The 56446-nt window shown below is 61.7% G+C and carries 53 protein-coding genes and 4 tRNA genes (1 of these 57 cut by a window edge); 19 read left to right on the top strand and 38 right to left on the bottom strand.

Going from position 1 to position 56446, the window contains the following annotated elements; translation table 11 throughout:
* The 7 genes from ybaK to rplU form a co-directional block, all read right to left on the bottom strand.
* A protein-coding gene (ybaK, locus tag G542_RS0100280; RefSeq protein WP_027823094.1) for a Cys-tRNA(Pro) deacylase crosses the window boundary here: on the bottom strand, positions 1–15 show its 5' portion. 480 nt of this gene lie to the left of the window's left edge; only the first 15 of its 495 coding nucleotides appear in the window; its start codon is at positions 13–15; its stop codon lies off the left edge, out of view.
* A 36-nt stretch (positions 16–51) separates the two neighbouring features.
* On the bottom strand, positions 52–1320 hold the full coding sequence (locus G542_RS0100275; RefSeq protein WP_012698413.1) for an AmpG family muropeptide MFS transporter: 1269 nt from the start codon (positions 1318–1320) through the stop codon (positions 52–54).
* Between the two features lie 53 nt (positions 1321–1373).
* On the bottom strand, positions 1374–1748 hold the full coding sequence (locus tag G542_RS18915; protein WP_012698412.1) for a hypothetical protein: 375 nt from the start codon (positions 1746–1748) through the stop codon (positions 1374–1376).
* Between the two features lie 107 nt (positions 1749–1855).
* On the bottom strand, positions 1856–2971 hold the full coding sequence (gene obgE / locus G542_RS0100265) for a GTPase ObgE (RefSeq protein WP_012698411.1): 1116 nt from the start codon (positions 2969–2971) through the stop codon (positions 1856–1858).
* A gap of 95 nt (positions 2972–3066) precedes the next feature.
* Complete coding sequence (locus tag G542_RS0100260; RefSeq protein WP_012698410.1) at positions 3067–4032, bottom strand: DMT family transporter; 966 nt, start codon at positions 4030–4032, stop codon at positions 3067–3069.
* A 105-nt stretch (positions 4033–4137) separates the two neighbouring features.
* The gene (rpmA, locus tag G542_RS0100255) at positions 4138–4410 is read right to left on the bottom strand and encodes a 50S ribosomal protein L27 (RefSeq protein WP_012698409.1); all 273 of its coding nucleotides are present in this window, start codon (positions 4408–4410) and stop codon (positions 4138–4140) included.
* 18 nt (positions 4411–4428) lie between these two features.
* On the bottom strand, positions 4429–4740 hold the full coding sequence (gene rplU / locus G542_RS0100250; protein WP_012698408.1) for a 50S ribosomal protein L21: 312 nt from the start codon (positions 4738–4740) through the stop codon (positions 4429–4431).
* A gap of 192 nt (positions 4741–4932) precedes the next feature.
* Here rplU and G542_RS0100245 point away from each other — a divergent pair, with 192 nt between their 5' ends.
* Positions 4933–5901 carry a polyprenyl synthetase family protein gene (locus tag G542_RS0100245; protein ID WP_034984664.1) on the top strand — a complete coding sequence of 323 codons (969 nt, stop codon included), beginning with the start codon at positions 4933–4935 and terminating at the stop codon, positions 5899–5901.
* Between the two features lie 14 nt (positions 5902–5915).
* A tRNA-Arg gene (locus G542_RS0100240) sits at positions 5916–5990 on the top strand.
* A gap of 276 nt (positions 5991–6266) precedes the next feature.
* On the opposite strand, the gene G542_RS0100235 is transcribed toward G542_RS0100240, so the two are convergent.
* Positions 6267–7364, bottom strand: a complete 1098-nt coding sequence (locus G542_RS0100235) for a mechanosensitive ion channel family protein (RefSeq protein WP_280513429.1) — start codon at positions 7362–7364, stop codon at positions 6267–6269.
* A 239-nt stretch (positions 7365–7603) separates the two neighbouring features.
* Between G542_RS0100235 and eptB the strand changes: the two genes are divergently transcribed.
* Positions 7604–9292 (top strand): kdo(2)-lipid A phosphoethanolamine 7''-transferase, encoded by a 1689-nt coding sequence (gene eptB / locus G542_RS0100230; protein ID WP_081666686.1) that lies wholly within the window; start codon positions 7604–7606, stop codon positions 9290–9292.
* A 16-nt stretch (positions 9293–9308) separates the two neighbouring features.
* Positions 9309–9725 carry an acyl-CoA thioesterase gene (locus tag G542_RS0100225; protein WP_051189817.1) on the top strand — a complete coding sequence of 139 codons (417 nt, stop codon included), beginning with the start codon at positions 9309–9311 and terminating at the stop codon, positions 9723–9725.
* On the opposite strand, the gene mnmL is transcribed toward G542_RS0100225, so the two are convergent.
* Both mnmL and G542_RS0100215 read right to left on the bottom strand, forming a co-directional pair.
* Positions 9662–10639 (bottom strand): tRNA modification radical SAM protein MnmL/YtqA, encoded by a 978-nt coding sequence (gene mnmL / locus G542_RS0100220; protein ID WP_027823089.1) that lies wholly within the window; start codon positions 10637–10639, stop codon positions 9662–9664. The genes G542_RS0100225 and mnmL overlap by 64 nt on opposite strands.
* A 64-nt stretch (positions 10640–10703) precedes the next feature.
* Entirely contained in the window at positions 10704–10919 is a 216-nt protein-coding gene (locus G542_RS0100215) for a protein MIGRI (RefSeq protein WP_012698403.1), read from the bottom strand.
* A gap of 101 nt (positions 10920–11020) precedes the next feature.
* On the opposite strand from G542_RS0100215, the gene metX reads away from it, so the two are divergent.
* Together metX and metW are read left to right on the top strand one after the other, a co-directional pair.
* Positions 11021–12163 (top strand): homoserine O-succinyltransferase MetX, encoded by a 1143-nt coding sequence (gene metX / locus G542_RS0100210; protein ID WP_012698402.1) that lies wholly within the window; start codon positions 11021–11023, stop codon positions 12161–12163.
* On the top strand, positions 12160–12747 hold the full coding sequence (metW, locus tag G542_RS0100205) for a methionine biosynthesis protein MetW (RefSeq protein WP_027823087.1): 588 nt from the start codon (positions 12160–12162) through the stop codon (positions 12745–12747). The genes metX and metW overlap by 4 nt, the downstream gene beginning before the upstream one ends.
* Positions 12748–13382: 635 nt before the next feature.
* Here the strand turns inward: metW and G542_RS0100200 are convergent.
* The gene (locus tag G542_RS0100200; protein ID WP_034984662.1) at positions 13383–15746 is read right to left on the bottom strand and encodes a penicillin-binding protein 1A; all 2364 of its coding nucleotides are present in this window, start codon (positions 15744–15746) and stop codon (positions 13383–13385) included.
* A 143-nt stretch (positions 15747–15889) separates the two neighbouring features.
* On the opposite strand from G542_RS0100200, the gene aroK reads away from it, so the two are divergent.
* From aroK to G542_RS0100185, 3 genes are all read left to right on the top strand, one after another.
* Positions 15890–16417 (top strand): shikimate kinase AroK, encoded by a 528-nt coding sequence (gene aroK, locus G542_RS0100195; RefSeq protein WP_012698399.1) that lies wholly within the window; start codon positions 15890–15892, stop codon positions 16415–16417.
* Positions 16414–17502, top strand: a complete 1089-nt coding sequence (gene aroB / locus G542_RS0100190; protein ID WP_012698398.1) for a 3-dehydroquinate synthase — start codon at positions 16414–16416, stop codon at positions 17500–17502. The genes aroK and aroB overlap by 4 nt, the downstream gene beginning before the upstream one ends.
* A gap of 376 nt (positions 17503–17878) precedes the next feature.
* Positions 17879–18262, top strand: coding sequence for a type IV pilus assembly protein FimV (locus tag G542_RS0100185; protein WP_012698396.1), 384 nt, complete (start codon positions 17879–17881; stop codon positions 18260–18262).
* Between the two features lie 87 nt (positions 18263–18349).
* Here the strand turns inward: G542_RS0100185 and G542_RS17760 are convergent, their stop codons facing one another.
* The 10 genes from G542_RS17760 to G542_RS15415 all read right to left on the bottom strand — a co-directional run bounded on the left by G542_RS17760 (position 18350) and on the right by G542_RS15415 (position 28612).
* A complete protein-coding gene (locus G542_RS17760) occupies positions 18350–19348 on the bottom strand; it encodes an O-antigen ligase family protein (RefSeq protein ID WP_162142313.1) in 999 nt (332 codons plus the stop codon).
* 322 nt (positions 19349–19670) lie between these two features.
* Positions 19671–20552 (bottom strand): glycosyltransferase family 2 protein, encoded by an 882-nt coding sequence (locus tag G542_RS17755; protein ID WP_081666685.1) that lies wholly within the window; start codon positions 20550–20552, stop codon positions 19671–19673.
* Positions 20545–21594, bottom strand: a complete 1050-nt coding sequence (locus G542_RS17750; protein ID WP_081433662.1) for a glycosyltransferase family 4 protein — start codon at positions 21592–21594, stop codon at positions 20545–20547. Before G542_RS17750 ends, G542_RS17755 begins: the two co-directional genes overlap by 8 nt.
* Positions 21591–22424, bottom strand: coding sequence for a glycosyltransferase family 2 protein (locus tag G542_RS17745; RefSeq protein WP_162142312.1), 834 nt, complete (start codon positions 22422–22424; stop codon positions 21591–21593). The genes G542_RS17750 and G542_RS17745 overlap by 4 nt, the downstream gene beginning before the upstream one ends.
* 40 nt (positions 22425–22464) lie before the next feature.
* Positions 22465–23229, bottom strand: a complete 765-nt coding sequence (locus tag G542_RS0100165; protein ID WP_012698391.1) for a glycosyltransferase family 2 protein — start codon at positions 23227–23229, stop codon at positions 22465–22467.
* On the bottom strand, positions 23226–25007 hold the full coding sequence (gene msbA / locus G542_RS15420) for a lipid A export permease/ATP-binding protein MsbA (protein ID WP_051189816.1): 1782 nt from the start codon (positions 25005–25007) through the stop codon (positions 23226–23228). Before msbA ends, G542_RS0100165 begins: the two co-directional genes overlap by 4 nt.
* A 68-nt stretch (positions 25008–25075) precedes the next feature.
* Complete coding sequence (ptsP, locus tag G542_RS0100155) at positions 25076–26833, bottom strand: phosphoenolpyruvate--protein phosphotransferase (protein ID WP_012698389.1); 1758 nt, start codon at positions 26831–26833, stop codon at positions 25076–25078.
* Positions 26834–26900: 67 nt separating this feature from the next.
* Positions 26901–27170 (bottom strand): HPr family phosphocarrier protein, encoded by a 270-nt coding sequence (locus tag G542_RS0100150; protein WP_012698388.1) that lies wholly within the window; start codon positions 27168–27170, stop codon positions 26901–26903.
* Complete coding sequence (locus tag G542_RS0100145; protein WP_012698387.1) at positions 27163–27564, bottom strand: PTS sugar transporter subunit IIA; 402 nt, start codon at positions 27562–27564, stop codon at positions 27163–27165. The genes G542_RS0100150 and G542_RS0100145 overlap by 8 nt, the downstream gene beginning before the upstream one ends.
* A gap of 64 nt (positions 27565–27628) precedes the next feature.
* Entirely contained in the window at positions 27629–28612 is a 984-nt protein-coding gene (locus G542_RS15415) for a precorrin-2 dehydrogenase/sirohydrochlorin ferrochelatase family protein (protein ID WP_012698386.1), read from the bottom strand.
* 76 nt (positions 28613–28688) lie between these two features.
* Here G542_RS15415 and G542_RS15410 point away from each other — a divergent pair, with 76 nt between their 5' ends.
* Positions 28689–29531: a DUF3025 domain-containing protein gene (locus G542_RS15410; RefSeq protein ID WP_012698385.1), complete on the top strand. Its 843-nt coding sequence runs from the start codon at positions 28689–28691 to the stop codon at positions 29529–29531.
* Positions 29532–29663: 132 nt separating this feature from the next.
* On the opposite strand, the gene G542_RS0100130 is transcribed toward G542_RS15410, so the two are convergent.
* Together G542_RS0100130 and G542_RS0100125 are read right to left on the bottom strand one after the other, a co-directional pair.
* Positions 29664–30722: a YeiH family protein gene (locus G542_RS0100130; protein WP_034984660.1), complete on the bottom strand. Its 1059-nt coding sequence runs from the start codon at positions 30720–30722 to the stop codon at positions 29664–29666.
* A gap of 199 nt (positions 30723–30921) precedes the next feature.
* Positions 30922–31665: a c-type cytochrome gene (locus tag G542_RS0100125; RefSeq protein WP_012698383.1), complete on the bottom strand. Its 744-nt coding sequence runs from the start codon at positions 31663–31665 to the stop codon at positions 30922–30924.
* A 130-nt stretch (positions 31666–31795) separates the two neighbouring features.
* On the opposite strand from G542_RS0100125, the gene G542_RS0100120 reads away from it, so the two are divergent.
* A tRNA-Arg gene (locus tag G542_RS0100120) sits at positions 31796–31872 on the top strand.
* Between the two features lie 76 nt (positions 31873–31948).
* Here G542_RS0100120 and G542_RS17740 read toward each other — a convergent pair.
* From G542_RS17740 to G542_RS0100080, 8 genes are all read right to left on the bottom strand, one after another.
* Complete coding sequence (locus G542_RS17740) at positions 31949–32734, bottom strand: BUD32 family EKC/KEOPS complex subunit (protein ID WP_012698382.1); 786 nt, start codon at positions 32732–32734, stop codon at positions 31949–31951.
* A 55-nt stretch (positions 32735–32789) separates the two neighbouring features.
* Positions 32790–32866, bottom strand: a tRNA-Met gene (locus tag G542_RS0100110).
* A gap of 45 nt (positions 32867–32911) precedes the next feature.
* Positions 32912–32988, bottom strand: a tRNA-Met gene (locus G542_RS0100105).
* Between the two features lie 62 nt (positions 32989–33050).
* Positions 33051–33872, bottom strand: coding sequence for an undecaprenyl-diphosphate phosphatase (locus tag G542_RS0100100; RefSeq protein ID WP_027823081.1), 822 nt, complete (start codon positions 33870–33872; stop codon positions 33051–33053).
* Positions 33873–33947: 75 nt separating this feature from the next.
* Positions 33948–34562, bottom strand: coding sequence for a thiol:disulfide interchange protein DsbA/DsbL (locus tag G542_RS0100095; RefSeq protein ID WP_012698380.1), 615 nt, complete (start codon positions 34560–34562; stop codon positions 33948–33950).
* A 31-nt stretch (positions 34563–34593) separates the two neighbouring features.
* Positions 34594–35331 (bottom strand): SPOR domain-containing protein, encoded by a 738-nt coding sequence (locus G542_RS0100090; RefSeq protein WP_034984657.1) that lies wholly within the window; start codon positions 35329–35331, stop codon positions 34594–34596.
* Positions 35332–35393: 62 nt separating this feature from the next.
* Positions 35394–36899 (bottom strand): YifB family Mg chelatase-like AAA ATPase, encoded by a 1506-nt coding sequence (locus G542_RS0100085; RefSeq protein ID WP_027823079.1) that lies wholly within the window; start codon positions 36897–36899, stop codon positions 35394–35396.
* A 70-nt stretch (positions 36900–36969) separates the two neighbouring features.
* Positions 36970–37269 (bottom strand): accessory factor UbiK family protein, encoded by a 300-nt coding sequence (locus tag G542_RS0100080; protein ID WP_012698377.1) that lies wholly within the window; start codon positions 37267–37269, stop codon positions 36970–36972.
* 176 nt (positions 37270–37445) lie between these two features.
* On the opposite strand from G542_RS0100080, the gene G542_RS0100075 reads away from it, so the two are divergent.
* The gene (locus G542_RS0100075) at positions 37446–37784 is read left to right on the top strand and encodes a P-II family nitrogen regulator (RefSeq protein WP_012698375.1); all 339 of its coding nucleotides are present in this window, start codon (positions 37446–37448) and stop codon (positions 37782–37784) included.
* A gap of 37 nt (positions 37785–37821) precedes the next feature.
* Positions 37822–39237: an ammonium transporter gene (locus G542_RS0100070; protein WP_027823078.1), complete on the top strand. Its 1416-nt coding sequence runs from the start codon at positions 37822–37824 to the stop codon at positions 39235–39237.
* 78 nt (positions 39238–39315) lie between these two features.
* Here G542_RS0100070 and G542_RS0100065 read toward each other — a convergent pair whose 3' ends face one another.
* From G542_RS0100065 to G542_RS0100050, 4 genes are all read right to left on the bottom strand, one after another.
* On the bottom strand, positions 39316–40476 hold the full coding sequence (locus G542_RS0100065; RefSeq protein WP_027823077.1) for a pyridoxal phosphate-dependent aminotransferase: 1161 nt from the start codon (positions 40474–40476) through the stop codon (positions 39316–39318).
* Between the two features lie 212 nt (positions 40477–40688).
* Entirely contained in the window at positions 40689–42134 is a 1446-nt protein-coding gene (locus G542_RS0100060; RefSeq protein ID WP_012698372.1) for an efflux transporter outer membrane subunit, read from the bottom strand.
* Positions 42131–45289 (bottom strand): efflux RND transporter permease subunit, encoded by a 3159-nt coding sequence (locus tag G542_RS0100055; protein ID WP_027823076.1) that lies wholly within the window; start codon positions 45287–45289, stop codon positions 42131–42133. The genes G542_RS0100060 and G542_RS0100055 overlap by 4 nt, the downstream gene beginning before the upstream one ends.
* A gap of 9 nt (positions 45290–45298) precedes the next feature.
* Positions 45299–46516, bottom strand: coding sequence for an efflux RND transporter periplasmic adaptor subunit (locus G542_RS0100050; RefSeq protein WP_012698370.1), 1218 nt, complete (start codon positions 46514–46516; stop codon positions 45299–45301).
* Positions 46517–46886: 370 nt separating this feature from the next.
* Here G542_RS0100050 and G542_RS0100045 point away from each other — a divergent pair, with 370 nt between their 5' ends.
* Positions 46887–47507: a TetR family transcriptional regulator gene (locus G542_RS0100045; protein WP_012698368.1), complete on the top strand. Its 621-nt coding sequence runs from the start codon at positions 46887–46889 to the stop codon at positions 47505–47507.
* A 287-nt stretch (positions 47508–47794) separates the two neighbouring features.
* Here the strand turns inward: G542_RS0100045 and G542_RS0100040 are convergent, their stop codons facing one another.
* The 3 genes from G542_RS0100040 to G542_RS0100030 are packed head-to-tail and all read right to left on the bottom strand — an operon-like array spanning position 47795 to position 49209.
* The gene (locus tag G542_RS0100040) at positions 47795–48175 is read right to left on the bottom strand and encodes a SirB2 family protein (RefSeq protein ID WP_012698367.1); all 381 of its coding nucleotides are present in this window, start codon (positions 48173–48175) and stop codon (positions 47795–47797) included.
* 3 nt (positions 48176–48178) lie between these two features.
* Complete coding sequence (locus G542_RS0100035) at positions 48179–48724, bottom strand: gamma carbonic anhydrase family protein (RefSeq protein WP_012698366.1); 546 nt, start codon at positions 48722–48724, stop codon at positions 48179–48181.
* Between the two features lie 59 nt (positions 48725–48783).
* Complete coding sequence (locus G542_RS0100030; protein ID WP_034984654.1) at positions 48784–49209, bottom strand: potassium channel family protein; 426 nt, start codon at positions 49207–49209, stop codon at positions 48784–48786.
* A gap of 154 nt (positions 49210–49363) precedes the next feature.
* Between G542_RS0100030 and G542_RS0100025 the strand changes: the two genes are divergently transcribed.
* The 5 genes from G542_RS0100025 to G542_RS18330 form a co-directional block, all read left to right on the top strand.
* Positions 49364–51394, top strand: a complete 2031-nt coding sequence (locus G542_RS0100025) for a M3 family metallopeptidase (RefSeq protein ID WP_027823073.1) — start codon at positions 49364–49366, stop codon at positions 51392–51394.
* 145 nt (positions 51395–51539) lie between these two features.
* Positions 51540–53705 (top strand): type I secretion system permease/ATPase, encoded by a 2166-nt coding sequence (locus tag G542_RS0100020; protein WP_027823072.1) that lies wholly within the window; start codon positions 51540–51542, stop codon positions 53703–53705.
* On the top strand, positions 53702–55111 hold the full coding sequence (locus G542_RS0100015; protein ID WP_027823071.1) for an HlyD family type I secretion periplasmic adaptor subunit: 1410 nt from the start codon (positions 53702–53704) through the stop codon (positions 55109–55111). Before G542_RS0100020 ends, G542_RS0100015 begins: the two co-directional genes overlap by 4 nt.
* A 4-nt stretch (positions 55112–55115) precedes the next feature.
* Positions 55116–55706, top strand: a complete 591-nt coding sequence (locus G542_RS19385; RefSeq protein ID WP_051189814.1) for a response regulator transcription factor — start codon at positions 55116–55118, stop codon at positions 55704–55706.
* 107 nt (positions 55707–55813) lie between these two features.
* The coding region (locus tag G542_RS18330; protein WP_155826564.1) for a retention module-containing protein at positions 55814–56446 on the top strand (633 nt) is incomplete at its 3' end.

Here is a 56446-nt window from a genome sequence, read left to right as displayed (position 1 = left end):
AGGTTTGGCAGCCATGGCAACAACGGGTACGGAGAGCGGTTAACGCCGGCATTATGGACGAGCCGGCGCCGGATCGTCGCCCCAGGGTGCCACTTTCAGCAGCAGCAGCATGCCCGGTATGGCCAGCAGCGTGCACAGCAGGAAAAACGGCGTCCAGCCCAGTGCTTCGACCAGATAGCCGGTGCCGGCATTGATGACGGTGCGCGGTACGGCGGCGAGGCTGGTGAAGAGGGCAAACTGGGTGGCGGTGTAGCGCGGGTCGGTCGAGCGGGCGATGAAGGCGATGAAGGCCGCACTGCCCAGTCCTACGCCCAGCGCCTCGGCGCCGATCACGGCGGCCAGCACCAGCTTGTCCGGTCCGGTCTGGTCGAGCCAGACAAAGCCGAGGATGGTAACGAGCTGCACCACGCCGAACACCCACAGGGCGCGGTTGATGCCGAGCTTGAGCATCCAGATGCCGCCCAGCAGCCCGCCGGCCACGGCCGGCCACAATCCGGCATGTTTGGCGATCAGGCCGATGTCGGACTTGGAAAACCCGGTATCGAGGTAAAACGGCGTGGCCAGCGCGGTGGCCATGCTGTCGCCGAGCTTGTAGAGGAAAATGAAGGCGAGGATGCAGAGCGCCTCGCGCCAGCCGGCGCGGTGGATGAATTCGTGGAACGGCTCGACCACCGCCTCGCGCAGGGTTCTGGGAGCGCTGCCGTAGAGCTTCGGCTCACTGACCACCAGGGTCATCAGCAGCCCCGGCAGCATGAAGAGCGCGGTGATGCCGAACACGGTGGACCACGGCAGGTAGTCGGCGAGGATCAGCGACAGCGAGCCGGGAATCAGGCTGGCCAGCCGGTAGGCATTGATGTGGATCGAGTTGCCCAGTCCCAGCTCGGCATCCGTCAGCAGTTCGCGCCGGTAAGCATCCAGCACGATGTCCTGGCTGGCCGAGCAGAAGGCCACGCAGGCCGCCAGGGCGGCGATCTGCGGCAGGTCCAGCGCCGGGTTGAACAGGGCAAAGCCGGCCAGCGTGGCAACCAGTGCCAGCTGGGTGGCAGCCATCCAGCCGCGTCGCCGGCCCAGCCACGGCAGGCGGAAACGGTCCAGTACCGGCGACCAGACAAACTTCCACGTATAGGGCAGCTGGATCAGCGCGAACAGGCCGATGGCCTTGAGGTCGACGCCCTCGGTACGCAGCCATGCCGGCACCAGGTTGAGCAGGAAATAAAGCGGCAGTCCGGAGGCAAAGCCGGTAAAGACGCAGATCAGCATGTGGCGCGAAAAGATCGCGCGTGTCCAGTGCAGCGGCGGGGAGTCGGAGGCAGCAGTCATGCAAGCGGGCAGGCCGGCGGGTTCAGCAAACCGGCATTCTGCCACGCATGGGCTTAGCTGCGCTTGCGCTTGCGGGCCGCCGGAGCCGGTTCGGCAGCCGGGGTGTCACTGGCCGGAGCGGCCTCGGCCGGCACGGTGCCGGTTGCCGGCGTGCTGTCGACCGGCGGAACGGCAGCCTCGGCCGGAGCCGGCTCGCCGGACACCAGCAGGGTGGTAAGCCGGCTGCGGGCGCCGATGTGGTGGTCGAAGCGCCAGTCGTTGATCAGCTCGACCGCCAGCTCGAAGTAGCGCTGGTCGATGTCGTAGAGGCGTGCCAGATTGAAATCGCGGCCAAATTCAAGCGCCCGGGCCAGCTCGGTCAGCACGGCGATCTGTTCGGCGTCCGTGCCGTTTTCGATCAGCTTGCGGATTTTCTTGGCTGCATTCATCGGTTCATTCCTTTGTGCACAGAGGGAGGAGTGGCATCAGGCCGATGCCAGACGCGAGTGTAATGGCATCGGCCGGTTCTGGCTGCCCTGAAGCTGCCAGCCAGCAATCATTCCGTCGCCGGATTGTAAGGGGCGAGCAGGGCAGCCGCTTCGGCCTCGGTGCGTTCGGCTTCGCGGATGAAGCGGATGTGCTCCATCACGGCGTAGCACAGCTCGCGCGTTCCCTCGCCGGTCAGGGCGGAGATGCGGAACAGGCGCGGCTGCATCGGGTCGTAGTTGGCCAGCGGGTCGACGGTGAAGTCGACGCCGAAGCGGGACAGGAAATCCGCCACCCGTTGTTCGCGCTCGTCTTCGGGAATCATGTCGAGCTTGTTGAGCACCAGCCAGCGTGGCTTGGCATACAGTGATTCGTCGTACTTGCGCAGCTCTTCGATGATGGCGTGCGCTTCGGCAACCGGATCGACATCGCTGTCGAACGGGGCGAGGTCGACGATGTGCAGCAGCAGGCCGGTACGTTGCAGGTGCTTGAGGAAGCGGTGGCCCAGTCCGGCCCCTTCGGCTGCCCCCTCGATCAGCCCCGGAATGTCGGCGATGACGAAACTCTGGTTTTCATCGATGCGCACGACACCGAGGTTGGGGTGCAGGGTGGTGAACGGATAGTCGGCAATCTTGGGACGGGCAGCCGACACGCTGCTGATGAAGGTGCTCTTGCCGGCATTGGGCATGCCGAGCAGGCCCACGTCGGCCAGGACTTTCAGCTCCAGCCGCAGGGAGCGCTGTTCGCCTTCTTCGCCCTTGGTGGTCTGGCGCGGGGCACGGTTGGTCGAGCTCTTGAAGTGGATGTTGCCAAGGCCGCCCTTGCCGCCCTTGGCCAGCACGGCGGTCTGGCCGTCGTGCGTCAGGTCGGCAACCAGTTCGCCGGTATCCTGGTCGGTGATGACGGTGCCGACCGGCATGCGCAGGATCACGTCGTCCGCACCCTTGCCGTAGCAGTCCGCTCCACGGCCGTTTTCGCCGTGGCGGGCCAGGTAGCGCTTGACGAAGCGGTAGTCGACCAGCGTGTTGATGTCCTTGTCGGCGATGGCGACAATGCTGCCGCCGCGGCCGCCGTCGCCGCCGTCTGGGCCGCCCTTGGGCACGAATTTTTCGCGGCGCATGCTGGCCGAGCCGTTGCCGCCCTTGCCGCCGGCGACTTCAATCTTGGCTTCGTCGATGAATTTCATGTTTCAAGCTCCAGAACCGTTCGTCAGAACGGCAAGACCGGCGGGGCAGACCCGCCGGCCGGGAAAAAGGGGAAAAGCCTGTGGCTCGGGTGGAATCAGTCCGGAGTGCGCGTCCGCAGTGCTGCTGCATGGGCGCTGCGCGGCAGGAACTGTGTCCATTTTATCGCACCCGTGCCGGCTGCGAGGCCAAACAGTACCAGTGCACCGCCAAACCACTCCAGCGGACCGACTGCTTCGCCCAGCCACATCCAGGCCAGCAGGGCCGACAGGACCGGCTGGAGCAGCAGCGCCAGCGAGGCCGGAGCCGTGGGCAGGTCGGCCATGGCGCGGGCAACCCAGTTCTGCCCCAGGACCTGCACGATCAGGGCATAGGCGGCCAGAAACAGCCAGTCCTGCCAGCCGGACGGCAATGGCTCCTGGCTGACCAGCATCATCGGAACCAGTGTCAGCGCGGCGCCGACGGTGGACAGCCAGACCGCCTGGTGGGCACAGACCGCTGCGCGGCTGGCGAGCCGCAGGAAGATGAAATAGCCGGCATACAGGACGGGAGCCGCCAACCCGGCAAGCAGGCCGAGCATGACGTCGCCGCCGCTCGGACCGGAATCGCCGGCCACGCCGCACAGCAGTGCTGCGCCTGCCAGTGCAATGGTCAGGCCGCCCAGCAGGGTGCGCGACGGCCGCTCGGCAAACAGCCACCAAACCAGAAAGGCGATGGCAACCGGGGCCAGGTTGTCGAGGAAGGTGGCGGTGGCCACGCTGATCTCGCAGACGGCGATGTTGAGCACGACCAGATTGAGTGCCAAGCAGGCGCCCGACATCATGGCCATGATGATGCCGCGGGCGCCGGGCTTGCCGGCCGGTGCTGCGGTGTGACGCGCGGCCCGGGCACGCGCCAGCCAGGTCAGCGGCAGGGCCATCGGCAACGCCAGGAGAAGTCGCCAGCCGGAGGTGGCGACAGGGCCGACCGGGGATTCGCGCATGAAGATGGGCGAAACCGCCAGCAGGATGATGCCTGCAAGCAGGAGTCCGGCGGCGTAGAAGTGGCGATTGGATGGCTGCATAGGATCGCAGGTTGCTGACCTGAAAGGAATCTGGCAAGACTCATGCCGCAAAAACAAAAAGCCCTATCGCTTGGATAGGGCTTCCGGGAAGCTTGGAGCCTGTAATCAGGCAGCTTCGCCAGTGTACTGTTCAACGATCACGGTCTTGCGCTTGAGGGCGCCCTTGACCACGAACTTGACGTAACCGTCGACCTTGGCGAACAGGGTGTGATCCTTGCCCATGCCAACGTTTTCACCGGCGTGGAAACGGGTGCCACGCTGACGGATGATGATGGAACCGGCCGGAATCAGCTCGCCACCGTAAACCTTGGTACCGAGGCGTTTTGCCTGTGAGTCGCGACCGTTGCGGGAACTACCGCCAGCTTTTTTGTGTGCCATGGTGCTTTGCTCCTTGGATTACAGCGAAATCTCGTCGATGCGGATTTCAGTGTAGTTTTGACGATGGCCCTGGTGCTTCTGGTAGTGTTTGCGGCGGCGCATCTTGAAGATGCGGACCTTCTCGCCACGGCCGTGCGACACGACGGTCGCCTTGACGGTAGCGCCGGCCACCAGCGGGGTGCCAACCTTGACCTCGTCACCGCCAGCAACCATCAGCACTTCTTCGAGTACGATTTGGCTGTCGATGTCTGCAGGTATCTGTTCTACTTTGAGTTTTTCGCCGACGGCAACGCGATACTGCTTGCCACCGGTTTTTACGACCGCATACATGGACTTTACTCCTGAATCATTCCGTGACCATTCACGGAAGAGCGCGGACTATACGCAAGTGGCTGATTGGCGTCAACTTTTCACCGCGGGGCGGGGGCGGCTGCCTGGCGCGCGGCTTGCGTCAGGCTTACGTCATGGCTTTATGCGGTACAATCCGCCCGTTTCAGCCCGTCCACCTTCACCGAGCCCGCCGTGACTGTCCCGTTGTTCCGCCAGTTGATCACTGACGACATGCTTGCTGTCGATCAGGTCATTCGCCGTTCGCTTCATTCCGATGTCGTGCTGATCCGCCAGGTGGCCGAGTACATCATTGGTGCGGGCGGCAAGCGCCTGCGTCCGGCCCTGCTGATCCTGGCGGCCCGTGCGCTGGGCTGCCAGGGGCCTGCCGTGCACGAACAGGCGGCCATGATCGAATGCATCCACACGGCCACGCTGTTGCATGACGACGTGGTGGACGAGTCGGACAAACGCCGTGGCCGCGATACGGCCAATGCCATGTTCGGCAACGCGGCCAGCGTGCTGGTGGGGGACTTCCTCTATACCCGTGCCTTCCAGATGATGGTGCATACCCACAGCCTGCGCGTGCTGGAAATCATGGCCGAAGCGACCAACATCATCGCCGAAGGCGAGGTGATGCAGCTGCTCAACATCGGCAACACGGACCTGACCGAAACCGAATACCTGCAAGTCATCCAGTACAAGACCGCCAAGCTGTTCGAGGCGGCCGGCCGCGTCGGTGCCCTGCTGGCCGGCGCCACGCCGGAGCAAGAGGCCGCGCTGGCCGGTTACGGCATGCATCTGGGTACGGCCTTCCAGATCATCGACGACGTGCTGGATTACTCCGGTGATGCTGCGACCATCGGCAAGAGCCTTGGCGACGATCTGGCCGAAGGCAAGACCACCCTGCCGCTGATCTACGTCATGCAGCATGGCTCGCCCGACCAGGCTGCCGTGGTGAGGGGTGCCTTGCAGGCGGCTGACCGCGAGCGTTTCGATGCCGTGCTGTCTGCGGTACAATCCACCTCTGCGCTTGATTACGCCCATGGTCAGGCTGTCGCTGCTGCCCAGCGGGCAGTCGCTGCACTGGCTGGTTTGCCGGACTCCGAAGCCCGGCAGGCGCTGACCGAACTGGCACTGCTGTCGGTCGAGCGCGACGCCTAGGTCTTTACCACCCCGTCCCCGTAGTTCAATGGATAGAACGGCCGCCTCCTAAGCGGCAAATGTGGGTTCGATTCCCGCCGGGGGCGCCACTGCTTCTCTGAGAGTCTGATTTATTTTGTTTTTATTGTGAATCAAGGGCTTGAGGCTCGCTGGTGTTGCACGTGGCTGTGACACTTGCGGGATGTGCAGTGCTGAAAACCAGCTGTCTGACCCGCCATCCCGGCGTTGGCTGCTTCCACAGGAAGATTCCGTTCGCACTTCAGCCCGTCACTAGGCGCAAGCACGTTCCTCGCCCTTCAACCCGGGACAAAAGGTTCTGAAGATACCGGGGCGATTGCGCCGGTCTGGGCAACGGCTTTGCTGCATCAGTCGCCGCCGGCTTTGGGCAGGCTGGCCGGATCGAAATACAGCGTCCGGCTGGGGAAGGCAAAGTCAGCCCCCTGGGCCTGCACGATGCCGACAATCTTCAGGAACACGTCCTGCTGCACGGACAGCCATTCGGCCCACCTGGTGGTGCGGGTGAAGCAGTACACCATGAAGTTGACCGACGAATCGCCAAACGCGCTGAAGTACACCAGGATCACCTGTTCCTGGTCGATGTCCGGATGCGCGCGCAGCATGGCGCGCACGTTTTCCACCACGGCCTGCATGCGGCCGAGGTCCTGGTAGCGCAGGCCGATGGTGGTGTTGATACGGCGGTTGGTCATGCGCTGCGGGTTGACCACGCTGATGGTGGAAAACGCCGAGTTCGGTACGTACATCGGCCGGTTGTCGAAGGTGAAAATTCGCGTCAGGCGCCAGCCCACCTTTTCCACCGTACCTTCGATATTGCGGTCGGGCGAACTGATCCAGTCACCGACCTGGAACGGCCGGTCGACGAAAATCATCAGTCCGCCAAAGAAGTTGGCCAGGATGTCCTTGCCGGCCAGACCGATGATCAGGCCGCCGGCACCACCGAATGCCAGTAGTCCCGACAGGCTCAGGCCGAAATTCTGTCCGACGGCCAAAAAGGCCAGTGTCAGCACGCTGGCCTTGGCCACCTTGGACAGGGCGCTGGCCGTGGTGCTGTCGCTGCCGTTGTCGACATGAATGCGCTCGGAGGCATTGATGTAGCGGAACATGCCCAGCACCACCACCAGCGCGATGGCGATCAGCCGCAACGGTGCAATCCAGTCCAGCAGTTCGGGAATCCAGTCGCGGGCAATCACGCGCAGCAGCAGCGAGGCGCTGATGATGCCGATGATGGTGATGATGGCCGGGGACGACGCCTGCCAGAACGCCCGCCAGAGCGCACCGCGTCGCCCCAGTTCCTTGTTGGCGCTGCGCTTGACGAAGATGTACCACGCCAGCGTTGCCATCAGGGTGAAGAAACCGATCAGGACGATTTCCCACAGCTGGTGGTGATAGACCGACAGGTCGTGCAGCGAGCGGATCGCCGGGGTCTGGGTTGCGACGGTATGCAAAAACGAATATGTGTTTGACATTTCGTGGTTTGATAGAGTGAATCTCCGCACTTTAATCACCCGTACGGGTGTTTCCGTGCGTCAAAAGCCTGAAAGGCAGGGATGACCTGTCCGGCGGTCACGCTGCAAATCCGGCAAGCGGTTTGTCGGAAGCCGGCCTCACCATTATGATCGCGCGACTCGGGAACGGCATGGCCGTTCACCGGTCCCGAACCAGGTTGTTATAGAGGAACACGCGCGTGAACCGACTGCTGTCATGGCTGACCCCGTCCCTGAGCCAGTCCGCCCTCTCGGCCTGGCTGGCTGTCTACGTGGGCGGGCTGCTCAATCTCGATGTCTGGTTGCGCCGGCTCCTCACGCCGGCCGGTGACCTTGCGTGGCCGCAGCTGCCGGGGGTCCTGATGGCTGCCTGCTGCGTCATGGCGCTGACCTACCTGCTGCTGGCACTGTCATCGTTTGCCGGGCGGCGCGCCTATCGCGTGCTGGCGAGCCTGCTGGTGCTGTTCTCGGCAGCGGCATCGTACTACATGACCTTTTTCGACGTGGTGATCGGCTACGGGGTGATGATTTCGGTGCTGACCACCGACATCGACCTGTCGCGTGAATCGGTCGGCTGGCAGTTCCTGCTGTGGCTGGTACCGACCGCCGGAGTACCGGTCATGCTGGTCTGGCGCACCCGCCTGCGTGACTGCCTGCACGGCAGCCTGTGGTCGCGCCGTACCTTCTGGCGCCCGCTGACGCCGATGGCGCTGGCGCTGGTCATGCTGCTGGCACCGCTGGAATGGCTGAAGGCCGCAGAGGTACGCAATGACGGCCAGGGCAGCCCGGATTCGGCCGGGGTGCTGGCGCACAGCTTTCTGCCGTCCAACTGGGTGGCTGGCCTGGGCATGGTGGCCTACCAGAAGGTCAACGAGTACCGGCAGGGCGAGCTGCTGGCGCCGGCCGGGCGCTTTGCCTACCAGGCTGATCCGGAGCGCGAGGACGTGACGGTGGTGTTCGTCATCGGCGAAACCGCCCGCTCCGACCACATGGGCCTGCTGGGCTATGCGCGCAATACGACGCCGTTGCTGGCGCAGGAACCGAATCTCGTCGCCATGCCGGGCTGGTCGTGCGATACCGCCACCAAACTGTCGCTGCGCTGCATGTTCGTGCGCGAAGGCGGGGCCGGTGATGATGCCGCGCGTACGCTGAAGGAAGAGAATGTTTTCGCCACGCTCAAGGCGCTGGGGTTCAGCTCCGAGCTTTTTGCCATGCAGAGCGAGCTGTGGTTTTACGACAGCGTGGATGCCGACGACTACCTGTTCCGCGAGATGATCGCCGCCGATGAGGGCAATGCCGGCAAGCCGGTCGACGACATGCTGCTGGTGCCGCAGCTGGCGCAGTCGCTGAAGGAGCATCCGCGCGGCCGGCATCTGGTGATCCTGCACACCAAGGGGTCACACTACCTGTATTCGCAACGCCATCCGCGCGAGTTTGCCCGCTTCACGCCCGAGTGTTTCAGCATCGACGCCGCGTGCAACAAGGAGCAACTGCTCAATTCGTTCGACAACAGCATCCTGTACACCGACACCGTGCTCAAGCAGGTGATTGACCAGGTGCGCGGACGCAAGGCCATCGTTTTCTACACTTCGGACCACGGCGAATCGATCGACGACGGCGTGCATTTTCATGCCACGCCGCGGCAGATCGCCCCGCCCGAACAACGCCGGGTGCCGATGCTGGTGTGGATGTCGGACCGGCTGGTGGCCACGTCCGGCGGCCAGCAGGCACTGGAAGCGCTGCGGGCCCGGGCTGCCAGCGGTGCCGTGGGCCGGCACGAAGAACTGTTTGACAGCGTGCTGGGCTGCATCGGCTACCAGTCACCCGACGGCGGCCTGAATCCCGGCAACAACTGGTGCCAGCCCGCCGCTGGCCGCAAACCCGCCTGAGCTACCGGATACCACCATGACTAACGCTGCCGTGACCCCGTTTGCCCGTTATTGCATCGACATGCGCTGGAGCGACATGGATGCGCTCGGCCATCTCAACAACGTCAATTATTTCCGTTATCTCGAACAGGTGCGGGTCGAGTGGCTCGACAGCCTTGGCCTGTCGATCAATCCGGACGGCATCGGGCCGGTGCTGGCTGACACCCGGTGCAGTTTCCGGCGCGAATTCACCTATCCGGCCCGGATCGGGATTACCCTGGAACTGGTGCGGCTGGGCGAAAAAAGCCTGACCCTGCGGCACCACTTTTATCGTGAGGGCGACCCGGACACGGTCTACGCCGTGGGCGAAGTGGTGCTGGTCTGGGTGGATTACGCCAGCGGGACGACCGTGCCTGTACCCGAAGGCATCCGGGCCGCCGTGTCACCGGCCTGAGGCGGCTGCCACGGCTGGCCCAGTGCACTGCCCTGGGGGCCGGAGCATGCCAGTTGTCCGGTGATGGCCTGGATTGAGGGCCAGCGGTCGGCACACCAGTCCGGTGCCAGCAGCACGTCGCGTTTGGCGGTGGCCGACACCCGGTGGAACACCACCGCCGGCGGCGTATGGCGGATCAGCTCACAGGCAATGCCGGCGTATTCCTCCAGCCCGACCGGAGCCAGTTCGCCACGGCGGAACTGTGCTGCCATGCGGCTGCCGCGCACGATGTGCAGGGGATGTAGCTTGAGCCCCTCGACGCCGGCATCGACCACGCGTGCCAGCGTATCCAGCGGCTGGGCCGGTGATTCGCCCGGCAGGCCGACGATCAGGTGGGTGCACACGGCCAGTCCGCGCAGGCGGGCCCGGCGAACGGCGTCGGCGTAAGCGGCCCAGCCGTGGCCGCGGTTGATGCGTGCCAGCGTCTCGTCGCAGGCGCTTTGCAGTCCCAGCTCCAGCCACACTTCATAGCCCTGGTCGCGGTAGCCGGCCAGCAGGTCGAGCACGGCATCCGGCACACAGTCCGGACGGGTGCCGACGCACAGCCCGACCACGTCGGCGCTGGTGAGCGCGGCCTCGTACAGCCCGCGCAGGGTGGCGACTTCGGCGTAGGTGTTGGTGTAGGCCTGGAAATAGGCCAGGTACTTGCGGGCGCGGTCAGCGCCGGTCTTGGCCTGTTGCAGCTGTTCGGCCAGCGGGATGTCGGCAGTGCGGCTGAAGGCGCGCACGTTGCAGAACGTGCAGCCGCCGCGGCCCAGCGTGCCGTCGCGGTTGGGGCAGGTAAAGGCGGCATTGAGCGCGAGCTTGTGCACGCGCTCGCCGAAACGGGCCTTGAGATGGCGGCCCAGTGTATGGACGTAATGATCTAGCTGCATAGGGCGCGCGAGTCTACTCCGGTCAGGCAGGCCGGCAGGGGATGCCGGATCAACGGCGGCCGGCTCAGTGCCGCCAGCCCAGCAGGTACAGCCCGACGAACAGGACGGCGGAAACCAGGAAAGCCTGCGCCAGTGTCACGGTCCATTCGCGCAGACTGCGGCGCTGCTCGCGGTTGAACAGCCACTGGTAGGCTGCCAGCAGGACAAAGGCGAGCACGAAGAACTTGAACAGGCGGGCGAACATGGCTGGCGTCGGGTCAAAAGCGGCTGGGGGAGGCATTGTTGGGCTTTGTGGCGTGCCGGGCAAGGCCAATCGGGTTGCCAGGGCAGGGGCGGCCGATATAATCGAACCCTGTTTGCATCAAGCTTGGCGTCTTTCTCATGACTTTTGCTTCCGACTCGGTCGGTCTGGTCGAGGCCCGCCGTGCGGACTTCGATACACCGCTGGCACTGGCCAGCGGTACGGTGCTGGACCGTTATTCGCTGTGCTACGAAACCTACGGTGAACTGAATCCGGAGGCGAACAACGCCATCCTGATCTGTCACGCGCTGTCGGGGCACCACCATGTGGCCGGGCGTTACTGCGAAGACGACAAGCAGGCCGGCTGGTGGGACAACATGGTCGGGCCGGGCAAGCCGATCGACACGGCCCGCTTTTTTGTCGTCGGCGTCAACAACCTGGGCGGCTGTCACGGTTCGACCGGCCCGTCGTCGGTCAATCCGGCCACGGGCCGGCCGTGGGGTTCGGCCTTTCCGCTGGTGACGGTGCCGGACTGGGTGGAGTCGCAGGCGCGGCTGGCCGACCTGCTGGGCATCCGCCGCTGGGCGGCGGTGATCGGCGGCAGCCTGGGCGGCATGCAGGCGCTGGAGTGGTCCATGCGCTTTCCGGAGCGGGTGGCCAATGCGCTGGTGATTGCGTCGGCACCCAAGCTGTCGGCGCAGAACATTGCTTTCAACGACGTGGCGCGGCAGGCCATCCTGACCGACCCGGAGTTTCACGGCGGCGACTTCTACGCCCACGGCGTGGTGCCGCGGCGCGGCCTGCGGCTGGCGCGCATGCTCGGTCACATCACTTACCTGTCGGATGACGGCATGGGCGCGAAGTTCGGCCGTCTGCTGCGCAGCGGTGACTACCAGTACGGCTTTGATGTCGAATTCGAGATCGAGAGCTACCTGCGCTACCAGGGCGACAAGTTTTCCGGCCTGTTTGACGCCAATACCTATCTGCTGATGACCAAGGCACTCGACTATTTCGACCCGGCCAAGGCATTTGACGGCGACCTGGTGGCGGCGCTTGCGCGGGTACGGGCGAATTTCCTGATCGCGGCGTTTACCAGCGACTGGCGCTTTGCCCCGGACCGCTCGCGCGAGATCGTCAAGGCACTGGTGGCAGCCGGCAAGCGCGTGTCCTACGGAGAAATCGAGTCGACCCACGGACACGACGCTTTCCTGATGACCGACTCCCCCTACGTCGCGCTGATGCGCGCCTATCTCAACCGTGTGGCCGAGGAGCTGGCAGCATGAATCCGCAGTTGCGTCCCGATTTGCAACGCCTGTATGACTGGATCGAACCGCATTCGCGCGTGCTGGACCTCGGCTGTGGTGACGGCAGCCTGCTGGCGGCACTCAAGGCCAAACACGTCAAGGGCTACGGCGTCGAGCTGGATGTCGACAATGTGGTGGCCTGCGTCAGCCAGGGCGTGGACGTGGTGCAGGCCGACCTGGAGCAAGGGCTGGCAGAGTTCGGCTCCCGGCGCTTTGACACGGTGATCCTGTCGCAGACCCTGCAGGCCATGCGCCATACCGAGGGCATCCTGACCGAAATGCTGCGGGTCGGTCGCGAAGCCATCGTCACCTTTCCGAACTTCGGCTTCTGGCAGAACCGCTGGTCGATTGCGCTCGGCCGCATGCCGGTGACCCGGTCGATCCCGTTCGAGTGGTACAACACGCCCAACATCCATTGGTGCACGCTGGTCGACTTCGAAGCACTGTGTGCCAAACACAATATCCGGATCCTTGAGCGGGCCGTGACGGATGGCGGGCATGAAGTCAGCCTGTGGCCCAACCTCTTGGGCAGCCTGGCGTTTTACCGCCTGACACGGAACTGACGGGGCGGATAGCTATCTGCTTTGCCAGGCCGGCAGGGACGGCCGGTTCGCGTTGATGGAACAAACCGGCTGCCGGGACGGGCGTTCATGCCGAGAACCGCGCGGTATCGTCGTGCCGGAGTGCCGTATACGGGCGGCGCATCCAATCCGGTGCGCCATGTCGAGGCTGGCCATGAGGCCGGCACTGTTCCGGATATCCACACTGGCCGTGTCCTGCCGGTGCGGTGTGCATCTTTCGCGGCCACTTCGCCTGGCTTGTGCCGTCGCTGGCGCTGCGCGGGACATTCTGGCGCATGGCCTCATGCGGCATGCGTCCTCCGGGCTGTGATTTGCCACGATAAAAGCTGCTCCACATACGGCCACAACGATTGACCGCACTCGGTACCACCCTATGGCAGGGCGTTTCGAGGCCTGACTCCTGCGGGTGCTGTGGACGAGTGGCAAATTTTGCTGTCTAAGCAGCATCCGGTGCGGCTTGTCTGTACACGATGGCTTTGTGATTCACGCGGGCTGTGGGCAGGCCGGTAACTGGCACTTTGGAGCGCCGGTCGTGCGATGCCCGGGGCTTGCGGGCATGAAGCGGTCAGCAAAACGCCCTGGCGCAGGCCGGGGCGTTTTCACATGCCGGAAACCGTTCAGAACAGCAGTTCCTTGACGTTCTCCACCGCGTCGCGGGCCGAGTCGGCCGGTGCTGCGTTGCCATCGGCTTCGCCGGCGTCCAGCGGGCGGCTTTGCTGGTTGTTCAGGCCCAGTTCCGGATTGGGCTGCTGGTATTCTTCGTAGTAATACTCGGGCTGGCCGTGCAGGCCGGCGCCGGGCTTTTCCACGATGCCGGCCGGCAGCGGCAGTTCGATTTCCGGTGCCTTGGCCAGGGCGTGCTGCATGTAGTCGATCCAGATCGGCAGCGCAGCGCCACCGCCGGTTTCACCGCCGCCGAGCGGACGGTTGTCGTCAAAACCGACCCAGGCCACGCCCACGAGTTCGTTGGGTGCGTAGCCGGCAAACCAGGCATCGCGCGAGTCGTTGGTGGTGCCGGTCTTGCCGGCAAGGTCGGTCCGGTTGAGCGACAGGGCACGGCGGGCGGTGCCGAACTTGACCACGTCCTGCATCAGGTTGGTCATGATGAAGGCGTTGCGCGGATCGATGGCCTGTTTGGCGTTCTGGCCGACGACCTGCGGAGCGGTCTGGGCCAGTACCTGGCCGCGGTCGTCTTCGATGCGGTCGATGAAGTAGGGCGTGACATGCGAGCCGCCGTTGGCAAACACGCTGTAGCCTTCGGCCATGCCCAGTGGCGTGACCATGCCGGCCCCCAGCGCCATGGTCAGGTAGGCCGGATGCTGCTTGGCGGCAAAGCCGAAGCGTTGCAGGTATTGCTGGGTGTAGTCGGTGCCGGTGGCCATCAGCACGCGGATCGACACCAGGTTTTTCGACAGGGTGAGGCCGCGCCGCAGGGTCATCATGCCGGCGAACTTGCCGTCGTAGTTTTTCGGTTCCCAGCGCTGGCCGCCGATCGACTGCGGGTCGATGACCAGCGGGGCATCGTTGACCATGGTCGACGGCGTGAAGCCGCGCTCCAGGGCTGCGGAATAGATGAACGGCTTGAAGCTCGAACCCGGCTGGCGCCAGGCCTGGGTGACGCGGTTGAAGTGGTTGCGGTTGAAGTCGAAACCGCCCACCAGCGACAGGATGGCGCCGTTGCGCGGGTTGACCGATACGAAGGCACCTTCGACCTTGGGCATCTGGCTGATGCTCCAGACGCCCTTGTCATTCTGGGTGACGCGGATCACCGAGCCCGGACGGATGCGCTGGGCCGGCGTGAGCTTGTCCGACAGGTAGGCACGGGCAAAGGTGAGTCCGGCGCCCTTGACGTGTACTTCCTGGCCACCGCGCAGGTAGGCGGTGATCTGCGTGGGCGAAGCCGCCAGCACGATGGCCGGTTGCAGCTTGCCCGAGTCGCGGATCTTGGCCAGTGCGTCGTCCAGTGCTTCGTCCCGGTCGTCGCCGGCCGGGAGGGTGGCGAGATCGATGTAGGATTCCGGGCCGCGGTAGCCGTGGCGGCGGTCATAGTCCATCAGGCCGTTGCGCACGGCACTGAAGGCGGCCTGCTGGTGGTCGGAGCGCAGGGTGGTGTAGACCTTGTAGCCGTCGGCGTAGGCACCGTCGCCGTAGCGGGCCACCATGGCCAGCCGTACCATTTCAGCTACATAGTTGGCCGGCACCGGGAAGTCCTCGTTGCGGCTGGCCAGCTTGAGCGGCTCCAGCCTGGCGGCTTCGTACTGGTCGGCATTGAGGGCACCCAGTTCGTACATGCGGCGCAGGACGTACAGCTGGCGCAGGCGGGCGCGCTCGGGGTTGACCACCGGGTTGTAGGAGGACGGCGCCTTGGGGAGACCGGCCAGCATGGCCATTTCTGCTGGTGACAGCTCGTGCAGGGTCTTGCCGAAATAGGTCTGGGCTGCCGAGGTGAAGCCGTAGGCACGCTGGCCGAGGTAGATCTGGTTGAAGTAGATCTCGAGGATCTGGTCCTTGCTCAGGTTGTGTTCGATCTTGAAGGCGAGCAGGGCTTCGTTGAACTTGCGGGTAAAGGTGCGCTCGCTCGACAGGAAGAAGTTTTTCGCCACCTGCATGGTGATGGTCGAGGCGCCCGAGCGGACGCTGCCATGCAGGGCGTTGCCGGCGGCTGCGCGCAGGACGCCGAGGTAGTCGACCCCGCCGTGCTGGTAGAAACGTTCGTCTTCGGCTGCGAGGATGGCGCGCTTCATCATCGGCGGCACTTCGGCGATCGGGGTGAAAGCGCGTTTTTCTTCGCCGAATTCGCCGATCTGCACGCCGTCGGCAGTGTAGATGCGCAGGGGGATCTTGGGGCGGTATTCGGTCAGGGCTTCAATGCTGGGAAGTCGGGGATAGGTGGTGGAGACCGCAACCCCGATCAGGGCGGCCACCACGACTATCAGCAGTACCAGGGCAATCAGAAGCCAGCGAAACAGTCTGGAAATCATGAACTTTGCGCCATGTCGCTTGGCAAAAGCGGGCAGTATAGCGGCTGGCTGCGGGCGGGGACACCTTGAGTGGTTGCGAGTCATCCGGGTGCAATGTCGAGTCGGTCATGACGCCCGCTTGCTGCCCGGTTACAATCGGCAACATGAAGCTGTCAGGCAATTACTTTCTGGTCGGGCTGATGGGCGCCGGCAAAACCACGGTGGGACGACAACTGGCGCGTCTGACCGGCAAGACCTTTTACGATTCCGACCACGAGATCGAGGCGCGGACCGGCGTGCGCATCCCGCTGATTTTCGAGATCGAGGGCGAGGAGCGCTTTCGCGAGCGTGAAAGGACGGTGATTGCCGAACTGACCCGGCGCGACGACATCGTACTGGCGACCGGTGGCGGTGCCGTGCTCGACCCGGCCAACCGGGCTGCCTTGCGGGCACACGGAACGGTCATTTACCTGCGGGCGTCGATCGATGACCTGCTGGCCCGTACGGCACTCGACAAGAACCGGCCGCTGCTGCAGACCGCCAACCCGCGTGAAAAACTCGAAAGCCTGTTTGCTGTCCGCGATCCGCTGTACCGCGAAGTGGCGGACATCGTGATTGATACCAGTCGCCAGCATGTCGGTACCCTGGTCAATCGTCTGCTGGCCCGTTTGCAAGAGAATTCCCGCCCATGATCACGCTTGACCTGACCCTGCCTGACTGCCGTTATCCGATCCATATCGGCCAGGGTGTGCTGGACCGTGCCGGTGAACTGGTTGCGCCCCATCTGCCGCAGTCGCGTGCCCTGATCGTGACCAACGACGTGGTTGCACCACTGTATCTGGAGCGCTGCCGGCAGTCATTGCAGGCAGCTGGCGTGTGCACCGAAGTGGTCATCCTGCCGGACGGCGAAGCGCACAAGGACTGGCAGACGCTCAACTGCATTTTTGATGCCCTGATTGCCATGCGTGCCGAGCGCAAGACGGCGCTGGTGGCACTGGGCGGCGGGGTGATCGGAGACATGACCGGTTTTGCTGCTGCCTGCTGGCAGCGTGGTGCGCCGTTTGTGCAGATTCCTACGACCCTGCTGGCGCAGGTGGACTCGTCGGTCGGCGGCAAGACGGCCATCAATCATCCGGCCGGCAAGAACATGATCGGTGCCTTCTGGCAGCCCCGGGTGGTGCTGGCAGATCTGGACGTGCTGGACACGCTGCCGGAGCGTGAATTTTCCGCCGGGCTGGCCGAGGTCTACAAGTACGGGCTGATCGACAACCTGCCGTTCTTCGAATGGTGCGAACAGCAGGTGCCGGCCTTGCTGGCGCGCGACAAGGCAGCGCTGGCGCATGCGGTGGAGGTGAGCTGCCGGATGAAGGCGGCCATCGTGGGGCAGGACGAGAAAGAGCAAGGTGTGCGTGCGTTGCTGAATCTGGGGCATACCTTTGGGCACGCCATCGAAGCCGGGCTCGGGTTTGGTGTCTGGCTGCATGGTGAAGCGGTTGCGGCAGGCATGGTACTGGCCGCAGAAACCGCCCAAGAGATGGGACAGCTGGAGTCTGCGGACGTGCTGCGGATAAGGGCGCTTTTGCTGCAAAGCAATTTGCCTGTTGTTCCACCGGCCTGGCCGCTGGCAACCTGGCTTGAATTGATGGGGCACGACAAGAAGGTGGAGGGAGGGCAATTACGGTTTGTCTTGCCGGACCGCCTTGGGCATTGCCGCCTTGAATCCGGTGTTGGGGAAAAATATCTCGAAAAGGTATTAATTCACAATATTAGGGATTGACAATTTTCGTTTCTCATGCGCTCTGATTGGCAAATATCCTCTCGGGCTAGCCTCTTTTGGCAATAATGATCCGCATACCAACCAGTGTTGGTGTGCGGATTTTTTTTGTCCGGACTCTTCGTGTTGCATATTGGCGGGAGGGCGACATGGGATTGGCTGCCATCAGGATGATGTCTTGCAAAAATCGGCTAGTCCGTTTGATGTTCTTTCGTCTGTGATTTTCTGATTTAGATAAACATGATTTGTTGATGTTCATTTTATAGAAAATGACTATTGAAAATTGATAATGACATTGGCAATACGTATTTCCACCAATTGTTTGACAAGGTGGGATGAACGAAGATGCGTACAGGCGGCATAGGGGAGAACAACAGCCATGAACCTAGAATTTGAACTGCAAACACTGATTAATGCGTTATTGCTGGTGAGCGCCAGTTATCTGGCTGCGCAATGGTGGAGGCAGAACAGGTTTGTCAAAGCCAGTGTGCGGGGAATTGATCCGGTTGGGGAGGCAGAGGTATTCCTGTTCCAAGGCAAGGTGAAAGAGGCAATCCGGGTACTCAAGGGAGCCTTGGAGGACGAGCCGGATGACCTGTCGGTAAAGGTGGCTCTGCTAAGGGCATATGGAGAGGCTGGTCAAGCCAGTCAATATGATCAATTGGCGAAGGACGTTGCGGGGCAACTCCGGCAGGAACCGGTTTGGGGGCAGATCAAAAAAACCGGACAGTTATTATCGCCTGATAATAAGCTATATTACTGATTATTTCAAAAACTCCCGGCTATTAGACTGGCCGGGAGTTTTTGTTTGGTTGCTTAAATTGGTGAGTATCGTTATGTATGCTAGCACTCAGGTTTTTGGATATTTTGCATTGAGGATTGCTGTCAGTAATACAACCTGGATGCTGGCATAAATTGAAGCATACATTGATAGTCCGAATGTGATATGTGTGAATCCGGTGAAAAAGAAGACAATGCTGATTGCCACTCCTGCCATGCCGACTTGTCGAGTGGCTTCTTGCTTCATCGCTTGTATGAATGGAACTGTAGTAAATATATAGAATATTAGGTAATAGATTACCCCGACTATCCCTAGGCTTGCTGCGTTGTAAAATAGTTCTCCATGAGTATCTGCTGCATCTGATACGGATTGTGTTATGTAGCCATTTACGTAAAGCTCATGCAGGGCAGGTAATAAATTTCTGCCGGCACCAAAAAGTGGGTTTTCGATAAAGATGTAGTATGAGGCAAGTGCAAGTTGCATTCTCATTCCCACGGATCCTTCTCGATTTCCATTAAAAAAATCCATGGTCTGCTGGATCGTTATGTCGGCGCGAGATGAAAATAAATCAGATGTGGCGTATGCCAAAATTGCTATGAGTGCGATGGTGGGAAATATTTTTTTTCCTGAGATGTTATATGCATTAATGATCAAGAAGGCTGTGGCTAAAATAACTCCTATCCATACGCCTCTGGATTGTGAATAAAATATGACCGCTGAGGCTGGTATGAGGCATGCTGCTGAGATTAATTTGCCAGACTGATTGATTGTGACAAACAGTATTGCAAAAACTGCACAAAATGCGGAGTATGGTATGGTATTGGTAAACGCAGAATGCGGTCTTATGTCTTGGGTTGTAATATAATTAAAATATCCTGATGTTGCCATGAGAATGACGGCGACCAGCCAGCTCCATTTGATGATTTTTATATCACCTGCTTTTGATTCGTATATCAATGTTAATAAAAATGGTGCCAAGAAAAGCCGGTATGCCGCATCTGCGTACCTGAGTTGGATTACGGGGTTGGCTATTTCTCGTATGGTTATTGCTATGGCCAAGGTAAGCATGGCAATGGTCCAGCCCGGGAATGTTTTCCAACATAGTTTCAAAGTATTTCTGAATGTCTTTTTTGTGGTGATCAGAGTTAGTGCTAGTGCAGATAAAATCAAATACAACGAGGTGGAGCTTCGTTGCACTGAGAAGCCAAGCGAAAATATGATTATCAGACTGGTTGTTGAAATGATTTGAACGATTTTTGAAGTGTTCATTTTGTTTTATATGTTTTGTAAAATTTCTTTAAATTAAGGAAAAAATCCATAACAATAGGGGCTGTGGAGTAGAGGAATAGTCGTATTTTACTTGCGATTTTTTCGCTTTTGTTGGCTGCAATCAGCTTGAGTTTCTCTTTTTTTGTTTTTTTGTTTTAAACAAATCTTCAATTAATGACTCTTTTTCATAGAGAGCCGTTAGGTGGTTTAACACTATGGGAGAGGGAGAATTCGTTGCCGCTGTTTTGAGCATATCTAATAGTTCGATTTTGGTGTTGAAAGTTTTTTTTGTAAAGCTGGAAATGACGGCAGCGGTAGATATCCTGTCCTTTTTTGAGGTTGTACCTCCACGTCGGTAAAGTACCAAAGGTTCTGGAATTGTGAGAGCTCTCCCCATCGCAATGGCTCTGAAAGCCATTAGCATGTCTTCAGCTACGGTTCCTTGTGGGATTCCTCCATATGATTCATATAGCTTCCTGGTCCAGGCTTGGGCTGCACCAATCAATTTCGGATGGCCGAGCTTTATCCAGTCATCCATGTCCTGGTATTTTGCAAGGTCAGTTACAGAAATTAGTCCATGTGTCCTGCTTTCTGAATCCAGATCTTTTAAATAGCAGGCAATCAAGTCCACGGAATAGCTTTTCTCTCGCCAAACCTTCATGACGGTGCTGACCCGGTGAGGTAGTGAAATATCATCGCCTGCCGTCATGAAGAAAAAATTTCCGCTTGATAGCTTGATGGCTTGGTTTATATTTTCACCAATTCCTACATTTTCTGGATTCTTGTGGTGGATGAGTTTGTGTGGCCCAGGATAATTTCTGGAGAATTCAACAACCTTTTCAAAGGTGGAGTCTTGCGAGGCATCGTCGCAAATAATGATTTCTGTATGGGGATAATCTTGACTTACGGCTCCTTCAAGAGCTTCCAGAATCGTCTGTTCTTGATTGAAGGTAATCAAGAGCATGCTTGCTAGTGGATATTTTTGCTCGGCTTGGTTATGCATTTTCTAAAAAAGAAATCAGTTTGTTAACATGATGGTCCAAGTGCACATCATATGTGATATCGCTTTCGTTAGTAATGTGCGGCCTGATATTCTGGGTGAGGTTTTGAATGGCGGAAGCGAGTGATTCCGTGGTTTGTCCGAATTGGATACATGCAGCGGGGCGGAGGACCTCTGTAGCTCCGATTCCTTCTGCCAGTAATACTGGTGTTCCACAAAGAATGGATTCTGTTGCTACCAATCCAAATGCTTCATATTTTGAGGCTAGAATTGTGGCATCTGCAGCTGCGTAAATATTTTGTATGTCTGTAATGTGCCCTAAATTGATGGCTTTGGGGTGTTTTAAGTCGGCTTTTCCTGCTACTAACAATTTTGCGTTTATATGGTATTGATCCAGTGTGTTCAAAATAAGTTCTGAGCCTTTGAGCTTGTGATTGTTTGATGGGAAGAATAGGACTAGTTCGTCATCTTTGAGCTGAAGGAGGCTTCTGGTTGCTTCTCTGCTTTCTCTTGCTGAAATATTGAATTTTTTTGTGTCTATAGGTGGGTATAGTGTTGCTGTTTTTTCTCTTTTTTGATGGTAGTGGCCTATTATTTCTTCTTGGACTTTTTTTGAGTGACTGATTAATATTTTTGAGTTTTTGTAAAATGAAAGCTCATGGCTGATGGTCAGCTTGTTGAATAGGCCGCGGGCTGTTTTTCCTTTGGCATGCAAATGCCCTATGTGCGTTCCTCCGGCTATGGCTATGTCTGCTCCATAAGGGGTCCTTGAAATCCCTATCGTCGGCCATGCTGGATTGCACTGTTTGTGAGCTACTCTCTCAAAAATCAGATTGTTGAGTCGGGAAAATGGGGTTTTATCTTTGATTGTTACCAGCTCGATCTGTGCTGGTTTTAATCTAGGCCATTGGGCTTTTCTTGCAATGCCTCGGACTTGTATGCCCTTTCGTGCAAATTCGGTCATTATGTCCATGACGTATCTTTCCATGCCGCCACCAGGACAGATGGAGTGAAATATCAGATTAATGCCTGTAATGGATTTCATAGCCTCTCCCCTAGGGACATATTTTTTATTCCGGATTTTGCATGTATATGGGTTGAGGATAGAGTGGCCTCCAATTTTTTCCAGTTTTCACCAGAAAAGGTCCGATCGTTTTCTTTGTGCCAAAGATGTAGAACGGGCACAGAAAACCTGCCGTTTTTGATACCGACTCCATTCCGGATGAGTCTTGCTGCAAGGTCGGAGTCTTCATAGCCCCATCCGGAAAATGACGCATCAAATCCATTGACGGATTCGAAGGCATTTTTCCATACCCCGATATTGCAGCCACGCAATGTTTTCCAGTTTTCAGCCTGCTTTCTGCGCCATGCCTGGCTATCAATACGTAGCCAGCCCAGAGAATTATTGACTGATTTTTTGAGTCTGAATTTTAGCCAGTCGAATTTGTTCCATAGGTGGGAAGCAGTGATTGAGCCAGTGAGATAGTCAAGAGTGAAATCTTGTGACATCAGTATGCGGTTTCCTGCAATAGCCCATCCATTTTCGGCAAGCCTGCCATGCTGATAAACAAAATCAGGTAAAGGGATGCAGTCGCCGTCCAGAAATACAAGATAATCACCAGTGGATCTGGTCGCCGCCAGGTTACGGATTTCTGCTAACCGGAATCCTTTGTCTTCATGCCAGACATGCTGTAAAGATATTTTGCTGTTTTTGCTGAAGTTATTTATTGTTTTTGTTGTCTCATCTGTCGATCCATCATCGGCAATAATGATTTCCCAGTCGTGATCCGTTGGTTTTTGATGGCAAAACCCGGTCAAGACGGCATGCAATGCATCTGGTCTGTTATATGTACTGATGATGACGGATATTTTCATTCTTGTTGATTGTATGTATATGAATGGATGTGGATGGTTATTACTGCGGTTTGGCTGCTCTGCTTCGCCGTATTTCAATTGCATTGGCGTACTTTAAATAGGAGCCCAGTCCTTTGCAAATGGATAACGTCAGACCATCCAGTCCGGCCAGAAAACCAGCCTTGACAAAGTAATGACGGATAAAAGCCCATGTGCCATGAGCAACAGGCTGCCAGACATGGAGCGGTTTGTTGCTGTCGGCCAGATTGCGGGCTAGCCATCCGGCGTATTTGCATTTGACAACCATGTCCGGATAGTCACGGTAGGAGTAATGGATGATGTGTGCGTTGATCCGGATGAAACTGCTTGCCTGGATGTAGGTATGGGCCGTGACGGGCGTGAAATCGGCCTTCAGGCGGTTGAACAATCGTTTCACGTAATCCGGATACTGCCCGGCGTAAGGAGTGAACCGCTGGCCGATGTAATTGCGGCGACGGGTTTCGACCAGATCCACGCCCAGACTGTCCAGGTCAGTCCGGCTGATATAGTCGATCAGATCCTGCTCCAGCCGTTCGTCTGCATCCAGATTCAGGACCCACGCGTGCCGGCAGTGCGGCAAGCCGTGACTGCGCTGCGGGCCGTCACCAAGAAACGGTACCTGTACGATCACGGTGGCGCCTTCCTGTCTGGCCAGTTCCACCGTGCCGTCACTGCTGCCTGAATCGACGACCACGATGTCGTCACAGACGGTTTTCATCGAACGCAGACAATCGACAATGTTGTGTGCTTCGTTCAGGGTGATTACGAGGCCGCTGATCTGGGTCATGCTTGATCCTGCTGCTGGTTTGCAAGTGCTGTTTCGGTATGGAATTGCAGGCGGTGCAGCTGGGCATATATCCCCTCCTGCCGCAGGAGCACTTCATGTGCGCCTTCCTCGACAATCCGTCCATCCCGCATCACCACGATGCGGTCTGCCTTTTCGATCGTGGACAGACGGTGGGCAATGACCAGCGTCGTCCGGTGCTTCATCAGTTCATCCAGTGCAGCCTGCACCAGACGTTCCGACTGGGTATCCAGTGCACTGGTAGCCTCGTCGAGGATCAGGATGGGAGCATCCTTGATCAGGGCGCGGGCGATGGCGATGCGCTGGCGCTGCCCGCCTGACAGGCGAGTGCCGTTTTCACCGATCAGGGTGTCAAAACCCTCGGGCAATGTGGAAATGAACTCCATGGCATTGGCTGCCCTGGCCGCCTCGACAATTTCCTCCCGGCTGGCACCGGGGCGGGCGTAGGCAATGTTGTCGGCCAGCGTGCCGTTGAACAGCACGACATCCTGGTTGACCATGGCGACCTGCTGGCGCAGGTTGCCCAGCTCCAGTTCGGGCAGCGGGATGCCGTCCAGCGTGATCCGGCCGGATTGCGGATCGTAAAAACGCGGCACCAGGTTGGCCAGTGTCGTCTTGCCGCTGCCGCTGCCACCGACCAGTGCGACGGTTTCACCGGGGCGGATGTGCAGGGTGATGTGCTCCAGTGCTTCGCGCTCTCCTTGCGGATAGCGGAAACCGACCTGTTCGAACCGCAGTTCGCCCCGGGCACGCGTCAGGGTCTGGCGGCCCTGGTTGGTTTCTTCCGGAGAATCCAGTAGCGTGAACACGCTTTCAGCAGCAGCCAGGCCGCGTTGCAGGATCTGGGTCACGGTGGTGATGCGCTTGACCGGGGTGAACAGCATGATCATGGCGGTCAGGTAGCTCATGAAATCGCCGGCACTGAAGCTGCCTTCGGCGGCACGCAGGCCGGCCGAGTAGATGATGACGGCCAGCGCCACCGAGACGATCAGCTGGGTCACGCCGGTATTCATCGAACTGGCCGATACCTGCTTGACCAGGTTGCGGCGCAGGCCATGGGCCGCCCGCATGAAGCGGGACTGCTCGAATTCCTGTCCGCCGTACACTTTGACGACCCGCTGGCCGTCCACGGCCTCGCCCAGCACCTGCATCATCTGGCCCATTTCATGCTGGTTGATGTGCGAGAGCTTGCGCAGGCGGCGGCCGACCAGCCGGATGCCGATGCCGACGACCGGAATCATGATCAGGCAGATCAGGGTCAGACGCCAGTCGGTCCAGAACAGCAGGCCCAGCAGGCCGGCAATGGTGACGCCGTCGCGTACGCTGACCGTGATCACGTTGAATCCGGCGTCGGATACCTGGTTGACGTCGTTGCTCAGGCGTGAAATCAGGCGGCCGGAGGCATTGTTGTCGTAATAGCTGACCGGCAGGCGCAGGAGCTTGACAAACATGGCTTCGCGCAGGCGCACGACCAGCCGGCTGGCCAGCCAGGTGGTGGAGTAGTCGTTGCCGAACGAAGCCAGGGCACGCACCACGAACAGGCCGACGATGCTCATGGAGGTCCACAGCAGTTCGTGCGGGTTGCGGTTGACGAAGCCCTCGTTGATCAGGGGCTTCATCAGGGAGGCAAACAGAGGCTCGGTGGCCGAGGCGATCACCATGGCGATGATCGACACGGAAAACACCTTCCAGTCGTGCCGGAGATAGCCGGCGAGGCGCTTGTACAGCGCCCAGCTCGAAGCCTTGATGGGCTGGGTCATGCGAAGCCTTGCTGCTGAAAACCCGCAATAATACCGCAGCTTGCGTGCATGCAGGCAGCAGGCGTCCGCTAGCCGGCGCTCGCCACGGCAGCTGCCGGCATCTCGTTGAGCTGGGTCAGGTAGTCATGGATTTTCATCTCGTCCTGCGTGCGCAGGATTTTGCTGACGACCGGGGCAATGCGGTCCAGATGGGTGTCGAGTACGGCGCGCTTGACCGCCAGCAGGTTGGCCGGCGGCATCGAGAACTTGCGCAGGCCCATGCCGAGCAGAAGACGGGTCAAGCGGGCATCGCCGGCCATTTCGCCGCAGACCGACACCGGTACGCCGGCCTTGTGGGCGGTCTTGATCGTGTGCCAGATCAGGTACAGCACGGCCGGATGGGTCGGGTCGTACAGGTGGCTGACGGCGTCGTCGTTGCGGTCGATGGCCAGCGTGTACTGGATCAGGTCGTTGGTGCCGATGGAAAAGAAATCCACATGCTTGGCCAGCATGTTGACGGTCAGGGCCGCAGAAGGGATTTCGATCATGGCGCCGACGTTGATGTCGCGGTCAAACGGGATGCTCTCGGCCTCCAGCTCCTGCTTGGCCAGCTCCAGCTGGGAGACGGCCTGCCGCAGTTCACCGACCGAGTTGACCATCGGAAACAGGACGCGGATGCGGCCATAGTGCGAAGCGCGCAGGATGGCTCGCAGCTGGGTGCGGAACAGCATGGGTTCGGCAAGGCACAGGCGGATGCCGCACAGGCCGAGGGCCGGATTGTCAGCCGTGGTGTGCTGGCTCCACTTGGGATTCTTGTCGGCACCCAGGTCCAGCGTGCGGATGGTGACCGGCAGGCCGTTCATGGCCGCTGCGGCTTCGCGATAGGCGCCGAACTGTTCGTCCTCGGTCGGCAGGCTGTCACGTCCCAGAAACAGGAATTCACTGCGGAACAGGCCGACACCGGTGGCACCGGCGGCCAAGGCATCCGGTACGTCCTGCGGCAGTTCGATGTTGGCCACCAGTTCCACCGGCGTGCCGTCGGCGGTCTGGGCATTGGCCTTCTTGATGCTGGCGAGCTTGCTCTTCTGCACCCGCCAGGCGCGCAGGCGCCGCCGGTATTCGGTCAGCACCGTGTCGTCCGGGGCCACGATCACGGCGCCCTGGATGCCGTCGACGATGATCAGCTCGTCTTCGCGGATCAGCTGCCGTGCGGTGTGGGTGGCGATGACCGAAGGCAGGTCGAGGCTGCGCGCCAGAATGGCGGTATGGCTGGTGGCGCCGCCGACGTCGGTGATGAAGGCGGCGTAGTTGGAGTCCTTAAAATACACCATGTCCGCCGGTGACAGGTCGTGTGCCACCAGGATGGCGTCGTCGATCAGGTCGTCGGCTTCCGGCAGGTCGCCGTGGTCGCCGGCGAGGTTCTTGTAGATGCGCTCGACCACCTGCATGACGTCCTGCTTGCGCTCGCGCAGGTAAGGGTCCTCGATCTCGTTGAACTGTTCCAGCAGCCGGTCGGCCTGGAGCTTGAGTGCCCACTCGGCGTTGCAGTGCAGGGTGTCGATGACCTGGCGCGGTTCGCGCGAAATGGTGGCATCGTTGAGCAGCATGATGTGCAGCGACAGGAAGGCACCCAGCTCGGCCGGCGCGTTTTCCGGAATGTTGCCCCACAGCATTTCCAGCTCTTTGCGGGTGGCGCGGATCGCTTCGTCAAAGCGCACCAGTTCGGCCGGGACTTCGTGCGGCTCCAGCGGGTAATGCACCACGTCGATGCTGTTGTGCGAAATCAGGTGGGCACGACCGATGGCGATGCCGCCGCCGATGCCGATACCGTTCAGGACAATGCTCATACCCTGTCATTCCTTTGTGCCCGGAGCCAGAGGACCGGGCCGGAGCGGGCCCCGCAGGCCCGGTCAATCATTCGGCTTCGTCAAAACGGTTGTTGATCAGGGCTTCCAGCGCCGACAGGGCCGCTGTTTCATCTTCGCCGCTGACTTCGATGTGGACGCTGGACCCCTTGCCGGCGGCCAGCATCATCACGCCCATGATGCTTTTGGCGTTGACGCGGCGGTTGTTGCGCGAAATCCAGATGTCGCTCTTGAACTGTCCGGCCAGACGGGTGAACTTGCTGGAGGCCCGTGCATGCAGGCCGAGCTTGTTGATGATTTCGAGTTCTTTTTCAATCACCGGTGTGTCCCCCCACGATATACATGACGCCTTCCAGGCCGCCGGTCACGGCCTTGCTGATCACGGTTTCCAGCGGCTGGCTGCTGTAGCACAGCGCACGCACCAGCATGGGCAGGTTGACGCCGGCAATGGCCTCGACCTGTTCGGCCACGATCAGGCGGCTGGCGATATTGGACGGGGTGCCGCCGAACATGTCGGTCAGGATCACCACGCCGTCGCCGTGTTCCAGTTGTTCCACCAGCCGGCGGGCTTCGCCGAGCTTGGTGTCAGGATCGTCGTTCTTGTCGACTTCCAGCACGCACAGGTTGTCCGGCTCGCGCTGGAGTACATGGCGGGCACAGTCGGCCAGACTGTGGCCCAGATTGCCATGGGTAATGATCAGGATGCCTACCATGTAGCAGACCTCGACGCGGTTGGCTGCAATTCCATGCAGATGAATACAGTTGATGTGCGCAATTCTAATCTGCCTGTACGCCAAGGGCACGGCTGACGCGCAGGCCGGCGTTGCGCCAATACGTCATCCACTCTCCGCCTTGCCGGCCGTCCCCCGGCAGCAGCAGGGTGATCCGCTGTCCGTTCCGGGCCAGCCCGGCCAGGTGCGGCAGCCAGTCATCGGGGCGGAGCAGGTCCAGCAGCAGGCGGTCGGCGTCGCGTCGCGCCAGGGCCAGCACCGGCTCGGCAATCGTGGCCGGATGTGCCAGCAGCCCGGCGCGTTGCAGGTATTGCAGGCCGCGCAGGGTCAGTTCGTCCGGCGCACCGCTGCCGCAGCCGACAATCAGGATTTCCCCTTCGGCCGCAGTCGTGCCGGCGCCTGCGAGCTGTTGCTGCCAGTCGGCCACAGTGGCTTCCGGGCGGCCCGCCAGGGCATCCGCGATGGAGGGCGCTTGCAGTGCCTGCTCCCAGAAACGGCGCCGCTGCTCCGGGTCGGTCAAGCGCTGTTTGACTGCCGGGCGCAGGGTTTCTGCGGCGTCGGCCAGCCGGCCCAGCCCGGCCGGCAGCAGGGTTTCGAGCCGGGCGCGGACCTGGCGGGCCAGCACTGGTGCCGCGCCGCCGGATGAAACGGCGACCATCAGCGGCGAGCGGTCGACAATGGCCGGGAAAATGGCGTCGCTGAAAGCCGGCGCATCCACCACGTTGATCCAGATGTCCCGCGCCCGGCAGCAGTCGGCAGCAGCAGCGTTGACAGCGGGATCGCTGGTTGCGGCAATCACCAGCCGCGGCCGGGTAGCCAGCAGGGCTTCGGCGCTGAACGGCACTGCCTGCCAGGTCAGCCGGCCGGCTTCGGCCCAACCGGCCAGTTCGGTGCAGGCCGCCGGAGCCAGTACGGTCAGGCGGGCGCCGGCGGCCGTCAGCAGACGTGCCTTGCGCAAAGCCACCGTACCGGCGCCGATCAGCGTGACCGGGCAGCCGTGCAGATCAAGGAAAAGCGGTAGATAGCGCATGCCCATGCCCAAGCCGGAAGATGGCCGATCATAGCCGAGGCTTGGGGGTGACGGGGTGCCGCGTTAGCATGCAGCCATGCATACGATTTCCTGCTGGCGCCCGCACTGGGCGCGTGATCCCTGGCTGGCCGCGTGGCGCGACCAGGTGCCTGGTCCGGAACGGGCAGACTGGCCGCAACAGGCCGGTTTTGACGAACTGCTGGCCGAGGCCCGGCTGCGCGGGCGGGCGGTGCCGGCGGCACTGCGCTTCAGCGTCGGTCTGGAGCCGCCTGACTATTACGAATGCCATATCGCCGCCACCGGCGAAGTACCCACCCGCCCGCACAACTGGCACGACTGGTTCAACGCACTGGCGTGGCTGGTGTGGCCGCGGCTGAAGGGCGCGCTCAACCGTCGCCACCTGTGGGCGATGCAGGCACAGGGAGAAGTCCGGCGCGGCCCGTGGCGGGATGCCGCCACCCTGCTGGACGAATCCGGCCTGATCGTGGCAGCCAGTGATCCGCTCTGGCTGGATGCCCTGGACCACATGCGCTGGACCGGGCTGCTGTGCGGCGAGGCGCGCCGGCACTGGGGCCGGAGCATCGAGGTGCTGCCGGTCGGGCATGCCCTGCTGGAGCAACTGCTCACACCTTTTGCGCGCATTACCGGCAAGGCGTGGCTGGTGCAGGTGCCGGCCCGCTACTTTGACTGGCCGCTGCCCGAGCGCCGTGACTGGCTGGACCGGCAACTGGCTGCACGGCTGGACGACGGGCTGGTGCTGGCGCGGCCGGCCTGTCTGGCGCCATTGCCGGTACTGGGCGTACCCGGCTGGTGGCCGGCCAACGAGTCTGAAGCGTTTTACGCCGACCCGGGCGTGTTCTGCCCGCGCCGGCGTCATCTGGGGTGTGCCGAGCGACTGGACCTGACTGGCGTGGACTGAGTTTCCGGAGTTGCCTGCAGCAGGTGTCCTGTCTGTAACAGGGCCAGTTCCGTCACCGGGTTCCGGCCGGAGGCAAGCCTGAGCGAATCCGCCGTTGTCCGCCGCGTCATGCCGGACCCGGCTGTTGCCTCATCAGGCCAGCAGGTGCCAGCCTTCGGTGATCAGGGCGCCGCCCGCGATCAGCCAGACAAACAGGATGGCAGCCAGTGCCAGCGGCCTGGGACCGGCGGAGCGGATGGCGCTGGTGTGCGTGGTCAGGCCCAGTGCAGCCATGGCGCAGGCCAGTGCCACGTCGTCGATCCAGACGATGGCCTGGACGACGGCCGGCGGAATCAGGCCGGTGGAATTGATGGCGACGCACACGATAAAGGCGACGGCGAAGAACGGCACCTGGATGCGGCTGCGCGGGCGGGCGCTGTCTGCTGTCCGGTTACCGGTCTGACGAGCCAGCCACATCGACAGCACCAGCAGGAACGGCGCCAGCATCATCACGCGGATCATCTTGCTGACGACTGCGGCGTCGGCGGCCTGCGGGCCGATGGCCCGGCCGGCTGCGACGACCTGGGCGACTTCGTGGATTGTGGCGCCGGTGTAGACGCCGAACGTGGTTTCGTTCCAGAAGCCGGGAGCCACGTGTTGCAGCAGGGTCCACAGTGCCGGGTACAGGAACATGGCCAGGGTACCGAATACCACCACGGTAGCCACGGCAACGGCGACCTTGCTGTCGGCCGGCTTGAGGACCGGCTCGGTGGCGAGGACGGCGGCGGCGCCGCAGATGGAACTGCCGGCACCGATCAGCATGCTGGTGTCGCGGTCCAGACCGAATGCCTTGCGCCCCAGCCAGACGGCCAGCAGGAAGGTGCTGCACAGTACGGTGACGTCCGTCAGGACACCGGCGATGCCGACCGAGGCGACCTGCTGGAAGGTCAGGCGAAAACCGTACAGTGCCACGCCGAAGCGCAGCAGGTTGCCCTTGGCAAACAGTACGCCGGGTGCGGTGTGACGGGCAAGACGTGGATAGACCGAGTTGCCGATCACGAGGCCGGTCACGATGGCGTAGGTGAGGGCAGACAGGCCGGCCTGGGTGGAAAACGGCAGGCGCGACAGGAAAATGGCGAAAGTGGCCAGGGCAGCGGCCAGAGCCAGTCCGGGCCACAGGGCCGGAGCGGGAAAGCGGAACAGTCGGGACATGATTCGGAATGACGTGCCGGCAGCGCAGATGCTGCCGGAGGTGGACAACGGACGGTGTGAAGCAGACAAGCTTAGACAGCCAGGAGCTTTCTGTATAACGGTTAATTTCGATTGAGTCTATCCATATAACCAATATGCGATAACGCAAAAAAACGGCAACGCCATGTGGCGTTGCCGTTTGTTGTTGCCGGTGCCGGTTTTACTTGGCGGCGGCAGTCATGTAATGCACGGCAGCCTTGAATTCTTCATCGCTGCCGGTGAAGCCACCCTTTGGCGGCATGGCATTCAGGCCCTGGATGGCAGTGGTCAGCACGGCGTCGTCGCCCTTGGCCAGACGCGGACCCCAGGCGGCCTTGTCACCGAACTTCGGTGCCCCGGCCACACCGGCGGCATGGCAGGCCACGCAGACGCTTTCGTAAATCTTCTTGCCGGCCACTTGCGGATCGATGGCAGCACCTTCGGCACTGGCAACGGCCGGGCCGGTGAACTTGCCGCCGGCTGCATTGCCCATGAAGGCCACCGCACGGGCGACTTCGTCATCGGTCAGGTCAGTGGCGCCACCCTTGGCCGGCATGCCGCGGATGCCCTGGACAGCATGCAGCACCAGCGTGTCGTAACCCTGGCTCAGGCGCGGACCCCAGGCCGCAGCATCGCCAAACAGCGGCGAACCGGCCAGCCCGGTCGCGTGACAGGACGAGCAAATGGCCTTGTAGACTGCTTCGCCAGTGCGGCTGCCCGGAGCCGCACCGTCGCCGGCTACCGAGTCGCCGACCGGCTTGAGGCGGGCTGCGATGGCCTCCTTGGACATGACTTCGGCGTTGACAACCTGGCCGCTGGTGGCCAGTTTGGCCAGCAGCCAAATGCCGACGACGACCAAGGCGACGACCACGATCAATGTCTTCACCACCGAGCCGCTTGAAACCGTATTGTTTTGACTGCTCATTCTGTTCCGCCTTTGCAAGCAAAAAATGACATGAAAATCGCAAGGATTATACGGAATCCATAACGGTCCCGCAAAGCGGTGACTGGACTTGTGACAGGGGATTGTCTATCATGCGGCCTCTGTAGCAAATGCACCCGTAGCTCAGTTGGATAGAGTGACAGTTTCCGAAGCTGTAGGTCAGTGGTTCGATCCCACTCGGGTGCGCCAGACATCATGAAAAAAGGCCGTATCTTGCGATACGGCCTTTTTGCGTGTGCCGGCGGTGTTGTGCCTGGGCAAGGCATTACCCGGAGTGCATTATTTGTTCCAGCTCATGCAGGACGGCTCCGGCTGCTTGCAGTTCGACGATGTCGCGTCCCCATGGGCGGCGTTGCGAGGGCAGCCAGCGCAGCCAGGCCAGCCTGCGGGCAACAGCATGCAGTGCGGTCCGGACCGAGGAGGGTTCTGTTGCCAGCATGTCGTGCAGTTGCCGCGCAGTTTGCTGCGGTGGCTGCGACAGGTGGCGGGCGCAGCTCAGTAGGTACAGCAACCAGTCGCGGGCTTGTGCCTGTGGTACGGTCAGCCGCTCGGCCGGATCATCGTCAAAGTCGATCAGGTACAGGCGGTCGTCGTGCCAGATCAGGTTGCGGGCAAACGCCTGGCTCAGGTACTGCTCCTGCCGGTGTACGGCATGCAACAGTTCGAGTCCTTCCCGCCAGTAGGTGTCGGCCGGAAGCGGGCCATGTTGCAGCATGCTTTCCAGCGAATGCTGCCCGACGCGCTGCATGGCGAACCAGTCGGCGGCGATGTGATGAATGGCGGGGACCGGCAGACCGGCCTCAGCCAGTGCGCGCAGCCGGTTCAGCTCGACCTGCTGGCCACGGGCATCGCCCCACTGGGGGGCGGCCTGAAGGCAGGGCAGTCCGCACAGCCGGGCCATGGTATTCAGCAAGGCCAGCGGCCAGGTCGCACGTGCAGGACGCTGGCGCTTGATAATGAGCGGAATATCGTCGAGCGTGATTTCTATGGTGCGGGCATGGGTTCGGGCCAGCGCCGCTTCGATCGTGGCCAGGTGCTTGGCGTTCAGCATCGGTTTCCACACTCTGGTCAAGAAAAAGCCCTGACCGTCGGTCAGGGCTTTTTGCTGGTTGCGGGGGCAGGATTCGAACCTACGACCTTCGGGTTATGAGCCCGACGAGCTACCGGACTGCTCCACCCCGCGTCAGGGCTGTCGGACATCCTGAACGAATGTCTCCGGAATTCTTCTTGGTTGCGGGGGCAGGATTCGAACCTACGACCTTCGGGTTATGAGCCCGACGAGCTACCGGACTGCTCCACCCCGCGTCCGAGAAAGCGAATTATCCACAGGACAGGGGGGGGCGTCAAGCCGTTAACTGAATTAATTTTCAGCTGGCCCAGTTGATCCAGCCCAGCCACCAGCTGCCGAGGATGATGAGGCCGAACACGATCCGGTACCAGGCGAACATATTGAAGGTATGGCTGGCAACAAAGCGGATCAGGCCGCGCACGGCAACAAAGGCCGACAGGAAGGCAAACAGGAAGCCGGTGCCGAAGGTCGGCAGGTCGGCGGCAGTAAAGAGTTCCCAGTGCTTGAGCACGTCGTAGGCCGTGGCCGCGAACATGATCGGGATGGCGAGGAAGAACGAAAACTCGGTCGCCACGCGCCGGTCAAGGCCGAACAGCATGCCGCCGATGATGGTGGAACCGGAACGGCTGGTGCCCGGAATCAGCGAGGCAATCTGGGCCAGCCCGACCTTCAGGGCATCCAGATGGCTCATGTCGTCGATGCGGTGCACCCGGGCGGTGCACTCGCGCCGTTCGGCCCACAGGATGACCAGTCCGCCGACGACCAAGGCGCAGGCGACGGCCACCGGATTGAACAGGTACGACTTGATGGTCTTGATCAGCAGCACACCGACTATTGCTGCCGGCAGGAAGGCAATCAGCAGGTTGAGCACGAACTTGCGCGCCATGGTGCTGGTGGGCAGGTCGATGGCCACTTGCCACAGGCGGGCGCGGTATTCCCAGCAGACCGCCAGAATGGCGCCGAGCTGGATCACCACCTCGAACACATTGCCGATCCGGTCGTCAAAGTTGATCAGGTCACCCACCACGATCAGGTGGCCGGTTGACGAAATCGGGAAAAACTCGGTCAGGCCCTCGACGATCCCCATGATCGCGGCCTTGGCAAGCAGCAGCCAGTCCATCTTGTATGTTGTCCGTTCGGGTTCAAACAAAAACCGGGGTGGTCCCACCCCGGTTGGTCCGCACGTTGGTCGTGCTTATTTCTTCTGTTCTGCGCGCACTTTGTCGACCAGCTCGCCGACCACCTGCATCATGCGCTCGGGTGCTGCCGGAGTGACGGCATACTTGCCGCCCACCACCAGCATCGGCGTACCTTCCACTCGATAGGCGCGGGTCAGCTGGGTGGCGCGGGCCGGAGCCTGGGCCACCGAGAACGAGTTGTAGACCTGCATGAACCTGGCTGCATCCACACCCTGTCTGGCTACCCAGTCCTGCACGATCTTCGGGTCGCGCAGGTCAAGGCGTTCCTGCTGCACGGCGATGAAGGCAGCATGGTGCAGCTTGCCGCTCTGGCCACTGGCCTGGATGGCGGCAAAAAGACGGGCCAGGCCATCCATGCGCTTGTCCCACACGATCTGTTCGCGGCGGAAATCAACATCGGCCGGCTTGTTTTTGGCCCAGGCCTCGCTGGCCGGTTCCAGCTTGAAGCAGTGGCCGCAGCCGTACGAGAAGAACTCGATGACTTCGACACGGTTTTTGTTGGCTACCGCCTGCGGTGCGGCCAGTGGCGTGTAGTCGGTGCCCGGCTGGATGGCGGCGTGGGCGGTCAGGGACATCAGTCCGGCGAGGCAGGCAACAAGCCATTTTTTCATGTCAGTAAAAACCTTGGGTTCGGTAAGGGGATCAGTCAGCTTTGACGACAACAGGATTGAATCCGTCCTGCTTTAGCATGGCCTTAACCCGGGCGATGTCCTCGGGTTTTGAGTACGGGCCGATGCGCACCCGGTGCAGCAGGCCCTTGTCGGCCACCTCGACCGAGGAAATGCTGGCCTCCACGCCCGAAAGCGCCAGCCGGGCCTTGAGGTTGTCGGCTTCGGTTTCCTTGGCAAACGCGCCCAGCTGGAAAAACACCTTCTTGCCGGCCGTGGCGGCGGCCGGTTTGCCCTCCGCCGGCTTGCTGTCTTCGGCGGCAGCCTTTTTGGCCGGCGGCGGACTGGCTGGCGGTGCAGCCGGAGCGCGCTCGGCCGGCAGTTTGCCGTCCTTGTCGGCCAGCAGCTGGTAAAAATCGTAATTGGGCGTTGCCGGCTCGGCCGGTGCAGCGGCTTCCGGCCGGTCGGGCGGGGGCAGGGTCTGGCTGCCCGGAATGCTGGGCACCACTTCCGGCGCCGTGCCTGACTGTGTGCCCGGCGCCAGGGTCTGCGGGCTGGCAGGTGCCGACGGAGCCGGCCGCAGCGGGACCTTCTCGCTGAACGGCAGGGCGCTGCGGTTGAGGTAATAGACCGTACCGGCAGCCACACCGACCCCGACGATCAGGCCGATGACAATGCCGGAGCCCAGTCCGCCACCGGATTTTCCGCGGCGCGGGGCACTGCGGGGTGCGCTGCGTGCTGCGCGGGAAGACTTGTAGTCACGAGTGGCCATGGACGCGGAGATTCGGATAAGTCATCAAAAATGGCGGCGATTATAACAGTCCGCCATACGCTTTAGCGTGCCGTCAGGCCGCGGCGGTAATGGATGGCCTCGGCAACGTGCCGGCTGTCCGGGTGCGGTGCCGCATCCAGATCGGCCAGCGTGCGCGCCACCCGCAGGATGCGGTGATAGGCGCGGGCCGACAGGCCCAGTTGCCGGATGGCCTGATGCAGCAGGGCGCAGGCTACCGGTTCCGGCGTGGCGACCGCTTCCAGCTGCGAGCCGGCAAGAGCGGCATTGCAACAGCCCTGCCGTTCCAGCTGGCGCTGCCGGGCGGTAACCACGCGGGCGCGGACCACGGCACTGCTTTCGCCCGGCGGAGCCTGCTGGAGCTCTTCTGCCGTCAGCGATCCCGTTTCCAGCATCAGGTCCACCCGGTCAAGCAAGGGGCCGGACAGCTTGTGGCGATAGCGGTCGATGGTGGCGGGTGTGCAGCGGCAGCGTCCGCCAGGATGGCCCAGATAGCCGCACGGACACGGATTCATGGCCGCGACCAGCTGGAAGCGGGCGGGAAAACGTACGTGGCGGTGCACGCGGGCAATGTCCACTTCGCCGCGCTCCAGTGGCTCGCGCAGGTTTTCCAGCACCTTGCGGTCGAATTCCGGCAATTCGTCCAGAAACAGGACACCACCATGCGCCAGCGTGATCTCGCCCGGACGCGGATCACTGCCGCCTCCGATCAGGGCGGCAGCAGAGGTGTGGTGATGAGGAGAACGGTAAGGGCGCTGGCCGAACTGGTCAGCACGAAAACTGCCGGACAAAGACTGGATGCTGGCGACTTCCAGCGCTTCCTGCCGGGTCAGCAGGGGCAGGATGCCCGGCAGGCGCGCGGCCAGCATGGATTTGCCGGTACCGGGTGCGCCGCTGAGCAGCAGGGAATGTCCGCCGGCTGCGGCGACTTCCAGTGCCCGGCGGGCGGCCGCCTGGCCGCGTACGTCCGCGAGGTCCGGCATGCCGCAGCTGTCCGCCGGCACTGCTGGTTCCGGGGCCGGTTGCGAAGGCAGGGGCGCGCGACCGTCCAGATGCGCCACCAGGGCAGCCAGATGCGGCGCGCCGATGACGGTCAGGCTGCCTGCCAGTGCGGCTTCGGCAGCACTGGCCTGCGGCACGAGGAAGGCATGGCCGGTCCGGGCCACGGCGCAGGCCATGGCCAGTGCCCCGCGTACCGCGCGCAGCTCGCCGGACAGGCCGAGTTCTCCGGCGGCCTCCACCGTTTCCAGCGCGGCGGCAGGCAGTTGCCCGCTGGCCGCCAGGATGCCCAGTGCAATGGGCAGGTCAAACCGGCCGGAATCCTTGGGCAGGTCGGCCGGTGCCAGGTTGACGGTGAGGCGGGCGGCCGGAAAGTCAAAGCCGCTGTGGAGCAGGGCGGCGCGCACGCGGTCACGGGCTTCGCGGACCTCGGTGTCGGGCAGGCCCACGAGGGTAAAGGCCGGCAGGCCGTTGGCCAGATGGACTTCGACGGTCACTTCTGGTGCATCGGCACCGGCCAGTGCACGACTTTTGACGGTGGCTAGGCTCATGGCGGGGCGCAGGCGGGCTGGGAGGCAATGAAAACGCCGGCTTGAGGCCGGCGTGCGGGGAAAGGCAGGATCAGGGCTGGGTGTCACTGCCGGCCGGCGGCGTGGCCGGCGTGCTGTCGGCCGGCGCGTCCTTGAAGGCCAGCGTGGCTTCCAGCTCGGTCAGGCGGGTTTCGAGTGCGGCAAGCTGCTCGCGGGTACGGGCCAGCACTTCCTGCTGCACGTCGAATTCTTCGCGGGTCACGAGGTCCATCTTGGTGAATGCCGCGCCCATCAAGGAACGCACGTTCTTTTCGATATCCTTGGCCGGGCTCGCAGCCAGCGTTTCGCTGATCTTGTGGGAGAGTTCGTCAAACAGTTTCTGGCTCAGCATGGTGCGTTCCTCAGCGTTGCAATAGAGCGAGTGTAGCAAAGCCCTGTCAGCTGCGTGTCATGTTGATGACTGCCAGCTGGCACGAATGCTGCATGGCACAGGGTGTGGGCATCAGCGGCTTACGCTTCAATGTCATATGAATTATTTTGTTTCTGACACACCCGGAGAACGCAATCATGAAATTCGTATCGGCCATCATCAAGCCGTTCAAGCTCGACGAAGTGCGCGAGGCTCTGGCAGCCGTCGGCGTACAGGGGATCACCGTCACCGAGGTCAAGGGTTTTGGCCGGCAGAAAGGCCACACCGAGCTCTATCGCGGGGCCGAGTACGTGGTGGATTTCCTGCCCAAGGTCAAGCTGGAAATCGCCATCGAGGACGACCAGCTCGATCGCGTACTCGAATCGATCGAAGGTGCGGCCCGTACCGGCAAGATCGGTGACGGCAAGATTTTCGTATACGACCTCGAGCAGGTCGTGCGCATCCGGACCGGCGAAACCGGCGCACGGGCGGTGTAACGCACCAGGCCCTGATGATTCATAGAGGAGAATCATGATGAAAAAGGCAATCGGCATTCTGGCCCTGGCAGGCGTGCTGGGCATCGGCACCGCCCTCGTCCTGACCCGGAGCGGCACCCCTGCGCATGTTCCGCTGGTCTCCATCACCACCCCAGCACCGGCTGACGGCACGGTACCGATCGAAACGGCCGCCGCCGGTACGGCTACGGCGGTACAGGCTGCTCCGGCCGCTGCCGTGCCGCCGGTACCGGCACCGAAACTCGACACCGGCAATACCGCGTGGATGCTGGTATCCACTGCGCTGGTGCTGCTGATGACCATTCCGGGGCTGGCGCTGTTCTATGGCGGCATGGTGCGCAAGAAGAATGTCCTGTCGACGCTGATGCAGAGCTTTGCCATCTGCTCGGTCGTGACGGTGCTGTGGTTCATGTTCGGCTATTCACTGGCCTTCACGCCGGGCAACGGCTTTATCGGCGGGCTCGACAAGATGTTCCTCAACGGGGTGGCGATCGATTCGCTGACCGGTACGGCGGGCGCCAACATTCCGGAAACCGTGTTCGTGGTGTTCCAGATGACGTTTGCCATCATCACCCCGGCCCTGATTGCCGGAGCCTTCGCCGAGCGGATGAAGTTTTCCGCCATGCTGGTGTTCATGGTGCTGTGGATGTTTGCGGTCTACGTGCCGGTGGCGCACTGGGTCTGGGAGCCGACCGGCTGGATGTTCAAGGACGGCGTGCTCGACTTTGCCGGCGGTACGGTAGTGCACATCAACGCCGGGGTGGCCGGTCTGGTATGTGCGCTGGTGCTGGGCAAGCGCGTGGGCTTTGGCAAGGAAGCCATGCCGCCGCACAACCTGGTGCTGACCATGGTCGGTGCCTCGATGCTGTGGGTGGGCTGGTTCGGTTTCAACGCCGGCTCGGCACTGGAAGCCAGCGGACGCGCCGGCATGGCGATGCTGGTGACGCAGATTGCCGCCGGCACCGCCGCCGTCAGCTGGATGCTGGCCGAGTGGGTGATGAAGAAAAAGGCATCGGTGCTGGGGATTGTCTCGGGTGCGGTGGCCGGTCTGGTGGCGATTACGCCGGCCGCAGGTTTTGTGGACCCCAAGGGTGCCCTGCTGCTGGGCGCGGTGGCCGGCATGGTGTGCTACTGGGGGGCCACCGGCCTCAAGCACTGGATCGGTTATGACGATTCGCTGGATGCCTTCGGCGTGCACGGAGTGGGCGGCATCATCGGGGCCATCCTGACCGGCCCGCTGGCCGTGGTCGCCATCGGCGGGGTGGAGGGCAGCATCGTGACCCAGTCGATCGCGGTTGCCGCTACCGTGGGCTACACCCTGGTCGTGACCTTTGTCCTGCTCAAGCTGGTGGACCTGCTGCTGGGCCTGCGGGTCAGCACCGAAGAGGAACGCGAGGGCCTCGACCTGGTCCTGCACGGCGAGCGGGTGGAGTGACCCCTGCACCTTGTCCGGCAGCACAAAACACAACCGCCCCTGAGGGCGGTTGTGTTTTTGGACGGTTCCCGGCAGGGATCAGACCAGACCCTGGCGGCGCATGTCTTTCAGCACGGCCACGAAAGCGGTCATTTCGCCCGGGGTGCCCAGCGTCAGGCGGTTCCAGCCGTCGTAGTGGTCAAACGGGCGACCCACCATCATGTGGCGCTTCTTCATTTCTTCGCGGTAGGCGGCCGAGCTGCCCTTGACGCGATGCAGCATGAAGTTGGCCTGCGACGGCAGGTATTCCAGTCCCAGTTCGTCCAGCGCCTTGGTGGTGATCTGGCGGGCCAGGGCGGTGGCCTGCAGGCTGCGCTGGATGAAGGCGGTGTCCTGGAGCGAGGCATTGGCGGCCACGGCGGCAGCGATGTTGGTGTTGTCGATCGAGCAGAACTCGTTCAGGCGCGCGGTGGTGGCCGGAGCCGCCAGCGTGTAGCCGATCCGCAGGCCGGCCAGGGCGTGGATCTTGGAGAAGGTACGAGTCACGATGACATTCGGCTTGCCGGCCTGCACCCACTTGACGGCGCTCTGGTAGCGCGGGTCGGTCACGTATTCGTGGTAGGCCTCGTCAAACAGGAAAGTGACGCTGTCCGGTGCACTGTTGATCCACGGGGCAATCTCGCTGTCAGGCGTGATGGTGGCTGTCGGGTTGTTCGGGTTGCACAGGTACACGAGGCTCTTGCCCGGGAAGGCTTCGACCGCTTTTTTCATGGCCGGGATGTCGAGCTGGTGCGCGGCATTCAGGCGCACCTTGGTGACCTTCATGCCGATCGACTTGGCGTATACCTCGGCAGAGTCAAAGGTCGGGTCCGGCACGACCAGCTGCACGTTCGGGCCGCCAAAGGCGTGCACGGTGGCCTGGATGCATTCCGACGAACCGTTGCCGAGCGACACCATGTCCGGCTTGACGCCGTTAACCTTGGCCAGCGTAGCGATGACCTCTCCGCGGGCCGCGTCCGGATAGCGGAAGGCTTCCGGCAGGGCGGCCTGGATGGCCTTGGTGGCCTTGGGCGACATGCCCAGCGAGTTTTCGTTGAAGTTCAGCAGGACCGGCGCATTGGCGCTCGGGACGGGAACCTTGCCGATCAGCTTCTTGTCTGATGCAGTCAGTGCCGCAGCGTAACCTTGCGAGGGCAGTGCCGCCAGGCTGGCCATGCCGAACAGCAATCCACCGGATTTGAGCAGGGTGCGACGATCCATGATGAACATCCCTTTGTGTATGTAACGTGATTAACAGATTTAAATACTATTCTCTGTATTGGTAACTCTTTTTGATATTAATCACCGTAATGAATGGTGATTAAAGTGTTTTTATTTGAATGTAATTGTTTACGCAAGACAAAACGCCATTGCAATGTGGCGGGTATGAAAAAAGCGCCCGAAGGCGCTTTTGAGGCAGGCGTGGCAGTCCGTTACTGCACCAGCACCGGAGGCGGAATCTCCCGTGCTCCCGGCTGGTCGTAACCGCCCCCCAGTGCCCGGTAGACACTGACGGCAGCATTGAGACGCGCCAGGCGGGCATTGGCCCGGTCCAGCTCGGACGAGAACAGGCTGCGCTCGGCGTCCAGCACGTCCAGATAGCTGGAATAGCCGTTTTCGTAGCGCAGGCGCGCCAGGTGTGCAGTGCGCTGGAGCGCATTGACCTGGGTATCCTGGGCGGCCAGCTGTTCGGCTGATTTCTGCTGGGCGGTGAGCGCATCGCGGGTATCGCGGAAAGCGTTCTGTACTGCCAGCTCGTAATTGGCCAGCGCTTCTTTCTGCTGGGCGGTGGCGGCCTTGACGCCGGCACCGGTCTTGCCCCAGTTGAAGATCGGCATGGCCAGCGCTCCGCCGTAGTTCCACAGGGCGGCCGGGCCGGTAAAGAGCTCGCCCAGTGCCAGGCTGGCGCTGCCAACGGCGCCGGTCAGCGAAATGCTCGGGAAATACGCCGCGCGGGCAACGCCGATGCGGGCATTGGCCGCGACCAGCTGCTGCTCGGCCGACACCAGGTCCGGACGGGCCAGCAGCAGGGTGGACGGCGTGCCGTCCGGCAGCACCGGCGGCACCACGATCCGCGACAGTTCTTCACCGCGCGGGACCTCGGCTTCGAACACTTCGCGCGGGTTGGCGCCGACCAGTACCTTGAGTGCGGTCTCTGCCTGCGACACGGCTTGCTCGTAGCGGGGTACCGCCACGCGGGCAGTGGCGGTTTCCGCCTCGGCCTGACGGTAGTCGAGCTCCGAGATCAGGCCGCCGTGATAGCGCTTGGCGTAAATCTGCAAGGCTTCTTCACGGCTTTTCAGCGTGCGGCGCGAGATGTCCAGCTGCTCGTCGTAGGTACGGAGCTGGAAATAGGCATCGGCCACGCTGGAGGTCACCGACAGCGCCACCGTGTCGCGGGCCGCTTCGCTGGCGCGCAGGCTGGCCAGGGCCGCCTCGCGGTTGCGGCGCAGCTTGCCCCACAGGTCGAGTTCGAACGAAGCCGCCAGCGAGGCCTGGTAGCTGTCCATTACCGGATTGGTGCCGGTGGTCGAGCTGTACAGCGAATTGCGGCCGCGGGTGGCGTCGGCTCCGGCATTCAGTTGCGGCAGCAGGTCGGCGGTGGCGCTGGTGAGCTGGGCCTGAGCCTGCTCGATGCGGGCCACGGCTGCGGCAAGGTCGCGGTTGTAATTGAGGGCGCGGTCCTCCAGTGCGTTGAGCGCCGGATCGTTGAACTGCGTCCACCAGTCGCGCGAGATGCGCAGTTCCGGGCTGCCGGCGGGCGTGCCGTAGCTGTCCGGCAGCTCCATTACCGGGCGCTGGTAATCCGGGCCGATGGCGCAGCCGGTCATCAGCAGGGCGAGCGCCACGGGTGCAATGGCAAAGTGGCGGCGCATCATGACTGGCCCTCCTCGGAATGGTGTTCGGCTGCCGCAGCGGGCGGCGGTGCCTTGGGTTTCTTGCGGGTGCCGATCCGCATGATCAGGACAAAGAACAGCGGGATCAGGAAGGTGGCGATGAAGGTAGCGCCCAGCATGCCGCCGATGATGCCGGTCCCCAGCGAGTGACGGCTGGCCGCACCGGCGCCGGACGACAGCACCAGCGGGACGCAGCCGAGCACGAAGGCCAGCGAGGTCATCAAGATCGGGCGGAAGCGCAGGTGGGCGGCCTCGATGGCTGCCGGAATCAGGTCCACGCCTTCGTCGAGCTTCAGGATGGCGAATTCCACGATCAGGATGGCGTTCTTGGCCGCCAGGCCGATCAGTGTCACCAGTGCCACCTGGAAGTACACGTCGTTGGACAGGTCGCGCGCCCAAGTCGCCAGGATGGCGCCGAACAGGGCGAACGGCACTGCCATCAGCACGGCCAGCGGCAGTTTCCAGCGCTCGTACTGTGCGGCCAGGATCAGGAACACCACGATCAGGGCGAAGATGAAGATCTGCGCCGACGTGCCGCCGGTGGCGATTTCCTGATAGGCCGAGCCGGTCCAGGCGATGGTGAAGTCGTCACCCAGCGTGTCGCGTGTCACCTCCTGCATGGCGGCAATGGCTTCGCCCGAGCTGTAGCCGGGGGCCGGGCCGCCGATGACCTTGGCCGAATCGAACACGTTGAAGCGTTCCTGGTTTTCCGGACCGGTGATCCAGCGCACGTGGATCAGCGAGCCCAGCGGGATCATCTGGCCGCTTTGCGAGCGTACGTAGACCTTGTTCAGGTCGTCCGGACGCGAGCGGTAGTCCGATTCCGACTGGATCTGCACCTTGTAGGTGCGGCCGAACTTGTTGAAGTCGTTGACGTAGAGGGCGCCGAAGGTGCTTTGCAGGGTGTCGAACACCTGGCTGACCGGCACGCCGTACGACTTGGCCTTCTCGCGGTCGAGTTCGACGTAGAGCTGCGGCACGTTGGCCGAATAGGTGGTGGAGACACCGGCCAGTTCCGGCCGCTTCTGGGCGGCGGCGACGACTTTCTGTACCGCTTCGGCCAGCGCGGCACTGCCGCCGGAACCGCGGTTCTGGATGTAGGCTTCAAAGCCGCCGGTACTCGACATGCCGGAAATCGGCGGCGGTGCCAGCCCCATCAGGAAGCCGCCCTTGATGCCGGCGCCGATGCGGAACACGTCGCCCACCACGGCGTCGGACGACAGCGCGGCGGTCTTGCGCTCGCTCCACGGCTTGAGCGTGACGAAGCTGATACCGGCGCTGGTCTTGTAGGCGCCAGACAGCAGGTCAAAGCCGGAGAAGGTCACCACGTTTGCCACTGCCGGGTTTTTCATCATCTGCTGGTCAAACTGCTTCATCACCTCTTCGGTGCGCGACAGCGAAGCGGCATCCGGCAGGAAGGCTGCAGCCAGCACGTAGCCCTGGTCTTCGTTCGGCACGAGGCTCGAGGGCACGGCACGGAACAGGCCGATGGTGATGGCGATCAGGCCGGCAAACACCAGCAGGCCGACGCCGGTGCGCTTGAGGAAGAAGCGCACGCCGGCGGTGTAGCGCGCGGTCATGCGGTCGAAGAAGTTGTTGAACCAGACGAAGAAGCGGTTGGGGTGGCTGTGGCCTTCCTTGAGCAGCAGGGCGCACAGGGCCGGCGTCAGCGTGAGGGCCACGATGCCGGACAGCACCACCGAAACGGCAATGGTGATGGCGAACTGCTTGTACATCTGGCCGGCCAGGCCGCCCATGAAGGCAACCGGCACGAACACGGCGCACAGCACCAGCACGATGGCGACCACCGGGCCGGACACTTCCTGCATGGCCTTGATCGAGGCATCCACCGGACCGAGCTTTTCGGTCGACATGATGCGTTCGACGTTTTCCAGCACCACGATGGCGTCGTCCACCACGATGCCGATGGCGAGCACCATGCCGAACAGCGTCAGGGTGTTGATGGAGAAGCCGAGCGCGTACATGCCGGCGAAGGTGCCGATGATCGACACCGGCACGGCCAGGCAGGGGATCAGCGTGGCGCGCCAGTTCTGCAGGAACAGGTAAACCACGAGGAACACCAGCACCATGGCCTCGAACAGGGTCTTCTGCACTTCCTCGATCGAGATCTTCACGAAAGAGGTGGTGTCGTACGGGATGCTGTAGGCGAGGCCGGTCGGGAAGCGCTGCGACATCTGCGCCAGGGCCTTGGTGACGTCTTCGGCCACCTGGAGCTGGTTGGCGCCCGGAGCGAGATAGATGCCCACCGGGATGGTCGGCTTGCCGTTGAGCGTACCGGCGAAGTTGTAGTCCTGGGCGCCGAGGTCGACGCGGGCGACATCCTTGAGGTAGATGGCCGATCCGTCAGGATTGGCGCGGATGATGATGTTTTCGAACTGTGCCGGATCAGAGAGGCGGCCCTGGGTGGTGACGGTGTAGGTGAAGTCGACCGGGTTCTGGATCGGCTCTGCCCCCACCTTGCCGGCGGCGAACTGCGAGTTCTGGTCCTTGATGGCGCTGACGACATCGGTCGGGGTCAGGCCGAGCTGCACCAGCTTGTCCTGGCGCAGCCAGATCCGCATCGAGTAGTTCTTCGAGCCGAAGATCGAGGCGTCACCGACGCCCGGAATGCGCTTGAGTTCGTCCAGTACGTTCAGCAGCACGTAGTTGGAGATGAACAGTTCGCTGTATTCACCGCCAGGCGAGCTGAAGGTGGCGATCTGCAGGATGTTGGCGGACTTTTTCTGTACCGTCACGCCCTGCTGGCGCACTTCCTGCGGCAGCTGCGCGGTGGCAGCCTGCACGCGGTTGTTGACGTTGATGGTGTTCTGGTCGGGGTCGGTGCCGATGGCAAAGGTGACGGTCAGCACCATGGAACCGGACGAGTCGCTCGACGACTGCATGTACAGCATGTTGTCGACGCCGTTGATCTGCTGCTCCAGCGGAGCGGCAACGGTCTTGGCGATCACGTCGGCCGAGGCGCCGGGATAGACGGCGGTCACGGTGACCTGCGGCGGCACGATCTGCGGGTATTGCTCGATCGGCAGCACGCGCATGGCGGCGAGGCCGGCCAGCGTGATCAGGATCGAGATCACCGAGGCAAAGATCGGCCTGCGGATGAAGAACGCTGAAAACATGGACGCTCCTTATTTGGCCGAGGGCGCCAGCTTTTCCGGCTGGGCGGCATCAGGCTTGGCGGCCGGTGCCTTGGCCGCAGCCGGCGGCGGGGTCAGCGGCACGATCTTGACCGGCTGGCCGGGACGCGCCTTGACCAGGCCTTCGACGATCACGCGTTCGCCCGGCTTGAGGCCGGACAGCACCAGCACGTCATTGTTCACTTCCTGGCCCAGCGTGACCGGACGCGGCGATACCTTGTTGTCCTGGCCGACCAGCATGACGATCTTGCCCTGCTGGGTGGTCAGCACGGCTTTCTGCGGGATGGTGATGGCGTCGCGGTACTGGTAGCCCTTGAGCGTCACGCGGGCATACTGGCCCGGACGCAGTTCGCTGTCCGGGTTCTGGAACAGGGCGCGGGCGCTGATGGTGCCGGTGGTCGGGTCAACCACGTTGTCGGTGAAGTTCATGGTGCCGGTGCGGCTGTAGGTGCTGCCGTCACCCAGCGTCAGCTGGACGTCGAATTTCTTTTCCGGCGGCACGATCAGCTTGCCCGAGGCTTCCATCTTGCGCTGTTCGATCGATTCGTTTTCCGAGAAGGCAAAGTTGACGTAGATCGGATCGATCTGCGACATGCTGGTCAGCAGGCTGCCTTCGGCCGACGAGGCACTGATGAGGCTGCCTTCGGACTGGGCTGCCTTGTTGGTCAGGCCGGAAATCGGAGCGGTGACCAGCGTGTAGCCCAGGTTGATTTCGGCTTCGTGCAGGGCGGCCTTGGCCTGGGCCACGGCGGCCTTGGCGGCTTCAAAGGTGGCCAGTGCGTCGTCGCGGTCCTTCTGGCTGACGGCGTTTTCCTTGTAGAGCGGCACGATGCGCTTGTAGTTGAGATCGGCATTCATCAGGCTGGCCTGCTGCACCGCCAGTGCTGCACGGGCACGCTCGACCGCTACCTGGTAGGGTTCGGGATCGATCTGGAACAGCGGGGTACCGGCCTTGACCGACTGGCCTTCCTGGTAAAGGCGCTTGAGCAGGATGCCGTTCACGCGGCCGCGGATCTGGATGTCGCGAAAGCCTGCCACCTGTCCCACGTACTGGAAGCTGACCGGAACGTCGGCGGCCTTGGTCGTGATGACACTGACTTCGGGCGGAGGGGCTGAGGGCTGGGCGGTCTGGTCGTTGCAGGCCGCCAGCAGGGCTGCCAGCGGCAGCAGCAGGGCGGTACGGGTGCGGTGTGAGAGCAGGGGCTTCACGGAAACCTCGTTGGTCGGTGTGGTGTTCCGCGGCGACGGGCCTCAGGGCCGCGACGCGCCGGGAAGCGCCAGGTTGGTGAATCCGGGCAGGCCGGCAAGAAGATACGGATTATCTGTACCCACTATACAAACCACATTGCTGCAAAACATGAAAAAGCAGGTTTTTGCAGGTGCGGTCGCGAACGGTCTTTACCCGGCATCAGGTGGCATCCGGAGGATTTTATATACATGCTAGAATGTATGTAAGTGTGGCGTTACAGAAAATCCGGTGTCCGGATGTCACTGCCGCAGGCATCCGGGAAGGCTTTTTCCGGCGTGAACGGACAATTGGCATAATGCGCCGCCACATCGAGGCAGGAATGGGTAAACGATGAGACGAACCAAGGAAGAAGCTGCGCAGACACGGGCTGCGTTGCTGGACGCTGCCGAGCAGCTGTTTGCCGAGCGTGGAGTCTCGCGGACCTCACTGGCAGACATTGCCGCTGCCGCCGGTGTGACGCGCGGGGCCGTTTACTGGCACTTCCGCAACAAGAGCGACCTGTATACCGCCCTGCATGAGCGGGTCCGGCTGCCGCTCAGTGCCCGTTTCGATGCCTTGATGCAGGAATCCGGGCCGTTGCTGGACCGGCTGGAAGTGATCCTGACGGACATCCTGACCGATCTGGTAACCAATCCGCAGCGGCAGCGGGTGATGGATATCCTGTTGCACAAGTCGGAGTACATCGAGGAACTCAGGCCGGCGATCGAACGGCTGGTGGAAAGCCACGAAGGCAACCAGACCCGCCTGCGGGACGTGTTTTCGGCAGCTCAGGCCAGCGGGGAAATGCGGGCAGACGTGGATCCGCTGACAGCGGCCGAAATGGTGATGTTCTTCATGCACGGCACGCTGTCAGGTTGGCTGATGACGCCAAAGCGGGACCACTATCCGCTGGCACAGCGGGCTCCTGCCCTGGTGGCGTTGCTGGTGCGTGGTTTGCGTTCCGGTGCCTGAAGTCCGGGCAGCGGGCAAAAAAAAACCCCTGGCACGAGGCTTCGGGGCAAACACGAGGAAGAAACACCTGATTCGTAGCGCCCGGACATCAAAGCCCGAACACTGGAACCGATACTAAGTCTATCAACCTGACTAATTCCAATCAGATTTCCTGATAGGGGGGTATAAACCCTGTTTATGACGATGGTAACGCCATGTATTTGCAGGTTTTGCCATTGGGTAGCCGGTGTGATTGGGGTTGTTTATTGTTTATGACGAAGGCTTGTGCGACGCACAAGAGGTCCGCATCAGGCCAGTGGCCATGCCGGTTTGGTCTTGGCGATGATGATGATGCTGACAACAACGGCAAGTGAAATGACATATGCTGCGGTGCGTACGGCCTTGCTGCGACCGGGCCGCAGGGCGACTGATCCCAGACCGACATACACCAGCAGCAGCACGATCTTGGCCATCAGCCAGGGTTCGTTGAGCGGATTGAACCGGGCGCTCCAGGCCAGCCAGATGCCGAGTACCAGCAAGGCCGTGTCGATGACGTGCGGCACGATGCGGGTCAGGCGGGCGGTCAGCAGGCGCGAATCCGTCAGCATCCAGATGCCGCGGATGGTGAACGACAGAAGGGTCAGGTAGGCAAAGCCAGCGTGGGCGCCTTTGAGTGCAAGGTAACTCATGGCTTATTCACCGCTGGCATGTCGTGCTGCCAGCCGCACGTAATGGGCGGCGGAATAGGGCAGGAACGCCTTTTCCTCGTCGGTCAGGTCGCGGACCCGCTTGACCGGACTGCCGACGTACAGCCCGCCCGACTCCAGCCGCTTACCCGGCGGCACCAGGCTGCCGGCACCGATGATCACGTCGTCTTCGATGACGGCCCGGTCGAGCACGATGCTGCCGATGCCGACCAGCACGCGGTTGCCGATCGTGCAGCCGTGCAGGGTGACGTGATGGCCGACGGTGACATCGTCACCGATGGTCAGGGGCGCGCCTTCCGGATCGGCCGGCGGGCGGCGGTGGCTTTCGTGCAGCATGGCGAAATCCTGGATGTTGCTGCGGGCGCCGATGCGTACCGAATTGACGTCGGCCCGGATCACGGCCATCGGCCAGACCGAAGCCTCTTCTCCCAGAACGCAGTCCCCGATGACCAGTGCCGTGTCGTCGACGAAAGTACTGGCAGGTACCGTGGGCGTGATGCCGTCAAAGCGGCGGATATTGCGTGCTTGCATGAATGGAATTCCTCTTGCAGACAGTGGAAAGGCGGGGTGGGAGCAGGCTGCCGGCCGGTTCAGGCCGGTGATTTGGAAACCAGCGCCCGCGAAACAAAGGCCAGCAGCCAGGCCGTGGACAGTCCGGTCATCAGGGTACCGATGACCGCCTCGATGCTGCCGATCAGGCGGCCGTCACCGTGGGGAACCACGTCACCGTAGCCGACCGTGGTGTAGCTCATCATCGAGTAGTACAGGGCGTCGCCGAAGCGGCTCAGGTCTGTCTGGTGCATGATGAGTAAGGCCCACAGCAGCATTTCCAGCAGATGCACGACGACCAGTCCGGCTGTTGCCAGCGCCAGTTCGACATGGCCGATCCGCCGGTGGCGGACTGACCGCCCGAGCAGGTGGCCCAGCAGCAGCCACAGGCCGATCAGGGCATAGATGTGCACCAGCATGGTGACGAGCGTGGTGGCGGTGATCCAGCCGGCGAGTTCAAGCAGCATGGCGTGGCTCCGGTCGCGACAAATGGCTGTCAATGCAGACCGACCGATTGTCTTTCGCCATCGCAGCCCCATTTGCCTAGTCTGGAAAACGCCATCATGACGGTGGCCGGCACAAAAATCCATGCTGCGTGCCGCAGCCGAGGACCTACCCGAGATGACTGACAATCCGCTGATCGATTACCCGAACCTGCCTCCGTTTGCCCTGATCCGGCCCGAGCATGTGGCGCCGGCCGTGGAGAGCACCATTGCCGATGCCCGCGTGGTGGTCGAGCGACTGCTGGCCGACCCGGCCACGCCGGACTGGGAGCATTTCGTCGAACCGCTCAATGCGGCCACCGAACGCATCGGCCGCGTGTGGGGGCCGGTGTCGCACCTCAACAGCGTGGTGAATACGCCCGAGCTGCGTGAGGCCTACAACAGCAACCTGCCGAAAATTTCGGCTTTCTTCACCGAACTGGGGCAGAACCTCGCCCTGTTCGAAAAATACAAGGCGCTGGTGGCCAGCCCGGCCTACGCGCAGCTGTCTGCGCCGCAGCAAAAAGTGTTGCAGAACGAACTGCGCGACTTCCGTCTGAGCGGGGCCGAGCTGCCGGACAGCGACAAGCCGCGCTTTACCGAGATCCAGCTCCAGCTGGCGGATCTCGATGCCCGCTTCGAGCAGAATCTGCTGGATGCCACCGATGCCTTTGCCTATTACGCCAGCGAAGCGGAAATCGACGGCGTGCCGGCCGATGTAAAAGCCATGTACCGCGCCGCTGCCGAGGCAGACGGCAAGGACGGCTACAAGATCACCCTGCAATTCCCGTTCTATTACCCGCTGATGCAGTACGGCACCCACCGGCCGCTGCGCGAAACGCTGTATCGCGCCTATGTCACCCGGGCTTCCGAGTTTGGCGAGGAAAAGTGGAATAACGCGCCGCTGATCCGCGACATCCTCAAGCTGCGGGCCGAAGAAGCCGCCATGCTCGGCTTTGCCAATTACGCCGAGCTGTCACTGGCGCCGAAAATGGCTGACACGCCGGCGGAAGTCACCACTTTCCTGCGGGATCTGGCCGTGCGTGCCAAGCCGTTTGCCGAGAAAGACCGCGCCGAGCTGGAAGCCTTTGCCAAGGCCGAACTGGGCATGAGCGAGCTGGCCGCGTGGGATCTGGCCTTTGTGTCGGAAAAACTGCGCGTGGCCCGCTATGCCTTCAGCGAGCAGGACGTGAAGCCCTATTTCCCCGAACCCAGGGTGCTGGCCGGGCTGTTTGGCGTGGTCAAGACCCTGTACGGCATCGACGTGGTGGAAACCTCGGCCGAAACCTGGCATCCGGACGTACGTTTCTTTGAAATCCGTCAGGATGGCAGCAAGCTGGGCGAGTTCTATCTGGATCTCTATGCCCGGGCGCAGAAGCGCGGCGGGGCGTGGATGGATGACGCGCGAGGCCGTCGCTCCCGCGCGGGCGATACGGTGACGCCGGTGGCGTATCTCACCTGCAATTTCTCGGCACCGGTCGGTGGCAAGCCGGCGCTGTTCAGCCACGACGAAGTCACCACGCTGTTCCACGAATTCGGCCACGGCCTGCATCATCTGCTGACCCGCATCGACGTGCCGGGCGTGTCCGGCATCAGCGGGGTAGAGTGGGATGCGGTCGAACTGCCGAGCCAGTTCATGGAGAATTTCTGCTGGGAGTGGGACGTGCTGCAAGGCATGACCGCCCATGTGGACAGTGGCGAACCGCTGCCACGCGCCCTGTTTGACAAGATGCTGGCCGCCCGGAACTTCCAGAGCGGCATGATGACGGTGCGCCAGATCGAGTTCTCGCTGTTCGACATGCTGCTGCACAGTGAATTCAGTCCGGAGGCAGACGACTGGGAAGCCTTGCTGGCCGAGGTGCGCCGCGAGGTGGCGGTCAACCTGCCGCCGGCCTACAACCGCTTCGTCAACAGTTTCAGCCACATCTTCGCCGGCGGCTATGCAGCGGGCTACTACAGCTACAAGTGGGCCGAGGTGCTGTCGGCAGATGCCTATGCCGCCTTCGAGGAGCAGGGGGGCGCCAATCCGGATACCGGTCGCCGCTTCTGGAACGAGATTCTGGCGGTGGGCGGCTCGCGTCCGGCCATGGAATCGTTCAAGGCCTTCCGTGGGCGGGAGCCGGAGCTGGAGCCTTTGCTGCGCCACAACGGCATGCTGACGGCCGGTTGAAACCGACAAAACCGGACGTGAACCAGAGCTGCCTGCGGGCAGCTTTTTTCATGGCTGATGTAATTTGTAGATTTGGTTATGTTTTTGGAATGGTATATACCCCAATGGATTAAACGAAGCCTGTCAGGCAGTAGCAAGGAAGCATATGGACAGTTCGACCGCTCCGGATCCCGGCGCCCAGTTTTCCCGTCAGTCGACCCATGTTGACCCGCTGCTGGACTGCCTGTTTTCCTTGGCACGCGCCTATGGCATTGCCACCACGCGAGAGGCACTGGTAGCCGGCATTCCGTTGGTGGAGCACCGGCTGACACCGTCGATGTTTGCCCGGTCGGCCCGCCGGATCGGCCTGGTTTCGCGGGTGGTCCGCCAGCCACTGACCTCGCTGCGGGCAGACCTGCTGCCTGCGGTCCTGCTGCTGAAGGACAACGAAGCCTGCATCCTGCGCGGGATCGAGGGGGACATGGCGCAGATCAGCTATCCGGAACTGCCGGATTCCACGGTCGACATGCCGCTCGACACCCTGATGGCCAACCATCTGGGGTTGTCGATTTTCGTGAAACCCCGCTTCAGTTTCGAGCGCCGGGCACCGGAGCTGGCAGAAATCCGGTCTCGGCACTGGTTCTGGGGAACGGTGTATTCCAGCTGGCCGCTGTACCGTGATGCCCTGGTGGCCGCACTGCTCATCAACCTGTTTGCACTGGTGACGCCGATTGTCACCATGAACGTGTACGACCGGGTCGTGCCCAACATGGCGACCGATACCCTGTGGGTGCTGACGTCAGGCGCAGCCCTGGTCCTGCTGTTTGATTTCATGCTCAAGGTGACGCGTGGTTATCTGGTTGATCTTGCCAGCAAGCGCATTGATGTCACCCTGTCTGCCCTGATCATGGAGCGGGTGCTGGGGGTGCGCATGGAGGCCCGGCCAGCCTCGGTGGGGGCTTTTGCCGCCAACCTGCGGGCATTTGAAACCGTGCGGGATTTCATCGCTTCGGCCTCGATCACCGGCCTGATCGACCTGCCGTTTGCCCTGATCTTCATTCTGGCTATTGGCTGGGTGTCTCCGTGGATGATGTTGCCGGTCGTGGCCGGTGGCGTCCTGATGCTGGGATTTGCCTGGCTGGTGCAGGAAAAAATGCAGGAGCTGACGGAAACCACCTTGCGTGCGGCGTCACAGAAGAATGCCCATCTGGTGGAAAACCTGGCCAACCTCGACACGCTCAAGGTACTGGCGGCCGAGGGTGAGCAGCAGGGCAAGTGGGAACAGTCCACGCTGTTTCTGGCCCAGGTCGGTACCCGGCTCAAGCTGCTGGCTTCCAGTACGGTCAATTTTTCCGGCCTGATCCAGCAGACCACCTCGATTGCCATGCTGGTACTGGGTGTGTACCTGATCATGAATGGCCTGGTATCCCAGGGCGGGGTGATTGCCGCAGTCATGCTGTGTGGCCGGGCCATGGCACCGCTCGGACAAGTGGTGGGCCTGCTGACGCAATACCACAATGCCAGGACGTCGCTGGGTGCGCTGGATTCCTTCATGAAGCTGCCGGTCGAGCGTGAAAAGGATGTTTCGTTCTTTCACCGTACCCATTTCAAAGGCGAAATAGAGTTCCGGGATGTTTCGTTCAATTATCCGGCTTCTCCGTTGCCGTCGCTGGACAACGTGTCGTTCAGGATCCGGGCCGGCGAGCGGGTTGCCATCATCGGTCGGGTCGGGTCGGGCAAGTCCACCCTGCAAAAGCTGATTCTCGGGCTGTTCCGGCCAACCGGGGGCAGCATCCGTGTGGACGGCATCGACACCAACCAGATCGATCCGGCCGAACTGCGGCGCAACATCGGATATGTGCCACAGGATGTCGTGCTGTTCTATGGCAGCCTGCGCGACAACATCGCCATGGGTTCTCCCCATGTCCACGATGCCAGTGTCGCGGCGGCGGCGGACCAGGCCGGCCTGACAGGGTTCGTAAACAGTCATCCGCAAGGCTTTGACATGATCATTGGTGAGCGGGGCGACACACTGTCCGGCGGGCAGCGCAAGGCCGTGGCCATTGCCCGGGCCCTGCTGAATTCGCCGCCCATCCTGTTGCTGGACGAGCCCACCAGTAACATGGACCACAGCACGGAACGACAGATCTACCAGACGCTGGAGTCGGTGCTGCCGGGACGGACGCTGGTACTGGTGACGCACCACAATGCCCTTTTGTCACTGGTGGATCGCTTGATCGTGATTGACCAGGGACGGATTGTTGCTGATGGTCCGAAAGCACAGGTCATACAGGCTCTTCAGGGTGGGCAGGTCACGGGGGTGGCAGCATGAAAGCGCGACTGAAGGCATGGCTGCAAGACCGGATGCTGCGGGCGCGGGCACGCAGCAATCCTTGGTTCGAGCGATTGATGGACTGGGCCGCGGCACGCGACCTGTCTGACCGTACGGACTTTGCCATGGATGCCGACTGGGCAATCCTTGAGCAAAAGCCCAACCGGCCGCGAGTTTTCGTCTGGACACTGCTGGCCCTGGCTGTCTGCGCAGTGCTGTGGGCGGCGCTGGCCAGGGTGGATGAGGTTTCGCGCGGCGAGGGCAAGGTGATTCCGTCCGGACAGAACCAGCATTTGCAAAGCCTGGATGGTGGCGTGGTGTCGGAAATCCTGGTCAAGGAAGGGCAGGTTGTCAAAAAAGGACAATTGCTGCTCAAGGTGGACAACACCCGGTTTGTGTCTTCCCTGCGTGAAAACCAGGCGCAGTACCTGTCCTTGCTGGCGAAAGCCGCACGCTTGCGTGCGATTACCGAGCAGACTCCGTTCGAAATGCCGGCCCAGGTGATTCAGGAAGCGCCTGAAGTGGCGGCACAGGAACGTGGTTTGTATGAGTCATCCCGCCTGGAGCTGGAAGCCAGCTTGTCGATTGCCCGGCAGCAGCAGACCCAGCGTCAGCAGGAACTGAGCGAAGTCCGGGCACGGGCATCCCAAGCGGCACAAAGCTACGACCTGACGGCAAAAGAGCTGGCCGTTACCCGTCCGCTGAAAGATGTCGGAGCCGTATCCGACGTGGATCTGATGCGGCTGGAGAGGGATGTTGCCCGTTATCGTGGTGAGCGCGAACAGGCCAACGCGCAGATTCCCAAGATTCAGGCGGCCATTACCGAAGCCAGTCGCAAGATAGAGGAAGTGGAGCTGACTTTCCGGAACAAGGCTTCAAGCGAGCTGTCCGAAACCATGGGCAAGCTCAACAGCCTGTCCGAAGGCAGCGTGGCACTGGAGGACAAGGTCAGGCTGTCCGAAATCCGCTCACCCGTGAACGGCGAGGTCAAGCGACTGTATCTGAATACCATCGGAGGCGTGGTCCAGCCGGGCAAGGATATTGTTGAAATCGTGCCGCTGGATGACGGTCTGTTGCTTGAAACTCGCATTTCGCCCCGGGATATCGCTTTCCTGCATCCCGGACAGCGGGCCGTGGTTCGCTACACCGCTTATGACTACACCGTCTATGGGGGCATGGAAGGCGAGGTGGAAAACATCGGAGCCGATACCATTACCGATGACAAAGGCAATGCTTTCTATATCGTCAAGGTACGGACCAAAGGTTCCCGGCTGGGAGAGCAAAAGTTGCCGATCATGCCCGGCATGGTGGCCCAGGTGGACATCATGACCGGCAAGAAAACAATCCTGTCCTATCTGCTCAAGCCCGTGCTGCGCGCCAAAGCGACTGCACTAACCGAACGGTGATTGCATGATTCTGTTGCTGACACATAGCGATACGCTGGCGTTGACATGGCAGAAAGCCCTTTCACCGGAAGCATGCCGGCATCTGCAATCTTTCCGTGACCTGGAGCCGCAATTGCGATTGCAGCAGCTTGTGCTGGTGGATTTGTCCATGCCCGGTCTTGCCGCATGCGACTGGCCGGGGCTGTGCCTGCACGGCCGGGTGATTGCCCTGAGTTCTGCGCCCTCCAACCCGGAAGGAGTTGCCTGGATAACGCGGGGAGCCGCTGGCTATGCGCATGCATATTCAACCCCGGACCTCCTGAAACAGGTGGTGGCCACGGTTGCCAGTGGTGCCAGCTGGATCGGGCGGGATCTGCTCGGCTTGTTGTGCATGCAGGTGGGTAATCACCTGTCCCGGGACGGGATTGACGGCCCGGGGGCCCTGCTGACCGAGCGGGAACGCGAAGTCGTGCAGGCCTTGCGCCGCGGGTTGGCAAACAAGGAAATTGCCCGGGAACTGGACATTTCTGAAAACACCGTCAAAAAGCATCTTTCCAGCGTGTTCCAGAAACTGGGAGTGGAAGACCGCTTGCAGCTGTTGATCAAGCTGGCCTGAACAACAGCGTTTGTAACCCTCCGCATGGCACTTCGGTGCCATATTCTTTTTGCATTTTCAGGTGTTGAATTGATGCTGTCGACAGATACCATTCAGAGGAACGTATCATGGCAGCTCAAGGGCAAATCGTTGAAGTACAAGGTGTTGTCAAGGCAATAGCAGCAGATGGCCATACCCGCATACTCAAGTCCGGAGATATTGTCCAGGCCGGTGAGCGTGTAGAACTGGCCGACGGGGCCAGTGTGCTCATGATGCGTCCAGACGGGGAAATGGTGGCTTTGGATGGAGGGCGTACGGTTCTTCTGTCCGAGGAAATGCTGGTTCCACGATCCGTGGATGCCACTGACGCAAAGGTCGAGCCGCTGAACGCCGAAGCCGAGCAGGTCATTGCTGCGCTGACCAACAATGCTGACCCGTTCAATACACTGGAAGAAGCCGCTGCGGGTTTGACCGGTGGTGGCCCTGATGGCGGTTTCAGTGCGTACCGGCTTGGAAGAATTGTCGAATCGATTTCTCCGTTGAGTATGAGCGGTGCAGTTACCGATATTGCATCGACCAATTTGCCTTCGGCCCTTGCATCTACCTCAACGACTGCTCCGGCCGGTACCCTCACCATTACGTTGAGCTCGGTCACCAACGGCCAGGCCGTCGCCGAAGGCGGCAGCATCACCTACACCGTCAGCACCGACCATGCGGTGACCGGCAGCCCGCTGGTGGTGACGCTGAGCAACGGCAGCCAG

The sequence above is a fragment of the Laribacter hongkongensis DSM 14985 genome, assembly GCF_000423285.1.
GTDB classification, from domain to species: Bacteria; Pseudomonadota; Gammaproteobacteria; order Burkholderiales; family Aquaspirillaceae; genus Laribacter; species Laribacter hongkongensis.
Note: the sequence above shows the minus strand (reverse complement) of the source record. Positions and strands in the feature narration are given on the sequence as shown.

Bases quoted from the DNA above. Each gene is read 5' to 3' on its own strand.
- G542_RS0100275 (WP_012698413.1), bottom strand. From the start codon at position 1,320: ATGACTGCTGCCTCCGACTCCCCGCCGCTGCACTGGACACGCGCGATC.
- G542_RS18915 (WP_012698412.1), bottom strand. From the start codon at position 1,748: ATGAATGCAGCCAAGAAAATCCGCAAGCTGATCGAAAACGGCACGGAC.
- obgE (WP_012698411.1), bottom strand. From the start codon at position 2,971: ATGAAATTCATCGACGAAGCCAAGATTGAAGTCGCCGGCGGCAAGGGC.
- G542_RS0100260 (WP_012698410.1), bottom strand. From the start codon at position 4,032: ATGCAGCCATCCAATCGCCACTTCTACGCCGCCGGACTCCTGCTTGCA.
- rpmA (WP_012698409.1), bottom strand. From the start codon at position 4,410: ATGGCACACAAAAAAGCTGGCGGTAGTTCCCGCAACGGTCGCGACTCA.
- rplU (WP_012698408.1), bottom strand. From the start codon at position 4,740: ATGTATGCGGTCGTAAAAACCGGTGGCAAGCAGTATCGCGTTGCCGTC.
- G542_RS0100225 (WP_051189817.1), top strand. From the start codon at position 9,309: ATGACTAACGCTGCCGTGACCCCGTTTGCCCGTTATTGCATCGACATG.
- mnmL (WP_027823089.1), bottom strand. From the start codon at position 10,639: ATGCAGCTAGATCATTACGTCCATACACTGGGCCGCCATCTCAAGGCC.
- G542_RS0100215 (WP_012698403.1), bottom strand. From the start codon at position 10,919: ATGCCTCCCCCAGCCGCTTTTGACCCGACGCCAGCCATGTTCGCCCGC.
- metX (WP_012698402.1), top strand. From the start codon at position 11,021: ATGACTTTTGCTTCCGACTCGGTCGGTCTGGTCGAGGCCCGCCGTGCG.
- metW (WP_027823087.1), top strand. From the start codon at position 12,160: ATGAATCCGCAGTTGCGTCCCGATTTGCAACGCCTGTATGACTGGATC.
- G542_RS0100200 (WP_034984662.1), bottom strand. From the start codon at position 15,746: ATGATTTCCAGACTGTTTCGCTGGCTTCTGATTGCCCTGGTACTGCTG.
- aroK (WP_012698399.1), top strand. From the start codon at position 15,890: ATGAAGCTGTCAGGCAATTACTTTCTGGTCGGGCTGATGGGCGCCGGC.
- aroB (WP_012698398.1), top strand. From the start codon at position 16,414: ATGATCACGCTTGACCTGACCCTGCCTGACTGCCGTTATCCGATCCAT.
- G542_RS0100185 (WP_012698396.1), top strand. From the start codon at position 17,879: ATGAACCTAGAATTTGAACTGCAAACACTGATTAATGCGTTATTGCTG.
- G542_RS17760 (WP_162142313.1), bottom strand. From the start codon at position 19,348: ATGCTTACCTTGGCCATAGCAATAACCATACGAGAAATAGCCAACCCC.
- G542_RS17755 (WP_081666685.1), bottom strand. From the start codon at position 20,552: ATGCATAACCAAGCCGAGCAAAAATATCCACTAGCAAGCATGCTCTTG.
- G542_RS17750 (WP_081433662.1), bottom strand. From the start codon at position 21,594: ATGAAATCCATTACAGGCATTAATCTGATATTTCACTCCATCTGTCCT.
- G542_RS17745 (WP_162142312.1), bottom strand. From the start codon at position 22,424: ATGAAAATATCCGTCATCATCAGTACATATAACAGACCAGATGCATTG.
- G542_RS0100165 (WP_012698391.1), bottom strand. From the start codon at position 23,229: ATGACCCAGATCAGCGGCCTCGTAATCACCCTGAACGAAGCACACAAC.
- msbA (WP_051189816.1), bottom strand. From the start codon at position 25,007: ATGACCCAGCCCATCAAGGCTTCGAGCTGGGCGCTGTACAAGCGCCTC.
- ptsP (WP_012698389.1), bottom strand. From the start codon at position 26,833: ATGAGCATTGTCCTGAACGGTATCGGCATCGGCGGCGGCATCGCCATC.
- G542_RS0100145 (WP_012698387.1), bottom strand. From the start codon at position 27,564: ATGGTAGGCATCCTGATCATTACCCATGGCAATCTGGGCCACAGTCTG.
- G542_RS15415 (WP_012698386.1), bottom strand. From the start codon at position 28,612: ATGCGCTATCTACCGCTTTTCCTTGATCTGCACGGCTGCCCGGTCACG.
- G542_RS15410 (WP_012698385.1), top strand. From the start codon at position 28,689: ATGCATACGATTTCCTGCTGGCGCCCGCACTGGGCGCGTGATCCCTGG.
- G542_RS0100130 (WP_034984660.1), bottom strand. From the start codon at position 30,722: ATGTCCCGACTGTTCCGCTTTCCCGCTCCGGCCCTGTGGCCCGGACTG.
- G542_RS0100125 (WP_012698383.1), bottom strand. From the start codon at position 31,665: ATGAGCAGTCAAAACAATACGGTTTCAAGCGGCTCGGTGGTGAAGACA.
- G542_RS17740 (WP_012698382.1), bottom strand. From the start codon at position 32,734: ATGCTGAACGCCAAGCACCTGGCCACGATCGAAGCGGCGCTGGCCCGA.
- G542_RS0100100 (WP_027823081.1), bottom strand. From the start codon at position 33,872: ATGGACTGGCTGCTGCTTGCCAAGGCCGCGATCATGGGGATCGTCGAG.
- G542_RS0100095 (WP_012698380.1), bottom strand. From the start codon at position 34,562: ATGAAAAAATGGCTTGTTGCCTGCCTCGCCGGACTGATGTCCCTGACC.
- G542_RS0100090 (WP_034984657.1), bottom strand. From the start codon at position 35,331: ATGGCCACTCGTGACTACAAGTCTTCCCGCGCAGCACGCAGCGCACCC.
- G542_RS0100085 (WP_027823079.1), bottom strand. From the start codon at position 36,899: ATGAGCCTAGCCACCGTCAAAAGTCGTGCACTGGCCGGTGCCGATGCA.
- G542_RS0100080 (WP_012698377.1), bottom strand. From the start codon at position 37,269: ATGCTGAGCCAGAAACTGTTTGACGAACTCTCCCACAAGATCAGCGAA.
- G542_RS0100075 (WP_012698375.1), top strand. From the start codon at position 37,446: ATGAAATTCGTATCGGCCATCATCAAGCCGTTCAAGCTCGACGAAGTG.
- G542_RS0100070 (WP_027823078.1), top strand. From the start codon at position 37,822: ATGAAAAAGGCAATCGGCATTCTGGCCCTGGCAGGCGTGCTGGGCATC.
- G542_RS0100065 (WP_027823077.1), bottom strand. From the start codon at position 40,476: ATGGATCGTCGCACCCTGCTCAAATCCGGTGGATTGCTGTTCGGCATG.
- G542_RS0100060 (WP_012698372.1), bottom strand. From the start codon at position 42,134: ATGATGCGCCGCCACTTTGCCATTGCACCCGTGGCGCTCGCCCTGCTG.
- G542_RS0100055 (WP_027823076.1), bottom strand. From the start codon at position 45,289: ATGTTTTCAGCGTTCTTCATCCGCAGGCCGATCTTTGCCTCGGTGATC.
- G542_RS0100045 (WP_012698368.1), top strand. From the start codon at position 46,887: ATGAGACGAACCAAGGAAGAAGCTGCGCAGACACGGGCTGCGTTGCTG.
- G542_RS0100040 (WP_012698367.1), bottom strand. From the start codon at position 48,175: ATGAGTTACCTTGCACTCAAAGGCGCCCACGCTGGCTTTGCCTACCTG.
- G542_RS0100035 (WP_012698366.1), bottom strand. From the start codon at position 48,724: ATGCAAGCACGCAATATCCGCCGCTTTGACGGCATCACGCCCACGGTA.
- G542_RS0100030 (WP_034984654.1), bottom strand. From the start codon at position 49,209: ATGCTGCTTGAACTCGCCGGCTGGATCACCGCCACCACGCTCGTCACC.
- G542_RS0100025 (WP_027823073.1), top strand. From the start codon at position 49,364: ATGACTGACAATCCGCTGATCGATTACCCGAACCTGCCTCCGTTTGCC.
- G542_RS0100020 (WP_027823072.1), top strand. From the start codon at position 51,540: ATGGACAGTTCGACCGCTCCGGATCCCGGCGCCCAGTTTTCCCGTCAG.
- G542_RS0100015 (WP_027823071.1), top strand. From the start codon at position 53,702: ATGAAAGCGCGACTGAAGGCATGGCTGCAAGACCGGATGCTGCGGGCG.
- G542_RS19385 (WP_051189814.1), top strand. From the start codon at position 55,116: ATGATTCTGTTGCTGACACATAGCGATACGCTGGCGTTGACATGGCAG.